This window comes from Paenibacillus sp. FSL R7-0297 (genome assembly GCF_038009025.1).
Taxonomy (GTDB): domain Bacteria; phylum Bacillota; class Bacilli; order Paenibacillales; family Paenibacillaceae; genus Paenibacillus_AQ.
Genome location: NZ_JBBPAQ010000001.1, coordinates 806027 through 863697, shown reverse-complemented (window position 1 = coordinate 863697; position 57671 = coordinate 806027). Strand labels below are relative to the sequence as shown.

Annotated in this window: 45 protein-coding genes and 1 tRNA gene (2 of these 46 running past the window's edge); 27 read left to right on the top strand and 19 right to left on the bottom strand. The window is 50.4% G+C overall.

What is annotated here, in order from left to right:
* On the bottom strand, nucleotides 1-14 hold the start of the coding sequence (locus MKZ24_RS03600; protein ID WP_445324184.1) for a TOTE conflict system archaeo-eukaryotic primase domain-containing protein. Its footprint begins 2161 nt before the window's first position; the window shows 14 of its 2175 coding nt (coding positions 1-14); its start codon is at nucleotides 12-14; its stop codon lies off the left edge, out of view.
* Between the two features lie 230 nt (nucleotides 15-244).
* Here MKZ24_RS03600 and MKZ24_RS03595 point away from each other — a divergent pair, with 230 nt between their 5' ends.
* Nucleotides 245-670: a DUF6155 family protein gene (locus MKZ24_RS03595; RefSeq protein WP_340781325.1), complete on the top strand. Its 426-nt coding sequence runs from the start codon at nucleotides 245-247 to the stop codon at nucleotides 668-670.
* 321 nt (nucleotides 671-991) lie between these two features.
* Here the strand turns inward: MKZ24_RS03595 and MKZ24_RS03590 are convergent, their stop codons facing one another.
* Entirely contained in the window at nucleotides 992-1303 is a 312-nt protein-coding gene (locus MKZ24_RS03590) for a hypothetical protein (protein WP_042132795.1), read from the bottom strand.
* 352 nt (nucleotides 1304-1655) lie between these two features.
* On the opposite strand from MKZ24_RS03590, the gene MKZ24_RS03585 reads away from it, so the two are divergent.
* Entirely contained in the window at nucleotides 1656-2084 is a 429-nt protein-coding gene (locus MKZ24_RS03585; protein WP_340790036.1) for a VOC family protein, read from the top strand.
* A 3-nt stretch (nucleotides 2085-2087) separates the two neighbouring features.
* On the top strand, nucleotides 2088-3005 hold the full coding sequence (locus MKZ24_RS03580) for a VOC family protein (protein ID WP_340781324.1): 918 nt from the start codon (nucleotides 2088-2090) through the stop codon (nucleotides 3003-3005).
* Nucleotides 3006-3117: 112 nt separating this feature from the next.
* On the opposite strand, the gene MKZ24_RS03575 is transcribed toward MKZ24_RS03580, so the two are convergent.
* Entirely contained in the window at nucleotides 3118-5445 is a 2328-nt protein-coding gene (locus MKZ24_RS03575; RefSeq protein WP_340781323.1) for a helix-turn-helix transcriptional regulator, read from the bottom strand.
* 253 nt (nucleotides 5446-5698) lie between these two features.
* Between MKZ24_RS03575 and MKZ24_RS03570 the strand changes: the two genes are divergently transcribed.
* From MKZ24_RS03570 to MKZ24_RS03535, 8 genes are all read left to right on the top strand, one after another.
* Nucleotides 5699-6637, top strand: a complete 939-nt coding sequence (locus tag MKZ24_RS03570; RefSeq protein ID WP_042132799.1) for an ABC transporter permease — start codon at nucleotides 5699-5701, stop codon at nucleotides 6635-6637.
* A 10-nt stretch (nucleotides 6638-6647) separates the two neighbouring features.
* A complete protein-coding gene (locus MKZ24_RS03565; RefSeq protein WP_039296857.1) occupies nucleotides 6648-7532 on the top strand; it encodes a carbohydrate ABC transporter permease in 885 nt (294 codons plus the stop codon).
* A gap of 76 nt (nucleotides 7533-7608) precedes the next feature.
* Nucleotides 7609-9141 (top strand): extracellular solute-binding protein, encoded by a 1533-nt coding sequence (locus MKZ24_RS03560; protein ID WP_042132800.1) that lies wholly within the window; start codon nucleotides 7609-7611, stop codon nucleotides 9139-9141.
* A 32-nt stretch (nucleotides 9142-9173) separates the two neighbouring features.
* A complete protein-coding gene (locus tag MKZ24_RS03555) occupies nucleotides 9174-10220 on the top strand; it encodes a glycoside hydrolase family 130 protein (protein ID WP_042132801.1) in 1047 nt (348 codons plus the stop codon).
* Between the two features lie 246 nt (nucleotides 10221-10466).
* Nucleotides 10467-15173, top strand: coding sequence for a polysaccharide lyase family 8 super-sandwich domain-containing protein (locus MKZ24_RS03550; RefSeq protein ID WP_340790035.1), 4707 nt, complete (start codon nucleotides 10467-10469; stop codon nucleotides 15171-15173).
* A gap of 97 nt (nucleotides 15174-15270) precedes the next feature.
* Nucleotides 15271-15660, top strand: coding sequence for a DUF948 domain-containing protein (locus tag MKZ24_RS03545; protein ID WP_052421618.1), 390 nt, complete (start codon nucleotides 15271-15273; stop codon nucleotides 15658-15660).
* Between the two features lie 336 nt (nucleotides 15661-15996).
* Nucleotides 15997-18213 (top strand): pectate lyase family protein, encoded by a 2217-nt coding sequence (locus tag MKZ24_RS03540; RefSeq protein WP_052421619.1) that lies wholly within the window; start codon nucleotides 15997-15999, stop codon nucleotides 18211-18213.
* A gap of 184 nt (nucleotides 18214-18397) precedes the next feature.
* A complete protein-coding gene (locus MKZ24_RS03535) occupies nucleotides 18398-18667 on the top strand; it encodes a DUF6809 family protein (RefSeq protein ID WP_076243435.1) in 270 nt (89 codons plus the stop codon).
* Nucleotides 18668-18688: 21 nt separating this feature from the next.
* Here the strand turns inward: MKZ24_RS03535 and MKZ24_RS03530 are convergent, their stop codons facing one another.
* Together MKZ24_RS03530 and MKZ24_RS03525 are read right to left on the bottom strand one after the other, a co-directional pair.
* Entirely contained in the window at nucleotides 18689-19495 is an 807-nt protein-coding gene (locus tag MKZ24_RS03530) for a WYL domain-containing protein (protein WP_076243436.1), read from the bottom strand.
* The gene (locus MKZ24_RS03525; protein WP_042132803.1) at nucleotides 19482-20795 is read right to left on the bottom strand and encodes a helix-turn-helix transcriptional regulator; all 1314 of its coding nucleotides are present in this window, start codon (nucleotides 20793-20795) and stop codon (nucleotides 19482-19484) included. The genes MKZ24_RS03530 and MKZ24_RS03525 overlap by 14 nt, the downstream gene beginning before the upstream one ends.
* Before the next feature lie 177 nt (nucleotides 20796-20972).
* Between MKZ24_RS03525 and MKZ24_RS03520 the strand changes: the two genes are divergently transcribed.
* The 5 genes from MKZ24_RS03520 (at nucleotide 20973) to MKZ24_RS03500 (ending at nucleotide 26685) form a co-directional block, all read left to right on the top strand.
* A complete protein-coding gene (locus MKZ24_RS03520) occupies nucleotides 20973-21761 on the top strand; it encodes a nucleotidyltransferase domain-containing protein (protein ID WP_340781319.1) in 789 nt (262 codons plus the stop codon).
* A gap of 34 nt (nucleotides 21762-21795) precedes the next feature.
* On the top strand, nucleotides 21796-23061 hold the full coding sequence (locus MKZ24_RS03515; protein WP_340781318.1) for a class I SAM-dependent methyltransferase: 1266 nt from the start codon (nucleotides 21796-21798) through the stop codon (nucleotides 23059-23061).
* A gap of 3 nt (nucleotides 23062-23064) precedes the next feature.
* Nucleotides 23065-25662, top strand: coding sequence for a metallophosphoesterase (locus MKZ24_RS03510; RefSeq protein ID WP_340781317.1), 2598 nt, complete (start codon nucleotides 23065-23067; stop codon nucleotides 25660-25662).
* A 170-nt stretch (nucleotides 25663-25832) separates the two neighbouring features.
* Nucleotides 25833-26282, top strand: a complete 450-nt coding sequence (locus tag MKZ24_RS03505) for a LytTR family DNA-binding domain-containing protein (RefSeq protein ID WP_076243439.1) — start codon at nucleotides 25833-25835, stop codon at nucleotides 26280-26282.
* Complete coding sequence (locus tag MKZ24_RS03500; protein ID WP_076243440.1) at nucleotides 26275-26685, top strand: hypothetical protein; 411 nt, start codon at nucleotides 26275-26277, stop codon at nucleotides 26683-26685. Before MKZ24_RS03505 ends, MKZ24_RS03500 begins: the two co-directional genes overlap by 8 nt.
* A gap of 98 nt (nucleotides 26686-26783) precedes the next feature.
* Here the strand turns inward: MKZ24_RS03500 and MKZ24_RS03495 are convergent, their stop codons facing one another.
* Nucleotides 26784-29165 (bottom strand): GH36-type glycosyl hydrolase domain-containing protein, encoded by a 2382-nt coding sequence (locus MKZ24_RS03495; protein WP_076243441.1) that lies wholly within the window; start codon nucleotides 29163-29165, stop codon nucleotides 26784-26786.
* A gap of 281 nt (nucleotides 29166-29446) precedes the next feature.
* Complete coding sequence (locus tag MKZ24_RS03490) at nucleotides 29447-30385, bottom strand: hypothetical protein (protein ID WP_076243442.1); 939 nt, start codon at nucleotides 30383-30385, stop codon at nucleotides 29447-29449.
* Nucleotides 30386-30538: 153 nt separating this feature from the next.
* On the opposite strand from MKZ24_RS03490, the gene MKZ24_RS03485 reads away from it, so the two are divergent.
* Nucleotides 30539-31261: a GntR family transcriptional regulator gene (locus MKZ24_RS03485; protein ID WP_042132808.1), complete on the top strand. Its 723-nt coding sequence runs from the start codon at nucleotides 30539-30541 to the stop codon at nucleotides 31259-31261.
* Nucleotides 31262-31321: 60 nt separating this feature from the next.
* Here the strand turns inward: MKZ24_RS03485 and MKZ24_RS03480 are convergent, their stop codons facing one another.
* Nucleotides 31322-32407, bottom strand: coding sequence for a hypothetical protein (locus MKZ24_RS03480; RefSeq protein ID WP_340781316.1), 1086 nt, complete (start codon nucleotides 32405-32407; stop codon nucleotides 31322-31324).
* Nucleotides 32408-32750: 343 nt separating this feature from the next.
* Here MKZ24_RS03480 and MKZ24_RS03475 point away from each other — a divergent pair, with 343 nt between their 5' ends.
* Nucleotides 32751-35135, top strand: a complete 2385-nt coding sequence (locus tag MKZ24_RS03475; protein ID WP_076243444.1) for a phosphoketolase family protein — start codon at nucleotides 32751-32753, stop codon at nucleotides 35133-35135.
* Between the two features lie 438 nt (nucleotides 35136-35573).
* On the opposite strand, the gene MKZ24_RS03470 is transcribed toward MKZ24_RS03475, so the two are convergent.
* Both MKZ24_RS03470 and MKZ24_RS03465 read right to left on the bottom strand, forming a co-directional pair.
* A complete protein-coding gene (locus tag MKZ24_RS03470) occupies nucleotides 35574-36437 on the bottom strand; it encodes a TIGR03915 family putative DNA repair protein (protein ID WP_076243566.1) in 864 nt (287 codons plus the stop codon).
* A complete protein-coding gene (locus MKZ24_RS03465; RefSeq protein ID WP_231575387.1) occupies nucleotides 36437-37750 on the bottom strand; it encodes a putative DNA modification/repair radical SAM protein in 1314 nt (437 codons plus the stop codon). Before MKZ24_RS03465 ends, MKZ24_RS03470 begins: the two co-directional genes overlap by 1 nt.
* A 194-nt stretch (nucleotides 37751-37944) precedes the next feature.
* Here MKZ24_RS03465 and MKZ24_RS03460 point away from each other — a divergent pair, with 194 nt between their 5' ends.
* The 3 genes from MKZ24_RS03460 to MKZ24_RS03450 all read left to right on the top strand — a co-directional run bounded on the left by MKZ24_RS03460 (nucleotide 37945) and on the right by MKZ24_RS03450 (nucleotide 43015).
* A complete protein-coding gene (locus MKZ24_RS03460) occupies nucleotides 37945-38136 on the top strand; it encodes a hypothetical protein (protein WP_039296893.1) in 192 nt (63 codons plus the stop codon).
* A gap of 692 nt (nucleotides 38137-38828) precedes the next feature.
* Nucleotides 38829-41615: a glycoside hydrolase family 3 C-terminal domain-containing protein gene (locus tag MKZ24_RS03455; protein WP_076243445.1), complete on the top strand. Its 2787-nt coding sequence runs from the start codon at nucleotides 38829-38831 to the stop codon at nucleotides 41613-41615.
* A gap of 113 nt (nucleotides 41616-41728) precedes the next feature.
* Nucleotides 41729-43015, top strand: a complete 1287-nt coding sequence (locus MKZ24_RS03450; protein ID WP_076243446.1) for a glycoside hydrolase family 18 protein — start codon at nucleotides 41729-41731, stop codon at nucleotides 43013-43015.
* A gap of 113 nt (nucleotides 43016-43128) precedes the next feature.
* Here the strand turns inward: MKZ24_RS03450 and MKZ24_RS03445 are convergent, their stop codons facing one another.
* Nucleotides 43129-43518, bottom strand: coding sequence for a hypothetical protein (locus MKZ24_RS03445; protein WP_340781313.1), 390 nt, complete (start codon nucleotides 43516-43518; stop codon nucleotides 43129-43131).
* Nucleotides 43519-43707: 189 nt separating this feature from the next.
* Between MKZ24_RS03445 and MKZ24_RS03440 the strand changes: the two genes are divergently transcribed.
* Nucleotides 43708-44604 carry a GNAT family N-acetyltransferase gene (locus MKZ24_RS03440; protein ID WP_340781312.1) on the top strand — a complete coding sequence of 299 codons (897 nt, stop codon included), beginning with the start codon at nucleotides 43708-43710 and terminating at the stop codon, nucleotides 44602-44604.
* A 73-nt stretch (nucleotides 44605-44677) separates the two neighbouring features.
* Nucleotides 44678-45583 (top strand): AraC family transcriptional regulator, encoded by a 906-nt coding sequence (locus tag MKZ24_RS03435; RefSeq protein WP_042231689.1) that lies wholly within the window; start codon nucleotides 44678-44680, stop codon nucleotides 45581-45583.
* A 62-nt stretch (nucleotides 45584-45645) separates the two neighbouring features.
* Here the strand turns inward: MKZ24_RS03435 and MKZ24_RS03430 are convergent, their stop codons facing one another.
* The 3 genes from MKZ24_RS03430 to MKZ24_RS03420 form a co-directional block, all read right to left on the bottom strand.
* Nucleotides 45646-47442, bottom strand: a complete 1797-nt coding sequence (locus tag MKZ24_RS03430) for a helix-turn-helix domain-containing protein (RefSeq protein WP_340781311.1) — start codon at nucleotides 47440-47442, stop codon at nucleotides 45646-45648.
* A gap of 154 nt (nucleotides 47443-47596) precedes the next feature.
* Nucleotides 47597-48250 carry a hypothetical protein gene (locus MKZ24_RS03425; RefSeq protein ID WP_340781310.1) on the bottom strand — a complete coding sequence of 218 codons (654 nt, stop codon included), beginning with the start codon at nucleotides 48248-48250 and terminating at the stop codon, nucleotides 47597-47599.
* Nucleotides 48251-48298: 48 nt separating this feature from the next.
* The gene (locus MKZ24_RS03420; RefSeq protein ID WP_042231693.1) at nucleotides 48299-48622 is read right to left on the bottom strand and encodes a hypothetical protein; all 324 of its coding nucleotides are present in this window, start codon (nucleotides 48620-48622) and stop codon (nucleotides 48299-48301) included.
* A 426-nt stretch (nucleotides 48623-49048) separates the two neighbouring features.
* Between MKZ24_RS03420 and MKZ24_RS03415 the strand changes: the two genes are divergently transcribed.
* Nucleotides 49049-49132, top strand: a tRNA-Leu gene (locus MKZ24_RS03415).
* A gap of 109 nt (nucleotides 49133-49241) precedes the next feature.
* A complete protein-coding gene (locus MKZ24_RS03410) occupies nucleotides 49242-50630 on the top strand; it encodes an MATE family efflux transporter (RefSeq protein ID WP_042241298.1) in 1389 nt (462 codons plus the stop codon).
* 111 nt (nucleotides 50631-50741) lie between these two features.
* Here the strand turns inward: MKZ24_RS03410 and MKZ24_RS03405 are convergent, their stop codons facing one another.
* Nucleotides 50742-52028 (bottom strand): Gfo/Idh/MocA family oxidoreductase, encoded by a 1287-nt coding sequence (locus MKZ24_RS03405; protein ID WP_042231696.1) that lies wholly within the window; start codon nucleotides 52026-52028, stop codon nucleotides 50742-50744.
* A gap of 127 nt (nucleotides 52029-52155) precedes the next feature.
* Here MKZ24_RS03405 and MKZ24_RS03400 point away from each other — a divergent pair, with 127 nt between their 5' ends.
* On the top strand, nucleotides 52156-52971 hold the full coding sequence (locus tag MKZ24_RS03400; protein ID WP_231637754.1) for a helix-turn-helix domain-containing protein: 816 nt from the start codon (nucleotides 52156-52158) through the stop codon (nucleotides 52969-52971).
* Between the two features lie 120 nt (nucleotides 52972-53091).
* Nucleotides 53092-53517, top strand: a complete 426-nt coding sequence (locus MKZ24_RS03395) for an HIT family protein (protein ID WP_042231700.1) — start codon at nucleotides 53092-53094, stop codon at nucleotides 53515-53517.
* Nucleotides 53518-53622: 105 nt separating this feature from the next.
* Here MKZ24_RS03395 and MKZ24_RS03390 read toward each other — a convergent pair whose 3' ends face one another.
* The 4 genes from MKZ24_RS03390 to MKZ24_RS03375 all read right to left on the bottom strand — a co-directional run.
* Nucleotides 53623-54957 (bottom strand): 6-phospho-beta-glucosidase, encoded by a 1335-nt coding sequence (locus MKZ24_RS03390; protein WP_042231702.1) that lies wholly within the window; start codon nucleotides 54955-54957, stop codon nucleotides 53623-53625.
* A gap of 6 nt (nucleotides 54958-54963) precedes the next feature.
* Complete coding sequence (locus tag MKZ24_RS03385; RefSeq protein ID WP_042231706.1) at nucleotides 54964-55959, bottom strand: N-acetylglucosamine kinase; 996 nt, start codon at nucleotides 55957-55959, stop codon at nucleotides 54964-54966.
* Between the two features lie 100 nt (nucleotides 55960-56059).
* The gene (locus MKZ24_RS03380) at nucleotides 56060-57049 is read right to left on the bottom strand and encodes a LacI family DNA-binding transcriptional regulator (protein ID WP_042231710.1); all 990 of its coding nucleotides are present in this window, start codon (nucleotides 57047-57049) and stop codon (nucleotides 56060-56062) included.
* A 108-nt stretch (nucleotides 57050-57157) separates the two neighbouring features.
* Nucleotides 57158-57671: the 3' end of an ABC transporter substrate-binding protein gene (locus MKZ24_RS03375; protein ID WP_052415881.1), read on the bottom strand. The gene runs 875 nt beyond the window's last position; the window shows 514 of its 1389 coding nt (coding positions 876-1389); its start codon lies off the right edge, out of view — the gene reads right to left on this strand; its stop codon occupies nucleotides 57158-57160.

Sequence of the window (57671 nt, the reverse complement as noted above, 5' to 3'; positions counted from 1 at the left end):
TTGCTCCAACGAATCGGATAAACATCGTCTCTGCCGCGAAAATAACTTTTATACAGGGCGAGCTTATAGTAGACCTCTCAACCGGGTGACTTCCAGCTTAAGTTCCTCAATATGAGCCAGAGCTGCATTATATTTGTCCTCGATATTGTCCATTGATTGGTCCTCGCGTTTTATTTATATTATACCTTGTAAGTTGCTGAGTAATAATATTGGGGATTATAACCGGATTAAGGAGATCATAATAATGCTGAAATTAAGTAACTCAACCATTAAAAAGCATTTAAAGAATCTAACGAGGGAAGAGCTTGAGGCTGAAATCTTGAATATGACCAAGATATATCCGATCATTCAGGAGCACTATTTTTCAATACTATTTCCTGATAGTGAGGAAGTCTTAGACAAGTACAAGAAAATTATTGAGAAGGAATTGGTCCACAAGGGAGAGATTCTGCGATACCAGATTATGAAGCAAGCAATAAAAGACTTTAGTAATGTCTCAACAAATAAAGGGCAAATTGCAGAGCTAATGATTTTTACAGTGGAATGTGGAGTAGACTTTACGCTTTCATATGGAGACATAGATGATGAAAAATCTGGGGGGTTCGGAGATGGGATGATGGAGTTGTATAGCGATTATTTAGGATACCTGGAAGAAGAAGACCCTAAGTAGCGTATACGGACGCATTATTTAACCAGTTAGGATTGTGTGATTGCCATGGAGTATGGCTTTGGACATAGGGAGTGCTTTTAGCATTCCTATTCTTTCAATCGATCATATAAAAAACAAGGACTTTGGAGGGCTCATCCATGTCCTTGTTCTCGTTTATAGCAGCTTTTCGAAGGCGGTGGGCTTGAGGACTGTTGCAGATTATATTACTGCTTAATACGCAATATTACAGATTGGGCCGCCTGATTTCCGCTCAAGGGAGCAGGGTTTGTGACTGACTTTTATATGAAGGATTAAAGGTGGGTTATTTCGGACTGTTTTTGTTTAGGTCAGGTTTGGACCAATATATTCTAGCCCGACAAGATCAGAACGATGTATTTTTCTGAAGCCTAAAAATTTCACCGGGGTAGCTGTGGTATCAAAAATATTCATTGAAACCATGCCATTACGCGAAATTCCTAAAAATTGAAATGTGAATTCTCCCATCGTAGAGGTCCCGGATTTATAAAAATGACCCACTCTACCTAGATCAAATTCTTCCGTTAAAGTTTCTTGTGGTAAATAGTATTGCGAATCTCCAGGCTGATCCGGTCTTGAGGGATAGTGAAAATGATAGTGGTTATGATATTGATTCATTAACGTAGCTCCTTTTCGTTCTTTTGTAATTTTATTCACAAGATAGGTATATGCCAAATTTAATAAATGGTTCTTTCGCTAAGTCTTTTTTTGGATATATTTTACAATTTATGTTTAGAATACGGGAATAGAAAAGAATGAACCTGAAGTCCGCATTGAGATTTTAGATGATAATGGGCTAGGCGGCTTTGGAATTGTATTTGTAATAAGCTGCTCCTGATTAGGCCAGAAGTTGGGTCGCCTACAGCAAAATAAAAATAAGACCATACGTTCGCAAAAACCGTATATTTTCTTCAAATTTGGTGTATAATAAGGCTGACTGTTAAGCTTATTCCAAAGGGGATGAAGAATGATGTCAATCCGTTTGAACCCGTATTTTGTATTTAACGGAAACACAAGAGAAGCGCTTTATTTCTATGAAAAAGCGCTACACGGGAGCGTAGTCGCAATCACGACGTTCGGAGACCTGCCGGAAGATCCGGAGCATCCGCTGACCGATGAGATGAAAACGCTTGTGATGCATGCGCATCTGAAGGTCGGTAATGCAGATCTCATGTTTTCCGATACTTTTCCGGGCACGTCGCATCAGGCGGACGGGGATACGGTTCAGATTGCCATTCATCCTGCAGAAGAGGCAGATGCACGGGAGATTTTTGCTGCACTGGAAGACGGCGGTCAAGTGGTCATGCCTCTGCAGAAGACGGATTGGAGCCCTTTGTATGGGATTGTGAAGGACAAGTTCGGCGTTACTTTTCAAGTGAATGTCCCCGGGGAGGAATAACTTGTGGCAAACATCAATCAGAGAATCGTTCCGCATATATGGTATGACAAGGAGGCGGTAGAAGCTGCTCATTTTTACGCTTCTGTGTTCCCGGACTCCAAAGTTACGAGCGTTACCACACTTCATGACACACCGTCAGGCGACTGCGATCAGGTTTCTTTTGAAATTTGGGGGCAGAAGTTTATGGCGATCAGTGCAGGGCCGTATTTTAAGCTGAATCCGTCCGTGTCTTTTTTCGTTAATTTTGATCCCTCACGCGATAAGAGCGCAGCAGAGAAATTAGATGAGGTGTGGAACAAATTATCCGATGGCGGTATGGCTTTAATGCCGCTCGATAAATATCCGTTCAGTGAGCGGTTTGGCTGGATTCAGGATAAGTATGGTGTGTCATGGCAATTGATTCTTACGAATCCGGAAGGTGAAGAGCGGCCTGCTATCATACCGTCATTCATGTTCATCGGTAATAACTGCGGCAAGGCAGAAGAAGCGATGGCCTTCTATTTATCCGTCTTTAAGGATTCACAGCAGGGCACGATTGCCCGCTACCCTGAAGGCCCGGGGCCTGACAAGGAAGGTACCATAATGTTCGCTGACTTCATGCTGGAGAATCAGTGGTTCACCGCAATGGATAGTGCACATGATCATAAATTCAGCTTCAACGAAGCCATTTCCTTCATGGTGAAATGCGACTCGCAAGAGGAGATTGATTCCTATTGGGAGCAGCTTTCTGCGGTTTCTGAAGCCGAGCAATGCGGCTGGCTGACAGATAAGTATGGCGTGTCCTGGCAGATTGTTCCGGCCGCAATGGACGAGATGATGGAGAAGGGTACGCCGGAGCAGCTTGCACGTGTTACGGAGGCGTTTCTTAAGATGAAGAAATTTGAGCTTGCGGAATTGCATGAGGCATATAAGGGCGAATGACTGCATAACCCTTATTCTGTGCTGGGGATTTGCTGTAAACGTGTTGCTTCAGTAATGTGAAAAAAGCGATGAGGGTTGTTACCCCCATCGCTTTTTTGTCGCAGCTGCATTCTTATTTCTCGATGCTATTGCCACCTCTATACTTCTTCCGGTATTGGGCCGGTGTCATTGCGTACACCTTTTTGAAGCTGGAATAAAACGTGTTGAGCGACGAAAATCCGAAATTTTGGACGATGGGCTCAATGGGCGAGTCGGAGGCAATGAGCTCCTGACAGATGAAGCTTAGGCGCTTCTCCGAGATTTTGTCCGTAATGGACTGGTTTGTCTCCGCTTTATATAAACTGCGGAAATAATTAACGGATAACCCCAAATGATCAGCGAGCATTTTTGCGGACAAGTTCGGATCGGTTAATTGTTCTTCAATGAACCGGTCCGCCTGCTCGATCAGGGTCACATTCTTGGACAGCCCGCGGGCAGCTACAATGTCTTCGAGTGTCTTGGTGACCAAGGCTTCCATCCATGGCACCACCTTGTCCATCGTCTCCTGCTGAATAATCTGTTTCTCAATAGAAGTCAGCCCCCATGAACTGGGCAGAGGCTGAGCGGAATGTTCCTGCATGAGCCTGCGTATATCCATAAACAGGGTAATCAATGACATTTTACATTCAAAATAGGACATTTCCCGCAGCTTGACTACGGCTGAGCGTATGACTTCCAGAACCGTATCTGCATTCCCCTTGGGAAGAGCCTGAGCGATCTGCCGCTCTTTGTTCACAGGCAGGTGGTACAGCTCTCCGGGCGCATCGGGCAGCCATGCTTTTACGATGAGCGCTCTGTGTCCGAAGCGGAACCGTTCCTGCGTCAGTTCATACGTCTCCATATATATCTCATGCATATCGGTCAGGCTGGGCAGCGTCCTGCCCCAAGCGACAGTCGTTCCAACTGACAAATACTGCTCTATTAACTGTTGGGAACCTTGCAGCTTCTTCACATATTCTTCGGACAAGGGGGCGGATAGGACAACGGCCACGTGATCGTCACCCATATCCACCGTTTGCAGCTTGTGCTTGGAGGATTGCAGCGACTCTTGAATAATATTGGACATTGCGAACCGGAGCAGACGCCGGTCCTTCTCCGGGTAGGTCTCCGAGAATTCCGAGAAGTGGTCAATCCGGAAGATGGCCACCGACAGCTGATCTACCGGCAGGTCAATGCCCCACTCCAGAAATTGAGAACCTATCTCCTCTGCTGAATGGTAAGTCTCCCCCAGAAAATCCCGTAAAAACCTCTCTCTGCCCAAAAATTTATTAAGCCGCCATTGCTCGGTCAGTTCGTTAATCTGATTATGCTGGGCTATAAACACATTGGATAAGTAGTCAAGTTCATATGTGCTGTATCCCAGACCGGGCTTTTCCGCTTGATGCTGCCGCATTACTCTGGTAATCAGTTCTTGAATGGGCGAGTATACCCGTTTGGAGATCAGCACGATAACGGTCCAGGAGGCTGCGAACAGGGCAATGAACAAGCTCAGGCTAGTGTTGCGAAGAACCGTAATTTTATCCAAAATGACAGACTTCGGTATCGTTTCGATAAAGGTCCAATCCTGGATTCCTTTGATGGAGATGCCTGCGTAAACCATTAGCTGTTCTCCCTGATCACGGGGATGAAAGAGCTTCCATCCGCTCCCGCCCTTAATCACGTGGCTTCTGAGCTCCGCAGTTTGTTCCTGATTCAAAGAAGTGCTGCTAAAAACCGTCTCCTCCCGGTCATTCAGAACCGCAACTGATCTGTCGGCATCATTCGAATTGTCCTGAAGCAGGGTCATGAGATTATCTGTATCTACATTCATAACGAAAGCGGAAATAGAACTACCTCTTTCGTAAAATCTTATGATGGTCATCACCTCTTTGGGCGTATTCCCGGTAAGAGGCAGGGACAAGGTTCTGGGAATGAGCACGCTATGGTTCGCCGTAACCGGATCCTGTAAACGCTTAATAATATCCTGATCGTAGAAAGTTTCCGCATCATTCAATCCAAGTCTGGAATCAACAACTGTATTCGTGTAATCGTTAATGAGGTATACCGAATCGATAGACGGATTGGCGTTCTTGATGTCCATAAGCCGGCTCCATACCTCAAAAGTCTCAAAATCGCTGTAATGATCTGAAAGGGCATATACCTTGAGGGCGCTATCATCACTGGAGGAGAAGCTAAATTCCAGCGCCCATTCCATCAGCCGCGCGGTGTTCTGGGCGCTGTTCACCAGCAAGGATTCGGAATGATCGCCGATCTCTTCCAGAAGCGTCTTGGATGACTGCCAATAGAGCAGCGCAAATGATATACCCAGCACCAGAACGTTTGCACTGACGAAATAAAAAATAAGCTTCATATAAGTAGGATGCTGCTTCAGCGATGCGAGGAGTGGACGTCTGAATTTCATTGCTGGAACCTCCGTAATCATAACTGCCGAGCTCATAAATTGTAGATTTATTATAGCATACCGATTATTTTCGTCTTCAGAATCGTTTGTTTTCGCAATAGTGTTGTTTTTGGGAAGTTTGTAAATCTGCGCTTGCAGGAAGGATTAGAGCTTTTCGGAATTGCCGTAGCAGTGAGGGCTTGATAAGGTGACGGCATAGATAACGGCGTGCTAATGCAATTGCCGGTCTTGATGAAAGGGGGGATATAAAAAGATGCAATACCCAATTAACACCAGTAAAAAGTCTAAACTGAACCATATTGTCCAAAATCCATTTCTTTATGTTATGGCCGTGCCGGGGTTGTTGTTTTTTCTAGTGTTCAGTTATTTTCCCATATACGGGATTATGATTGCCTTCAAAGACTATAATTTTGCCAAGGGAATCACAGGAAGTGATTGGGTCGGTTTTAAAAATTTCGATTACTTTTTTACTTCAGGTGATTTCTGGACCATTCTGCGCAATACGCTGGTGTTGAACATACTGTTCATTTTCTTTACTACAGCCGCAGCCGTTTTAATTGCGCTTATGTTCAACGAAATCCACAATAAGTATTTCAAACGAATATCGCAGTCATTCATTTTTCTTCCTTATTTTATGTCTTGGATTGTGATAGGAATGATTGTCCAATCCTTATTCGGCGGGGAAGAGCCGATGATCAATAACTGGCTGCAAAATATCGGTATGGAGCCGGTCAACTGGATGTTTGAGTCGAAGCTTTGGCCTTATATTCTGACCGTTATCCGCGTGTGGCAAGGGGCGGGTTATCTTTCGATTATTTTTCTGGCCGCGATTACCGGCATATCAGAGGATTTGTACGAGGCTGCCCGGATTGACGGGGCATCCAAGCTGCAGATTGTAATGCGTATTACGCTGCCGCTGCTAGTTCCTACCATCATGATCATGACCTTATTGGCCGTAGGCAAGATTTTCAATGGCGATTTCGCTATGATCTATGCCATCATTGGAGACAACTCATCGCTCTATCCGACTACCGATGTCATTGACACCTTCGTCTTCCGCTCCATGAGACAGCTGCATGACTTCGGCATGTCTTCGGCAGTCGGCCTGTTCCAATCGGTGATGGGTCTGATATTCGTCATTGCTGCCAACTGGGTAACCCGAAGGGTATCTAAAGAATCTGCTTTATTCTAGGAGAAGAACTATGAGACAGAAACAGAGCGCTGCGGATCGAACGTTTACGATATTTGCCCATACGTTCATTTTGTTGTTCACCTTATTTTGTGTGTTTCCTTTTCTGCTGATGATTATCGGCTCTATTACGGATGAACAGGAACTGATTGCGCACGGCTATACTTTGATTCCGCAAAAATTATCGCTGAACGCTTATAAGGCGGTTTTGCAATCGGATGTGCTGTTCAACGGCTATGCGGTCACGATTTTTATCACCGTCGTAGGTGCATTAAGCGCGTTGTGCATTTCCGCAATGCTTGGCTATTCGCTGGCTAACAAACGGAATGTTCTGCAAACACCTTTTCTGTTCTTTTGCTACCTGCCTATGCTTTTTTCCGGGGGTATCATTCCATTTTATATTGTGGTCAGTCAGTGGCTGCATTTGCAGAATACCATCTGGGTACTCATTTTAACTATGTTATGCCAGCCGTTCCTCGTCTTTTTACTCGTGAGCTTCTTCCGCACCATTCCTGAGGAACTGGAGGAAGCCGCAAGAATAGACGGAGCCAATGAAATGAGAATTTTCTATCAAATTATGATCCCGATCTCCAAGCCGATTCTGGCTTCCGTTGGTCTCTTCTATGCTCTGAGCTACTGGAATGACTGGTTTATGGGATTGATGTTCGTGGATAATGAGAAGTTATACCCGCTGCAGTTAATTCTTCGCCGGATGGTATCCAATATGGAAGCTGCCAAGAATCTCATTCCCTCCGGAGCGGCAATTGCAGTGACTCCACCGACCTATGGTGTGCGGATGGCGACAACTGTGCTGACGATCGGCCCGATTGTCCTGCTGTATCCCATGCTTCAGAAGTATTTCGTCAAAGGTCTAACGGTAGGAGCCGTAAAAGGATAAATGGGGGTGTCCGGGATTAACCGGACTAACCCAGTTAATTTCAGAATTTTGTTCATAGATATGGGAGGGTTACGGAATGAGATTAAAAAAATGGGTTGGCACGACAACGGCAACGGTATTGGTATCTTCACTGATCCTGGCAGGCTGCGGAGGCAATACGAAGACTGGCGGCAATGAAGGGAGTTCTCCAAAGAATACGGAAAGTGCTGCACCCGCATCTAAGGAAACGGTGACATTGAAAGCTTATTTTCCGGGGGATAAACCGGTGGGCTTTGACGATGTGCTACAGGCGGTCAACGATAAATTGAAAGCGGATAACGTCGGAGCGGCCTTGAACATCAATTTCTTGCCGTGGACCGATTACGGGAATGCGGTATCCGTGAAGATGTCTGCCGGGGAAGATTTCGATATGTATTTGGATGCCCCATGGATATCCATGAATCAGATGATCGAGGGCAATTCTTTAATGGAACTGGATGCCGCGGTGGCCGAACGTCCGGAGCTCAAAGCATCCATTCCCGAGGAAATGTGGGAGTATAACAAATTCGGCGGAAAAATTATGGGGATTCCGCTCGGTACCACCCAGGGCCAGCTATATGGCCTTCTGATCCGCAAAGATTTGCGCGAGAAGTATGGACTTCCCGAGTTGAAAACCTTGGGTGATTTGGAGAAATTCTTGTATATGGTCAAGGAACAAGAGAAGGATGTCAAGCCCTTCGTCATTAACGGCATCAAAGCTGATAAACTTCCGTTTATCCTGAGCGAATCCGCTAATCAGGCGCTGGATGAAGTGCTGGAAATCGGTGTCAACATGTTCGCCTATTCCATCAAGGACAAGAAAGTAATCGGCCAATGGACCAGCCCGGTGATTGCTGATGGTTATGACCGCGTCACCCAATACTACAAGGACGGCATCATTTCCAAAAATATCGCACAGGAGCAGAATGCAGAGACACTGTTCAAGCAGGGGAAATATGCGGCCACTTATTATGCGGCGGATGGTGTGGAGGGATTGAAATATTCGGAAATGCTGCAAGACGGCAGCGACAAGCTTGAGATTTTCATTCCGAACGGGGATAAAGCCAAGCCGTATACCGCTTTCCAGCAATGGAATTTCCTGTGTATCCCGGCGGCCTCCAAGCACGCTGATTTAGCTATGGACGTAGCCAATTGGTTGTCCATTAAGGAAAATCACGATCTGATGGAATACGGCATTCAAGGGAAGGACTGGGAACCGGTCGGGGATTCGAGCTATAAGGTGCTGTCCAGCTATTCATTCCCGGGGTTCGTGCTAACCTGGCGGCCAACGCTGAACCGCACGCCGGACACGATGATGAAGGATGACAAGAAGTGGTTCGACTTCTCTACCAACCCGGCCAATTTCACACTTAGTCCAACAGCGGGCTTCAACTTTAACGCTGAAAAGGTGAAGACGGAATATGCCAAAATCACTCCACTTCACGATTCGACCTTCCTGCCGTTTAGCCAGGGCCTGGTGCCTGCTGCTGAAGGCAAGGAGATGATGGAGAAAAAAATGGCGAGCCTCGGCGGACAAAAAGTGATCGAGGAAATTCAGGCGCAAATCGATGCGGTCACTGCCGGTAAATAAAAGCACTTAAAATACTGAAAGAGGTACTTCATATGAACATACAGCGCAGTGCGCAAAATCCTGTTATACGGGCCCGGGATGTCGCCCCCTCCCGTCCCGACTTTCGGGTGCTGGGTGCGTTTAATGCAGGTGTTGCGCAGTTAAAGGATGAAACGATCCTTTTACTGCGTATTGCAGAAGCGCCGTTATCGGACCGGGCGGACGAAGTGCTCGTCCCCAGGTTGAATGAAGAGGGTACGGAGGTACTTGTAGAACGTTACGACAAGACCGATCCGGGCTATGATTTCTCCGACTCGCGCTTCGTTGCGAAGGATGGACGAACGGTTATGCTCACCTCCTTATCTCATCTGCGGGTGGCGCGAAGCAAGGATGGCATTCATTTCGATGTGGAGCCGCATCCGGCCTTATTTCCGGAAAATGCCCTGGAAGCGTGGGGAATTGAAGATCCGCGTGTGACCCAAATTGGGGATATCTATTATATTACTTACAGCTCTGCTTCTGCCCGCGGCGTTGGCGCCGGCCTGGCAGAGACCCGGGATTTCCGGACATTCAAACGCCGCGGACTTATGCTGGCTCCCGAGAATAAGGATGTCATGATCTTCCCGGATAAAATTAACGGCAAATATTACGCTTTGCACCGTCCGGTGCCCAAGTCATTCGGCTCTCCCGAGATGTGGATCGCCGAATCGCCCGATCTCGACCATTGGGGGAATCACCGCTTCCTGATGGGGCTAAGCGAACAAGGCTGGGATTCGGCCCGTATGGGCGGCGGGGCGGTTCCGATTCGAACCGAACGCGGCTGGCTGGCGCTGTACCACGGAGCGGACAGCAAGCACCGCTATTGTATGGGCGCGGTGCTGCTTGATCTGGAGAACCCTGCCAAGGTAATTGCGAGATCACGTGTACCTGTATTGGAGCCGGAAGCTGCCTATGAGGTGAATGGATTCTTCGGTAAGGTCGTGTTTTCGTGCGGAGCCCTGCTGCTGGATCAGACGGTCCGTATGTATTACGGTGCTGCAGACGAAGTGATGGCAGTGGCGGATATACCGCTGGAGGATATATTTAATACGCTAGTGTAGAAGGCTGAAGGCAGTGCGAGCTGCCTTCTTCAATCCATAAAAAGGAAAGCGCTATCATAAACGATTGAATTTAGATAGACAAAGGAGCGCATGTACATGACTGACAAAAGGCAAAGGTTTGTAAAGAGATGGACATGTCTTGGTATTGTTTGTTTGTTGATATCCTCCATAGGGTTATATTCACCCGCATCGGCGAGCACGCCCGGGGCGGCCAACGTTTCTCCAGAGATCGCTGAAATAAAATTGATGAAAAACCGGACGGCGGCATTTTATGTCTCCAAGGATATTATCAACGACGGAACGAACGGCCGGGTCGAATGGACCTACAAATCTCAGGCCGGCACGTACTTAACCAATCAAAATTCCAATGGAAGCTGGGGGGATGTAGATTATGCGAGTACGGCCTCCAGTGCCAATGGGAGGGCCTGGTCGCCTTATCTCGCATTAGACCGGCTGCAGTCGATGGCTCAGGCGTTTGCTGACCCGAAGGGTCCATACTATCATAATGAAACCCTGTTAGGAGGCATTCAAAAGGGGCTGGACTATTGGTTTACGGTGAAGCCCACTTCCACCAACTGGTGGGAGACCGGAATCGGCAAGCAATTAAGGCTGGGGAAAATCGCGCTTTTATGTGAAGGCTATTTAACTGAAACGCAAGCTTCCAATATAATCGGCACGCTGGATAGCAGCCCGCACACTGTCGATGGTGCCAACTCGTCCTGGTACAATCAGAATTATATGATCCGCGGCTTATTGCTGGAGGATGCCCAGATTGTCCGGAACGCTGTGGAAGCGTTTAACGTGCTGTCGAATGTGACGGCGACTGTGACGGGAATCCAGTCGGACATGTCATTCTTCATGCATGGCAAAACGAATTATACGACGGGCTATGGAAGAAGCTTTGCCAGAGATATGTCATTCTGGGCGTATGTAACTTCGGATACCTCATTCTCGTACAGCAAGGCGGCGATTGATTCGTTATCGTCCTACCTGCTGGACGGCACCAGGTACCTCGTGAGAGGCGATGTTGCCGATCTAGGGATGGGGATGAATGGACCAGAGTGGCCGGATTATGCGAGTGCAGCCTTGACCTTCTATGAAGATCCGCTGCAGTGGATGCAGGCGGCCAATCCGAAGCGCGCTGCCGAGTTTGCGGGTTTTCTTGAGAACATCCGCAGTATTGGTACGAGCACGAGCAACGGACTGGATGCTAGCAATATGACGCAATGGCAGACGCTAGTCTCCTCGCATATGCGGGATGATTATGGAATTACGGTCAAGATGTCTTCCAGCACGGTCAAAGGCGGCGAGTGGAGAACCATTAATCCTAGCGGATATAACCTGCTCTACTGGACGCCGCAAGGAGCCACTGCCATTCAGAGAACCGGGGATGAATACAGGACTGTTTATCCGCTGATGGACTGGGCTCATGTTCCAGGTACGACGGCACCGTATGTACTCACGAAGGATGCGAATTTCAACAATCCCAAAACATTTGTAGGCGGCGTGACCAACGAGCGTTATGGAGCCACAGCGTTTGATTTCAACAAGCTGAGTACAAGCGGCAAAAAAGGCTACTTCTTTTTCGATGATGAAATGGTGGCGCTAGGCACAGGTATCGCTTCAACTAACGCTGCGCCGGTCCATACAACATTGAACCAAAGTCTGGCGGCAGGGGATGTGCTCGTAGACGGAAAAGTAATAGCGGACGGAACGGTGCAGGCTAACGGGCGCTGGGCATATAACGATAAGACCGGCTATGTTTTCCCGAATCCTACCGGCTTTCAAGTGAAGCGGGAGACGAAGACGGGAAAATGGGGCGATGTCATCACGGGAAGCTCGGCGGAGCCGATCACCAAGCCGGTTTTTTCAATATGGCTCGATCATGGCGTGAAACCGACTAACGCTTCCTATGAATATATCGTATTGCCGAATAAAACCCCTGAAGAGGTCAGCAGCTACGCAAGCGTGAGCCCGAGCCCGGTCAGTATTCTTGCGAATACACCGTCGGTTCAGGCAGTCCGGCACAATTCCCTTGGCATTGCGGAATTGCTGTTCTATCAACCCGGGACGGTGACGCTAAGAGACGGCTTGACGGTCACAGCTGACCAACCGTCCATGGTGATCATTGACGAATCCGTGACACCTGTCCGCATCTCGGTTGCTAATCCCGAAACCCCGGGGATTACAGTGAACGTAACGCTGAACCGTAACGGAGAAAAAACCACAACAACCTATAGACTCGGCAAGGATACGTTTACCGGCCGGAGTATGACCCTAAACGAGGGAACCTCTCTCGACGACAGAGGGTTCGATCTCGCTTACAGTAAAGGGGCGACCGCTTCCTCCAGCCAAGGCAAGCAATTTGCCTCGAATGCAACCGATCTATACAGAAGTTCCTATTGGAGTTCAAGTGCTTCGGACAACGAGTGGATTTATGTCGATCTGCAAGATCAATATATGATCCATAAAGTTAGGCTAAATTGGGAAAAGGCGTATGGAAAAAGCTATAAAATTCAAGTGTCGGAGGATGCTGTCACCTGGAAGGACGTTTATACAACTTCTATGGGGGATGGCGGAATCGACGAGCTTTCCTTTGGTAAGGTCAATGCCAGGTTCGTCCGGATGCTGGGCGTTCAGCAGGGCACCGGGGACGGCTATTCGCTTGCAGAATTTAATGTGTTTGAGGCGGTGGCACCCAATCTCGCCGAAGGCATGAAGGTAACGGCAAGCTCGGCCAGAGCCGCCGACGTGTCTCCCGGTAATGCGGTTGACGGGTCATTGACGACCCGCTGGGGATCTAACTATGCTGATCCGCAGTGGATTTACGCCGATCTTGGCTCCAGCCAGCCCATTGCGAAGGTCATGCTGCATTGGGAAAGTGCGTATGGGAAGGAGTACCAAATCCAGGTTTCTGACAACACGAAGGACTGGAATACAGTATACAGTACCGCCACCGGAGACGGAGAAACCGATGAGATCTCCTTCGAACCGGTGAATGCAAGATACGTCCGGATGTATGGTACGAAAAGAGCGACCACGTACGGCTACTCGCTCTGGGAATTTAAAGTGTATGGTCCAGAGAACGTACAAAAGGTTCCGGCCCGGGTTGAACTAGAAGCGACGCCATCTTCCGTGGCGGCTGGAGGCAAAGTGTCCGTTACAGGTGTCGTCTACGATGGCGCCGATCTTCTGGTCCCCGGCGTGGAGGTCGAAATCGCGTCTGCATCGGGCAGCATCGAAACGGCTAAAGCAGTAACGGACGTTAACGGCCGGTTCAACACGGTTTATACCGCGCCTTCCGCAGCCGGAGAAGTGACGATCGCGGTTGTCCTGCCTGCAAGTCCGACCGTGACGGATACGGTTACCGTATCCGTGAACCAGGACGTACAAGTGCCCGCCCGAATCGAACTTCAGGCAGCGCCGTCTTCCGTGACATCCGGAGGCATCGTGTCCGTTACGGGAGCCGTCTACGACAGTGACGATCTTCCGGTATCCGGCGTAGAGGTCGAGATCGCGGCTGCATCGGGCAGTGTCAATGACGCCAGTGTGGTAACGGATGCGAACGGCCGGTTCAGCACAGTCTTTACAGCGTCGTCTGCTGCCGGAGAAGTGACGATTACAGCAGCCTTGACCGCGAATCCGTCTGTGAGCGGGACGACTACCGTTTACGTAGAAGGGGTCGTACAAGTGCCCGCCCGGATCGAACTCCAGGAGGCACCGTCTTCCGTGATGGTTGGAGGCAAGGTGTCCGTTACGGGAGTCGTCTACGACGGCGGCGATCTTCCGGTCCCGGGCGTAGAGGTCGAAATTGCGGCCTCGTCAGGGAGCATTGAGAGTGCCAAAGCAGTAACAGACGCGAACGGCCGGTTCAGCACGGTCTTTACGGCGCCTTCCGCAGCCGGAGAAGTGACGATTACAGCCGTCTTGACGGCGAGTCCGGCCGTGACGGATAAGATTACCGTCTCCGTAATTAAGGCTGCACAAGTACCCGTTCTAATCGAACTCCAGGCGACGCCGTCTGCCGTGACGGTGGGAGACGATGTATCCGTTGCGGGAATCGTCTACGACAGTGACAATCTTCCGGTCTCTGGCGTGGAGGCCGAAGTCGCGGCTTCGTCGGGCAGCTTCCAAAGCTCAAAGACAATCACGGATGCGAACGGCCGGTTCAGCATGGTCTTTACGGCGCCTTCCGTAGCAGGAGAAGTGACAATTACAGCCGTCTTGACCGCAAATCCGTCCGTTACGGGGAAAATAAACGTTTCCGTAAACGAGCGTTCAAACGGCGAAACCGGAGGCCATTCGGGAGGAGGAGCTCCCGTGAGTCCGCCGGTAACTCCCAATAATCCGAACGTTAATCCAAGCGATGATCCAAACGGCGGTTCGGACACGCCGGACGTTCCGGTACCCGGTCATGCCTTCGCGGATGTTGGCGGTCATTGGGCCGAAGCCAATATCCTGGAAGCAGAGAAGAGGGGAATGATCACAGGTTATCCGGACGGCTCGTTCCGGCCCGATCGCACGGTAACGCGCGCTGAATTCGCGGTGATGCTGGCGAATTCGCTGAAGCTTCAGAACGAGGAAGCAATCCTGTCCTTCAAGGACACTGACCGGATCGGGCAATGGGCCAAGGCAGCCGTTGCGCGAGCCGTAAGCTTGGGTCTTATTCAGGGCGATAAGAACAGTAACTTCCGTCCAGATGCGCCCTTGACGAGATCGGAAATGGCCGTGATGCTGGCGAGAGCCTTAAACCTGGCACCCGAAGCTCGTTCCGCCGGATTCGCAGATGACCGCGACATACCGGTCTGGGCGGTTGGAGCGGCAGCCGAGATGAAGAATCTGGGGATTATGCAGGGTAAGGGTAATAACTGCTTCTTCCCGAAAGATGCCGCGACGAGGGCGGAAACGGTCACGGTTCTGCTCAGAATGCTCGCAGCGAAGGATCAGGAATAGAAAGTAGAACAAATTCGGCCAGGAAAACCTGCTTGAGGGCAATTGAAGGAATGAACCCAACAAGTTGGACATACAGTGGAACTACAGGAGGTGTTGCATGGTTATCCAACTTAGTATTGCTTTGGCTGCAGTTGCTTTTATCTGTCTGGTTGGTTTCTTGATTCTTACGCTGCGCAAAGGAATGACTACACTCTCAGAGACCAATAAGACGCTGGTTGACGTAAGAAATGCGATTCATGGCTTAACAGGAGAGGCTACCCAACTCATTCATACGGCTAATCAGGTTACCAGGGATGTGAAAGGTAAAATTAAAACGATAGATCCGATCTTTGAATCTGCGCACAATGTGGGTGAAGTGATTCAGACTGTGACAGAGACATTCAAAAAAAACGCTTCGGAAATAGGGCAAAATTTAAATCAAGAACCCGAAAAACCTCCAGTCAAGCAACAAAGCATCCCCATTCGCGTCAATACAAAATTTCAATAAATTTCAGAAAAAGACACCTTAAGGGGTGTCTTTTTTGTTTATGCGAATCTGGCTCTAACGGCCCCTTGTAAGCTCAACAAAGCTTATGCCGGGTATCATCTCACTGCGAAATAATCATTAACTCATAATACCGCAGAATCACTGCCAATATGAGCAAATGATTGTTTAAGCACCCTTTTCACATTTGATATGCTCGGGTTGTCCGAGAGGGTTCATCTCATCCTGCTTCAACGGTTCGGATTAGCCGGTACAAGAGGAGGTGCAAGAGGAGCATCACAGATTATTGCAAGCGGTTACAGAAGGATCTGCAACAAATTATAATTAGGAGGCAATGAAATGAAAAGGACAGTTGCAAAGGTAACCAGTATAGTTTTGTTATTTTCTCTTGCACTATCTCTGATCGCCGGCGGATGGGGAACTACGGTAGCACACGCTGCGGGTCTTACGATAACGGGCAGTGGAGGCGGAAATGAAGCTGCTTATGTGGAGTGGTCACCAGTAAGCAATGCATCGGGATATAATGTATATGTTAAAGCAGCGGGCGCAGCGGACTCCCAGTATCAGCAGATTAATAACGAGTTGATCCGCAAGTATTCTTCCTATTGGAGAGCTGATGCGGTAGGGCTTGCAGCCGGAAGTTATGTAATGAAGGTTGAGGCCGTATCGTCAGGCGCAGTGACGGCAAATGCCGTCTCAGGAACGCTGGCGGTAGCGCCGTATGACCGGTCCGGATTTGCTTTTTCAGCCAATTCGCAATTTGGTACAGGCTCAGGTGCTTATAATGATAATGGGACGCTCAAAAGCGGGGCACAGGTGCTGTATATCACCTCCCAGAATGCGCAAACCGTAACGCTCGGTGTGAAGACCAGCAGCTCGGGTACCGTACAGACCGGGGTTGGTCTTGGCGGAATTCTGACACTGAGACAAAAAGGCTATGATACAACACCGCTGGCCATCCGGATTATCGGAAAAGTTACAGCGGCTGACCTAAGCGGACAGCTCAACAGCAGCGGTTATCTTGAAGTCAAAGGTAAAAACAATTATACGGAAATGAATATTACCATCGAGGGTATCGGGAAAGATGCGTATGCCTACGGCTGGGGAATGCTGCTTAGATATACGGGGAATGTCGAAGTCAGAAATCTGGGCGTGATGTTATTCCCTGACGACGGTATCTCCATGGATACAGGCAATGCGAATGTATGGGTGCATAATAACGATATTTTCTACGGCTCTGCAGGAGGTGACGCGGACCAGGCTAAGGGTGACGGTTCTACGGACCTCAAGAAAGGCTCAACGTATATCACTATCTCGTACAACCACTATTTTGATTCCGGAAAAGCGGCTCTGGTCGGACTTAGTGAATCTGCAGAATTCTTTGTTACCTTCCACCATAACTGGTTCGATCATTCGGATTCCCGTCATCCGCGGATTAGAGTGGCTTCTGTTCATGTCTATAACAACTTCTATGATGGGGTCTCCAAATATGGTGTCGGCGTTACAACCGGAGCTTCGGCTTTTGTAGAATCGAATGTGTTCAGAAATACTAAAGATCCAATGCTTAGTTCCTTGCAAGGTACGGATGCTATAGGGGAAGAAGGAACGTTCTCCGGCGAAAACGGGGGTGTGATTAAAGCCTACAACAACAGTATTACTGGTGCGGCAAGTCTGATCTATGCCAACTCCAGTACCGGAACGGCTCCGGCGAATGCTACCTCGTTTGATGCCTACTTAGCTTCTTCGAGAAATGAGACCGTCCCAAGCTCATACAAAGCTCTAGTGGGTGGGACAGCGTATAACAACTTCGATACGAGCGTTGATACGGGAGTTAGTGCCTCAGATGTTGATAGCGTAAGCACTGTGGAACAGGTCGTTACGGCCGAAGCCGGACGCCAGGGCGGTGGAGACTTCACATGGGCTTTCAATGACGCTGTGGATGACGCATCGTATGCGCTGAATGCCGCACTGATGTCCGCAATCAGAAGTTATATTACGGGTCTTGTATCAGTAGGAGGTAATTCCAGTCCGGTAGGACCGACTCCAACTCCAACAGCAACACCTGCCCCAACAGCAACGCCTGCACCAACGGCAACACCTGGGCCAACGGCGACTCCTGTGCCGACTGCAACGCCTGGGCCAACGGCAACTCCAGTGCCGACTGCAACGCCTGGGCCAACGGCAACTCCGGTGCCGACTGCAACACCAACGCCAACGCCCACTACTGGGGCAATTGTTCATAACTTCACTACATCCGGAACAACGAGCAGCTTCTTCTTTATTTCGGGGAATCTCTCCACGAGCAAAGGAACTGTAGTATATGGCGGCCTGACCTTAACCCAATGTTTGAAAATCGAGAGCGCAACCAGCATTGGGTTCACAGCTGCCAAAGCCTCGACTTTAACATTAGTATTCAACTCGGAAGGAACCAAGGTCAAAGTGGATGGAACCAGCTATCCGATCACGAATGGTATTGCTACAGTCTCTATTGCAGCGGGTGCGCATACGATTACGAAGGATAGTACTGCGAATTTGTATTATATGAAGGTGGAGTAGATAGTTTTAAAATCATAAATAAAAGACACCCTTAGAGGTGTCTTTTTAAATTTATCCTAAGAATCACGAAGATTGATCCTTGTTTATTTTTGTGATATTACGCCTAAGCGTACCACGTACACTCTGCAAATATGCTACGCTGATTTTATCGAATATAATTATGTAGCCGATAAAGGAGGCTCTTATGCCAAACATACTCGAATCACTATATCATGGCAGTCTATTCCCTAACGAGGATATTATCTCTAAGGATTCCAATTACCGACCGCTCAACAGGCAAATTACCGAGTCTCTAGAGACTTGGAAGCAGAAGCTGTCCGCAGGCGAGTTTGAGGAGCTGGAGTCTTTATTAGAACTGTATTCGCAAATACAGGGGCTGGAGATGACAGCTGCATTTGTGTCCGGGTTTAAGGCCGGGACGGCGATGATGATCGAAGTCCTTGTAGATGCTTAGCAATGCGTGACTAGTCAACATTCACTTCACATCCTCCCCATACCGCTCAATCGCCATATCAGCCGTTTTCAGCATACGACGCTTAAGCTGCTCGCCCTGGGTAATTTTCACACGTAACCCAAGGAACCGGATTCGGGATAACAGGAACTCGCTGTCGTCTCTCATGTAGTTGACATGGATCCGGTAGATGCCGGAGGCTTCATCAAAAGACACGGACTTATCGAAACAGGAGAAGGCAGACAGGATACGTGACAGCTCCGCATTAAAGACAGGCATCACTTGAATGCAGGCAGATTCTTTCAGACCGTCTAATAAGCGCGCTATCCGTGCCTTCAGGTCGTCAATCCGTTTGGCAGGGATGGGGAATACTTCGACCGACACCATGTTGCGCAGTTTGGTGGACATGAGCGAACGCTGCCGGGTGCTGTACCATTGCAGATACCACTCCCGCTTATACATATTGTACTCCAGCTTGTGAGGGAAACCGGCCTGATCCGCTCGTTCGCCGCCATGCTTAATCTGATAAGTAATCAGGATGCCTTTATTCTGCATAATCATGCGGCGGAGTGTGCGGAGCAGCGGATGATAGACCTGGCGCTCTTTACTGCGGGCCTTCTCCATAATAATCTCCCGCACTTCTATGGATGCTTCAGCCTCCAGTAGAGAGTTTAATTTATTTAAGGTTTCCGGTGTAAAAGCCGCCTCTGAAGCAGGGTGTATTAACATCGTTTTCAGCCAGGAACGTTCCTGGGAGGTCAGCGCAAGCGACCCCGCTTCATCAAGGCGTGAGATGATCTGGAAATTGAATATTTTCTCAAATGGATTCATAGTAGCTCCGGAGCTCCTTCCATTCTGCAATAAATTGCTTACGAAGCCAGCGGGGTTCTAAGATCTCACAGCTCGAACCGAAGCTCCGTAACCAGGGCTTGATTTCATAAATTTCGTTCACTTCGATCTCGTACAGGAACGTTGAATCGGACTCCTCTGTAATCACGCCCCATTGCCCCTGCGCCTCAACCCGCTCCCGGATGAAATTAGCGCCGGACCCGCTGGGGTTATAGAATCTGACAGCTACCTTAACCGCACGGTTGGTATCTGTAACCCAGCTGTTCTTCATCTGCGCTTCCAGAGCTTTAAGCTTCTCCGTATATTCGTCTTCTTCCACGGGTTCGCCCTCTTCAATCTGCGTAAGGCCTTCCATCCGGAATTTCTTGATCCCCATCCGGGCATGATGTCCGATTAAATACCACCGCCCATACTGATGGTCGTAGACGACGCGTAGCGGAAGGATACTATCTGTAATACCCGCAGACTCCCGCTCAAAGAGAGGGTTCGTGTTCTGGGAGGTGTAGTTCATTCCTTTTTTCGGGGACAGATAGAGAAACTGGATTCTCCGGCGCTGCTGAATAGCACCGAATATCGTGTAGAGATGAGCCTCATCAAGAATACGTGAATGGTAATTGTATTTATATCTATGGGTCTCTGTAGCTTCGGGGTTAAATCCCCGCTTCCGCAGAACCTTCTTCAGGGTGTCGCGCAGCAGGTAGCCCTGTACAGACGGAATCTGTGTATTGGCGATGACATCCACGTAGTCATAGAGGTCCAAAAGCTGGTCATCTGTTAGCTGGTCAATCAGGTCGTTGGCAGCCTTGTACCGGTAAGGACGCCGCTCATTGACACGGAGAATGACGCCGACTTCCTCCAGATATTTCAGATCGCCCCGGATGGTTTTCTCATCAGGCAGCGGCGAATCGGCGGGCATTTGCTCACTGCACAGATCCTGCAGATCCTTGGCAGTCCGCTCCTGAGTCTGGAGTGCCGTTAAGAGTAAAGTAAGCCGGATGCTCTCCGTTTCCTTAAGCGACTTCGCCCGGAACAGGAAGAGCAGCAGCGGATCGGCAGATTCATAGTAGTTGTAACGGAGCCACTCGGAGAGCTCGGTTCCCTGTTCAGCAGGCAGATCCTGCTGCAGGACAGTAACCATTTCCTTCAGGTTGCGCAGTGTTTTGTCATAGGTATGTACGGAAATGCCGAGCCGGTCGGCGAATTGTTGTCTGCTGTAGGCTCCCCCGGCTAAAGACAGCATGCGAAGAAACTGAATTTCTTTATCGAAACTTTCCTTGGCCATTTGTATTCCTCCAGCCTGTAGCGCATCCATTAGAAGTGATAGTACCTACTTATATTAAGCACCAGAGTTGAATAAAATGGAAGGTTTTTTGCCTGCCGCCATACTTCCGCCCTGTTCGTGAATGGGAAAATGAGGGAAGATAGGTTCATGAAGCTGAGTTGAACTGGAGTGATAACAATGACCCCTATAAATAAGCTTATTCTGGAGCAACTGGAACAGATTGAAGATGAAGAACAGGTTACCATCCTCTATGCCTGTGAATCAGGCAGCCGGGCGTGGGGATTCCCCTCGCAGGACAGTGATTATGATGTGCGGTTCATTTATCTGCATAAGCCGGAATGGTATTTATCTATCTACGATAAACGGGATGTCATAGAGCGTCCGATTAACAATATGCTGGATATCAACGGCTGGGATTTACGTAAGGCGCTTAATTTATTCCGTAAGTCCAATCCGCCGCTGCTGGAGTGGCTGCAATCGCCGATTCAGTATGCAGAGAAATTCAGTGTAGCCGGACAGCTTAGAGGGATATCGCCGTATACCTTTTCACCGAAATCCTGTATGTACCATTACTTGAATATGGCTAAAGGCAATTACCGTGATTACTTGCAGGGCGGGCAGGTCAAGATCAAGAAATACTTTTATGTGCTGCGCCCGGTTCTGGCCTGTGAATGGATTAACCGTTATGAAGAGATGCCGCCGATGGAGTTCGATGTGCTGGTAGACCGGCTGATTCCGCAGGATGGAGAGCTGTGGCAGGTAGTGCAGCAATTGCTGGCACGGAAGAAATCCGGTGAAGAACTGGATGTTGAGCCGCGGTTAAGCGCGATTAACGATTATTTGGAAGAGCAGCTTCAAGTGCTGGAGAAGGTGGCAGCGGCGGCCTTGAGTATCAAAGAGGATAACCGGGACCAGCAGCTGGATGCCCTATTCCGGGAGGCGCTGCAGGAAGTATGGGGAAAGTGACTGAGACAGAACGACTGACAGGAGGAAGATCGTAGTGGCTATTGTACAACTGAAATCTACAAATCCGAAGTTCACCTTTTTGATCAAAAAGAATCCGCAGAGCGGCATGCAGCTTCGCCCGGTCCGCAAAGGAATAGCCTATGGCTGGTATTCGGATGATATGACCTATAACGTTTTTTTCAAGGATGCAGATAATGAACTCTCCTATAAGCAGAACGACAGTGACAGCTTTGAGTATCTCAATGTCTCCCGGTATAACACCCCGCTGTTTCCGCTGAATGCGGTTAATGAGTTCTTCTCCACGCCTGTTAAGGCGCAGGACGAGCGGGACATTGAAGGCTACGAGCATACCTTTTTCATCAATATGGTTCAGGTGGAGCGGCTGCACTATATTGAATTTTTCAACAAGCATCTGAAGGATTATACCTTCTCCCTGCAGCATCAGGCGCATAAGAGCTACTCACTGACCATTACCACGCATAAAAGCCTGTATCACCTCCTGCATGTGACTCAGGTGCTGTCCCTGTTCTTATCCATATTTGGGGATGAGTATATCGATATTTCGGACCGCATTCTGGATAAATATATCCGCAGCCTGAATGTGATTGATGCCCCTTTTTATATCCGCAGTCTGTTTGCACGGAGCTTCCTTACTACCCGGGAGCTGTTCAAGCGCTACAAAGCCTCTATTGAGCAAACGGAGCAGGCTTCCATCGGGCTGGAGTATGGCGGTACGGCGATGCAGCGGCGGACGTTTATCTCAGGTGTGCTTCCATTCAATAAGCCGGTTCTGGATATCGGTTGCGGGGAGGGCTTCTATGCCATTCCGTTTGCCGGGAAGATCGAGAGTACCTACTACGCCGTGGATATCAATGCAGAGCTGCTGGAGGTTGTGAACCGGAAGGCAAAGGCCAAGCAAATCGATAACATCGCTACCTTCGGCTCGCTGGATCATTTTCTGGAGTCGTATAACGGGGAGCAGGTCGATGTGATTCTGACCGAAGTGGTAGAGCATATGAGCGAGGATGAAGCGGCTGCGCTGATCCGGCAAATTATCGGAAGTGTGGATTTCGAACAGCTGATTGTGACCACGCCGAATGCCGACTTCAACCGCTATTATGAGCTGGAGGGATTCCGTCATGAGGATCATAAGTGGGAAATGGGTATTGATGCGTTCCGTGATTGGTTTACAGATACAATTCAAGGCCTGGCCGTTGAGGCGGAGTACGGGATGGTCGGAGACCGGGTAGATGAGATCCGGACGACGCAAAGCGCGATTGTGCGCAGAAAGGAGGAATAGACAGTGGACATTCAAACCAGGGTACACACGGTATTCATGCTGGTGGGGGCAACGGAATGCGGAAAAACGACATTTGCCAAGGAAGTCCTGATCCCGCAGCTGAAGCTTGCGGATAACTCCACAGGGCTGCGCACGAATGTGCAGTACCTGTCCTCGGATAGCATCCGGCAGGACATCTTAGGTTACGATTACGACAAATATGATCAGGTGATGCTGGAGGCGAGCTCGCATACGTTTCAATTGCTGTTTGAGCGGCTGAAGCTGGTGACCTCCTGGCCGATTAATGCGGAGTTTGTGATTATGGATACGATAGGACTGGCTGAAGATTACCGCAGTAAAGTCCGCGCCATTGCCCAGGAGAATAATTACAATCTCGAGGTTATTCTGTTCGATTACCGTAAGCGGGAGGATTATTATGCCTCGGAGCGCTCAAAGAAGCTGATTTCGGGCCATCTGAACCGGCTGAGAAAAGAAGTGCTGCCCGTATTGTCCCGCGAAGGCTACAACAAGATCCATAAGGTGCGCGCCAAAGATTTCCTCCTGGAAGGGGAGGCTGAAGGTCAAGGGCTGCCAAACCCGGATTACCGGGTGAATATTGAGGATTGGGAGACTTACGCAGCCTCGGTACTTCCGCAGGATCAAGAGTATATTGTGGCCGGCGATGTCCATGAGTGTGTTCAAGAGCTTCAGGGGCTGCTGCGCAGCTATGGATATAAGCTAGAAGAAGGTAAGTTAAGCGCTACAGATAAGCTGGGTAACACAAAGATTATTCTTGTAGGGGACTGGATAGATAAGGGCAAGCAGACCCGGGAGACGATAGAGTTCCTGTACGGGAATCGTGAGCATTTCCTGTTGGTGATGGGCAACCATGAGAATTTCGTCTATAAATACCTGCGGGGTGAGATTCAAGGGACCGATCCGGAGCTGCTAAGAACGTATTTCGATTCGACCCGGGCTTTAAAAGAGGACGCTGAGCTCTTCCGTAAATTCTCGGTACTGGTGGAGGATTCCAAGCCCTTTTACCGCTATATCGGTATGCAGGGTCCTTCCTTCTATGTTACGCACGCGCCTTGCCGCAATAAGTACATCGGGAAGCTGGATACGAATTCGCTGCGCCATCAGCGTAACTTCCGGCTGGACCGTGAGGCTGCGTATGAGCAGCAGCTTGACTTCCTGAAGCAGGAGGCGGTGAGTAATCACCCGTTCCATCTCTTTGGTCACATTGCCGCCAAGCAGACGTTCCGGATCAAGAACAAGCTCCACCTCGACACTGGAGCCGTACAGGGAAATGGGCTGACGTCTGTCCGCATGTCGTTCAAGCCTTTCTACAAAAGCCATAAATCCCACCAGATTGTGCTGCAGGAAGAGCTGCCGACGTTGTTCCATGAAGAGCAGCCCGTATCGCTGCAGGAGCTGGATTACGAAGCTGTGCGCAGACTGCAATATTCCTCGAGGAACCGGGTGAACTTTATCTCCGGGACGATGTCACCTGCGGACAAGGATGTGGCTGCCGGTGAGCTGGAGTCGCTGCGTAAGGGTCTGGATTATTTCGCTGACCGGCGCGCTTCTGAAGTTGTCCTGCAGCCCAAGTACATGGGATCACGCTGTAGTGTGTACCTCTACCGGGATATAGAGCAGTGTTATGCAGTCAGCCGTAACGGCTATAAGGTCAAGGCGGTTGACTTGGCTCCAATCTACGAAGGTCTGCTGCAGAAATTCGGACCGTATATGGCTGAGCAAGGCATTCGTGTGCTTCTGCTGGATGGGGAGCTGCTGCCGTGGAAGGCGCTTGGCGACGGGCTGATTGAACGCCAGTTCAAGCCGATCGGCAAGGCGCTGGAGACAGAGCTGGAATTCTTAAGACAACACGGGTTCGAAGAGTCGCTGGGTAAGCTGATTCAGGATTATGAGGCGAGCGGATTTGAGCAGGATCAGCATCATCTGACCAAAGAGGCGCTTAACAGCAGCTATGGAGCTCATGTGTACCAGACGTATAAGCATATCCGTGACATACGAGATTCCTACGTGGAACTGGACCAGCGGGACGAAGCTTACCGGGTATACCAGCAGCAGCTGGAGCTGTATGCGGGTGACGCGGAGCTGGAGTATAAACCTTTTGCCATCCTGAAGGAAGTGCTGGAAAGTGGAGATGAACGGATACCTGACGGCCTGACTTCGGAACAATACCGTTTCCTAAATGACGACGAAATTCTGGTGCTCGACTTGAATGAGCCGGATGCCTACATCAAGGCAGAGGCGTATTTTGCAAAAGTAACGGTGGAAAAGGGTATGGAGGGTATTGTGATTAAGCCTGAGCAGGAGCAGCAAGGGGTAGTCCCTTACCTGAAGGTCCGTAATCCCGGCTACCTGTCGATCATCTACGGGTATGACTACAAGTTCCCGCATAAATATGCCAAGCTGATGAAGCAGAAGAATATCGTTCCCAAGCTGCGCACGTCCTTAGCCGAGCACCGGCTGGGCAGACAACTGCTGGAAGTGAAGCTGGATGAGATTTCGGCTGAGAACGAGGTCTACAAGCAGATTGCGGCCAACCTGTTGTTTGAGGTAACGAAGGAGAAGGAGATGGACCCGCGGTTGTAGCGGGAGGTGAGACAGACTGCCGGGAAGATCCCGGCGGTCTTATTTGTGTCTGGGGAGCAGGGGGAATATCTCTCCTGAAACAAACCGACGAATATATGCAAGAAAACGTAGAATGGTGGTCATTGCTCCTTTTTGATACTAATATGAAATCTGAGAGGAGGCAGTGCAGCTTGGATATTATTTTTGAAGCGGAATCAGGTATGGGGCAAGGAATTGCGAAAATAGTCACCCACCCGGCTGAACAGGGGCAATGGGGAAATATCGAAGCAGCCATTCAGGCGGCGGAGAGACGGATCGTGGTAATCAACGCCAAGAATGACCGGAATGTTTCGATTGTGACCAACACTATTGCAGTTATAGAGCCGGAAGGCCGGATGTGCAGTGTACGTGTCATTACCGGTGAAATGTTTCTGCTGAATACACGGTTGAAATTCGCATTGGAAGTGCTGGATTCACCCCGGTTCATGAAAATCAATAATCAGACCATCATTAACACCAGCTACATTAAAGAATTCTCAGCCACAGATAATGCCCGGATAAAAGTGAATTTGACAGATGGTTCATATTATTATGTCAGCCGTTACTATATGAATAATTTCAGGAGGAGTTATCATGGCTAATCAATTAAAACAGTCGTTTTTTCAGGTGTTCACCTTAACTTCGTTATGGATCATGCTGCTGCTTACGGTCTTCTTCCGGGAGCAATCGCTGGATATGCTGTATCTCTGGCGGCTTGCGGGTATCGCTGTTATTGCTGCGGGGATCTTCGGAGTTATGTACAATGTGCTGTGGAATCATTTCACGCTACGGCCGCTGTGGAACATTCTTATTTCTTCGACCCTCAGTATAGCAGGCGGAATGGGGATGGTGTGGCTGTTCTCTGTAGATATGTTCAACCATATCAGACCATGGCTGCCTGCAATGCTACTGTTATCCGTTGTCCTGCATACAATTGCGTTCTACTTCTATGCCAGATTGAACAGTAAGAAACAAGCTGCGGAGTTGAATAAGATATTGAAGTAGACCGGAGTCTGCGGGGGCCACAGAGGAAATGTCTGCTATACCGCAAAAAGTAAGAGAGCGTCCGTAACCGGTCCGCTCTCCTTGTCTATCCCTAAACGTTATCCCATAACAACCAGCACATCATTCTCTGCCGCCAATTGGGTAACCGGAATCAGGTCGCCCTGAATTTCTTCGCCGTTAATGACGATATGCGATACTCCTTTTTGCACGCCGTTCTTGTTCTCAACCCGGATGTTCAGCTTCTTGCCGCGGAATTCCCGCACCATAGAGAATTCTGTCCATTCGGAAGGGACGCACGGATTCAGGCGGAGGCCATCCTTCTGCGGCTGAACCCCCATAATGCCCTCTACCAGAGAGACCATAACGGTCGAGGCGGTGCCGGTGAGCCAGTGGACATGTGCCCGGCCTTGGTACGGGCTGTCCTTGGATTCAACAAACTGGCCATGTACGTATGGCTCCAGCTTGCGGACCTCGGCTTGATCGTTCATGCTGGCCGGACTGCAGTTCAGGAAATACTCGAACGCGCGGTCGCCGTTGCCGATCATCGTCTCGGCCAGAATCAGCCAACCCTGCGGCTGGCTGAAGATCCCGCCGTTCTCCTTGGTGGAGGCATTGAAGAGGGCCATTAGCGCTACAGGCAGACCGTATTTACGGAACGGCGGATAGAAAATCATAGAGCCGTAATCGGTCCGCAGATTCTCGTACACTTTATCCATGGAGAGCTTGGCCTGTTCCGGACGGGCAGCGCCGCTGAGAACCGCCCAGCTTTGCGGATTCAGCCAGATTTTGCCCTCATCGTTCTCCCAGGAGCCGATGGTATAGTTGTCTTCGGTGAACCCGCGGACGAACTGGTCATTCTCCCAGGCATGCTTTTGAATATTGCCGTCCAGCTCTTCGAGCAGCGCCTGTGCCCACTCTACATCTTCCGGCTTGTTTTTATTCCGGGCAATTTCCATGAATATTTTGAAGCCCATATACAGCTGGAAGGCAACGAACAGAGACTCTCCCTTGGCTCCAAGCCGCAGACAGTCGTTCCAGTCGGCATGCAGCCCAACCGGCATCCCGTGTGCACCCATGCGGTCCAGGCTGAACTGCAGGGCCTGGCGCAGATGTCCATATACGGTATCCTCGCCTTTATCCGAATAAGGAACTACTTCATCCGTAAAGCCCCAGTTACCGCTTTCATTTAAGTATTTGATAACCGTCGGGAACAGCCATAGGGCATCATCCGCACGATAATGGGGATGTCCGGTTTCCCGCACGTATTCCGGGTCGTCCGGTGTGCCTTCATGGCCTGGATTATGATCAAATTTGACGAGTGGCAGTCCGCCGCCATTGGAGACCTGGGCTGAAATCATCAGTCGTAGGCGCTCAAGGGCCATCTCATGATCCAGATGGATAATGCCTTGAATATCCTGCACGGTATCCCGGTAGCCGAGCCCGTTACGCAGACCGGAGTACTGGAAGGAGGCAGCACGCGACCAGATGAAGGTAATGAAGCACTGGTAAGCATTCCAGGTGTTGATCATATTGTTCAGATTGTCGCTCGGGGTCTGAACCTGGAAGCGGTTAAGCTTGCTGTGCCAGAACGCCTTCAGTTCTTCGAGCTCCTTCTCTACCACAGACAAATCTTTGTAGTGACTCAGAATCTCAGACGCACCTTGCTCATCATACTGTCCCAGCAGGAAGGCGACTTCTTTCTCTTCTCCCGGCTGCAGCTCCACATTGATCTGCAGGGCGCCGCAGGCATTGGTATTGTAGTTGAGTGAATTGGAACATTCGCCGTTCGCAACGGAAGCCGGGTTCCCGTAGCTGCGGTAATCGCCCAGGAAGGTATCGCGGTCGCCGTCGTAACCGGTAACTTCCGCGCCGGCTGCGCCGAAGAATCTCCAGCTCTGCTCTTCGGGGATATTTTCGTTGATGACCTGAAGGATCATATTATTCTTATAGTAGGTGCGTGAGATAAACAGGGTGTACTGCAGGTTGACGGTATCCTGCTCGTAGTTGTTATTGTTGGTCAGTTCGGCAAAACCGAAGAGAGCCAGCTTCCGGGGTTTGGTGCCGTCATTACGCACCTTCATCCGCCATACCTCGTAGGTTTTGTTCAGCGGCACATAGTATAACGATTCCGTATGGATGTTATCGTAATCCGAGACGATGTTCGTGTATCCGGTTCCATGATGGCATACCGATTGGTATTGTTCCAGATCTTTACCCACTGGCTGCCAGGAGCCGGACCAATAATCCCCGTTCTCCAGGTCTCTTACATAAATGTAGCGTCCCGGCTCGTCCTTAGAGTTGAAGTGGTAGCGGAGATGCCGTCCGTTGGCCCCGGACTTCACGAAGCTGTAGCCTCCGGCATTTCCTGAGATAATCGCGCCGTATTCCGGCGAGCCAAGATAGTTGGCCCAAGGGGCAGGTGTATTAGGCTTCGTGATGAGATACTCTTTGTTCTTTTCGTCAAAATGACCGTATTGCATAACCATTCCTCCTACAAAGTGGATGACAGGCAGGAGTGTAAACACGCGTTCACAAACGGTTGGAATTTCCCGCCCAATCTCATTATAAGACAGTTTCGGCCTACTAAGAAACCCTAATTTTTAGTGTAAAAAGCAAACAATATAATATTTTTATAGGTGTTTGTTATATTGGAACCGGGTAATCTCATGGATATGATTATGGGGAGCATTGATCAATAAGCATCTATAGATAAATGCAGTCCTTTCCCCCCAAGGAGATGGACTGCATTTTTAATTAGCAATTATTTGATTGCGGCGTCTACTTCCTTCTCAAAGGCCTCCAAATACTGATTGAAGATTCCGGTATCAAAATTCGCGGTGGTATCGTTGGCTTTGGGCGGATTCTGTTGAACCAGGCTGTATAGACGATCAGTTTCGGAGGAAAGCTTCGTCCAGACCTGTTTAAGAGAATCATACTTGGAATCAAGACCGGTGATATAGCTGTCGTATTCCTTTTTCTTATCCATGGTCTTGGCCAGCTGCTCAACGGTGAAATTGATATCCAGACTCTGTCCTGTACTGCCGGTCCCGCTATTAATATACGAATGGATGTCAACAAATCCCTCGTTCCACACGTCGGAGATTACGAAATTCCGGATCTCTCTTAACATTTCGCTAGGAGCAGGTACGGTTGATAACGAAGCTTCCGGGACTGGCTCTTTGAAGACCTTTCTTGCTTCGCCGAATGTTTCCTGGTCTGATGAATCTGTTGCCCAGATAATTTTCAGGTCACTGATAAGAACGATCAATTCGCTTTTGAGGTTAGAGGCTTTTTGGCCTTGGATTAACACGGCCTCAACTTTCATACCGCCTTCATCAGAATAATGTGTAGACTCGAGAACCTGGGGATTCTTAAGTTTCTGGTCATCAGGTGTTTCTACGGATTGAATCATTTGAAACAGCGGCTGGGCATCCGGATAGACGTTGTCTGTAATGAAGGTTTTTTTTGCTTCACTATCCGATCCGTTTAAGAAAATGTTAACGTAGTCAAGCGCCACAGCTTCTGTATCAGACAATTTTTTAGGTGCAGGTGTTGGCGCCTCGGTAGGAATTGAGGATGCCTGTGTTTCTGCCGGAGCAGCTGCTGTAGTCGCCGATGGCTCTGCCGTGTTTTTATTTGAGCTACAGCCCGTTAGTGCCATAAAAGCAATAATAAGTCCGATAACAAATTTTCTCTTCATTTTGTATTTCCCCCTGGTAATATATTTATTTCCAGTTCTATGTACGCGGTTTGACAGGCGGGGTTTCAGGTTTGAAATTTGAGCGCTATCATTCATCCTAATATGATATATTTAATATTGAAGTTTAGGCTCGACCCGACGAAGGAGTACTACATGACACAATTTGTCTATAAGCAAATTATTGATGACCTCAAAATGAAGATTTTTGCGGGACGGTTTGCTGATATGAGATTGCCGGATGAGCGTAGTCTCAGTGAAACGTATCAGGTTAGCCGCAGTACCATTAAGCGTGCGCTGACCAAGATGGAGAGCTACGGCATTATTTTCAAGAAACGCGGATCGGGAACCTTTATTAATCCGCTGTACATAAAAAACGATTCGATTTTTAATTACGAGGGCTCTAATCTGGGGGTCTCCGACAACTTTCAAATGCATGGCAAGAAGCCGGAGATCAAAGTACTGAACTTCGAGGTTATCCGGCCCACGGAAGAGCTTCAGCGTGATTTATTCTTGCAGCCTCATGATTTCGTATATAAGATTGTCCGCCTGCGCCTGTTTGATGAGGAGCCCTTTATGATTGAGACCGGATATATTCCGATTAAAATTGTACAGGATCTCGATATGGCGATTATCGAAGGATCGATCTTTCATTATCTGGAGGAGTCGCGCAATCTGGCGGTTACCAAATCCTTTTTATCTATTTTTGCCGAGCCTTCGCTGCCTAGTGATCAGGAATTGCTCCACTTGAAGGAGAATGAGCCTGTTGGAATCATGGAAGGGATCTTCTTCCTGGATAACGGGACGCCATTTGAATTCTCGCATATGCGCTTCCATTACCAGTATCTGAAATTCAACACGTTCGTGTCTGTTCATTAACGAAAAAAAGGCCGGGAATTTCCCGGTCTTTTTGGGGTCTGCATATAATTTAGCCTCGGTTTAGCGAGGGTTTACGGTTTGTTGGGAATGCTTGAACAGCTCTTTCAGGGCAGCCAGGCTGCTGACTTTACTTATCTCTTCTTTCTTGAGGGTTACTGACTCTGTCTCTGTGTTGGTTTCGTACTTCAGGTGAAGAGCGGTCATGTTAAGAGGCAGCTTAGGGATAAAAATAATCACCCTGGTGTAGGCCTCATAAATTTCAGCAAGAGCATCTTCCCTTTTCTCTGCTGTTATTGTGTGGGCGGACACATAGGCTTCAAAGCTGTTCAGATCATTCCCTGTAAACTTTATTGCGAAATTCCCGCTGAAGTCCGGATATTCTGTATCAAAAGTATAGGCCACCCGATCGGCAATCCCCCGTCCAGCCTGACTTACGATTTTCTGTTTAAGCTCCTCTTCACTCAAAAGCCGGAATCCTTTTTTCCAGTGCTCTCCTACTTTAAAATCAAAGCCCGGCAATTCAAGCCGCTGAATAGCTATGCCTGCATCTTCGGAGGAAACGCCCAAGTCATCTTCAAAGCGGAGAAAAAGTTGTTTTAGACGGTGGCTTTCTGCTTCACTGAAGAATGCTTTGGCTTTGGAGGCGATCTCGTCCAGATTCGCCCGGTTCACCGCTACGTAATTTTCATCAGATATCTCCCGGGACGAACGGGTTCCCCGATAAATAGACATAGGAATATCCTGCAGCTCAATGCCAAAATATTTCTTAACCAGAAGAGGATAATACTTCTTTTGAGCGGTTTCCTCATAATTGTTGCTGAGCTGTCTCCTAAGCGGAAGACCGCCATCCACATGGCCGTTGGTGCGGCTTACCGTAAATACCAAGCTGCGGTCATTCGCCGGCGATGCCTTAAACACCTGATACCCGTCCTCATTTAATCCTTCTTTAGACACGATAACAAATTCAGATTGATAGGTTGCATTTAAGGCCCGGACGATTCCTTTTTGATAAAGGTACCCGCTTTTGGCTAAAAATAAACCGAACCCTGTCCAAAGGCACAGGCCGATTGCGGCAAGAAGGATAAGTCCTGTAAGGGTCACTTTTACCGTAATACGGGATCGGGAGGGGGTGGATGAAGTTCTCACGAATATCTGTTCTCCTTCCTGATAGCAGCTGGGTGATATGCTTATGATTTAAACTTGTAAGTAATTCCCACAAAATGATACCGTATTTGGAATGGTGATGTCCAGAAGGGAGATGCTTTAGAAGTTTTTTCATCGAAAATTTGATTAGAATTTATTTACATAAATCATAAAATAAAGGTTATATATAAATTTATTGCTCCCGATTTCATACTATGTTCAAAATTTCACAATATTGGACCGTATCAATTGCTAAAAAGATTGAATTTATTAAAGTCAGGAGTATGATGTAACTGTAGAAGTGATACATTCAAAATACAAAGATAAAAATTAGGGAGTGGAAGAAATGGGATTATCAATCGCACAGGTGGATTATTCTTCTAAAACTTATTTGGCAAAGCTTGACGCCTACTGGCGCGCAACGAACTACATCTCCGTGGGTCAGCTCTATTTGAAGGATAACCCGTTGTTAAGAGAACCTTTGAAGGACGCAGACGTAAAAGTGAAGCCGATCGGACACTGGGGCACAATCCCTGGGCAGAACTTTATCTATGCGCATCTGAACCGCGTAATTACTAAATATGATTTGGATATGTTCTATATTGAAGGTCCGGGCCATGGCGGCCAGGTTATGGTATCGAACTCCTATCTGGACGGAAGCTACACCGAAATCTACCCGCAGATCACTCAGGATATCCCTGGACTGAAGAAATTGTTCAAACAGTTCTCCTTCCCGGGCGGAGTGGCTTCCCATGCTGCCCCAGAAACACCAGGATCGATTCATGAAGGCGGCGAGCTGGGTTACTCCTTGTCTCACAGTGTGGGCGCAGTTCTGGATAATCCGAACCTGATCTCGGCAGTTGTTGTAGGTGACGGCGAAGCAGAGACCGGACCTCTGGCGGCTTCCTGGTTCTCCAACCGGTTTATTAACCCGATTACAGATGGTGCGGTGCTGCCGATTCTGCATTTGAACGGCTTCAAGATCAGCAACCCGACCATTCTGTCCCGGATGTCCAGAGAAGAGTTAACGGCTTATTTTGCAGGAAGCGGCTGGGAACCGTTCTTCGTGGAAGGCGAGAATCCTGATCTGATGCATCCGGAAATGGCTAAGGTTCTGGACACCATTATTGAGAAGATCGAAGCGATTCAGAAGAATGCCCGCGAAAATAACGATACCACACGCCCGGCTTGGCCGATGCTGGTCTTCCGTACGCCTAAAGGCTGGACCGGTCCGAAAGCGTGGGACGGTGTGCCGAATGAAGGCTCCTTCCGGGCCCATCAGGTGCCGATTCCGGTAGATCAGAAGAACATGAAGCATGCGCCTGCATTGCTCGAATGGCTGAACAGCTACAGACCTGAAGAATTATTTGATGAGAATGGCCGTTTGAACGCTGATCTGGCTGAGATTCTGCCTACTGGTAACAGACGTATGGGGATGAACCCTGTAACGAACGCCGGTAACCTGATTAAAGATCTGCACAAGCCGAATTTCCGCAACTATGCACTGGATAATTCCGTACCGGGTCAAGTGATCGCGCAGGATATGGCTGTACTGGGCAAATACCTGAAGGAGGTTGTAACGCTCAACGAAGAGAACCGCAACTTCAGAATTTTCGGACCGGATGAAACGATGTCGAACCGTCTGGGACCTGTGTTTGAGGTAACGAAACGCCAGTGGATGGATTCCATCCAGGAACCGCAGGATGAATTCCTGGCTCCTTACGGCCGTGTCATTGATTCCCAATTATCCGAGCATCAGGCGGAAGGCTTCCTCGAAGGTTATGTATTGACCGGACGTCACGGATTCTTCGCCAGCTATGAAGCGTTCCTGCGAGTTGTTGATTCGATGATTACCCAGCACTTCAAATGGCTGCGCAAGGCTACAGATCAAACTTGGCGCGCAGATATCCCGTCCTTGAACGTCATTGCCACATCAACTGTGTTCCAGCAGGATCATAACGGTTATACTCACCAGGATCCGGGTCTGCTGGGTCATCTGGCTGACAAGAAGCCGGAATTTATCCGTGAGTATCTGCCGGCGGATGCCAACTCCTTGCTGGCTGTCTTCGACACCATCCTGAATGACCGTCAGAAGATCAACCTGATTGTATCGTCCAAGCACCCGCGTCCGCAGTGGTTCTCGGCAGATGAAGCTCAGGAACTGGTGGACAAAGGCCTCAAAATCATTGACTGGGCAAGCACCGACAAGGGCGGAGAGCCGGATGTGGTTATTGCTTCGTCGGGTACAGAACCTACTATGGAGAGCTTGGCTGCAATCTCGATTCTACATGAGAAGCTGCCTGAGCTGAAAATCCGCTATATCAACGTGGTAGATCTGCTGAAGCTGAGAAGCCAAAAGCTCGATCCGCGCGGCTTATCTGACGAGGAGTTTGATCAATTTTTCACAAAGGATAAACCGGTCATCTTTGCCTTCCACGGCTATGAAGGCCTGATCAAAGACCTGTTCTTCGACCGCCACAACCATAACCTGCATGTACATGGCTACCGCGAGAATGGCGACATCACTACACCGTTCGATATGCGCGTACTCAACCAGATGGACCGCTTCGACCTCACGAAGGAAGCTGTGCTGAGTTTGCCGGATGCCGGCAAATATCAGGCGATTGCTGATGAAATGGATGCCATGGTGAAGAAACATAACCAATACATCCGTGAAGAAGGCATCGATCTTCCAGAGGTTGAGAACTGGGTATGGAAGGCTTTGAATTAATTAACGTTCACACGTGTAAATTGAATTAAATAGTAAGTTCTCAAGAAGGGAGTGCTCCGGGTGGTCATGATAATGACTGCGGGGCACTCTTTTTGTGCTGGATAATATTATAACCAATGCATTTTGAGAGAAAATGATAGTGTTGATTATCCGACTTGAACAATATCGCCTTTATTCACGGGAATTCAGGATATCAGCTTTGTCCCTATTTCGATCATGGATTAAGTCTATTATCAGACACGGCAGATTATCCTTTAAGTATGCCAATAGATGTTGCTTTGCGAAGCGTCAAAGCCAAACCGTTCAGCAAAGATTTCTCCAAACAGGCCCGTGCACTTGATACAACCCTCCGGTTTAATCGCTACTCTGTACTGCAATTCATAGAGCAAAATGATAAGGAACTGGGCAGAGTGTCCAAGGTGCTCAGGTCACAAATGCTTAAGTATGAGTATTTGTTTGTCTGAGTGAAGCCGGGAGCGGGCCGATTGTCTTCGGCGGCTCCGGCTGTAACGCCTTTTTCCGCTGCGCAGCAGCGAGTGCAGGGACGCCATTACTGCCGTTCATCTCAACCATATGCTTCCAGTACCGCTTGGGCATCAGCGAGGAGCGCAGGCGGTCGTTTCGGCGCTCCTTGATTCCGATCGCGTGATAGAACCCTGTCCACAGGCGGCGATAAGCCTCTTCAGCTTCATCCGGCTCAGGCGGGGTCCAGCCGCTTAACGGAATGATGGCCTCCCGTCCGGGTTCATGAATCAGCGCTACTTCATGAGTCTGGTCGTAGATCATGAAGCTCTCGCCCTGGAACCGGTCGCAGAAATGCTCCTGAATGACCGGAAGGATATATCCCTGCGGTTCAATAACCGCAGCCATGACCGGACCGTATACAGAGAAACGGACAAACCCCAGATACAGATGACCTTCCCGCCGAAGCTGCTGAACCGCCTTCTGTAAGGCGTGTACCGTATCATCGGCCAGCATATTCATCACCTTGCGGCCATGCTTGAAGCCGAGATACAGAAAATTCAGCAGCAGCAGTTCCTTCCCCGGTGTGTTTGACCAGAACCCCAGACGGACCAGTTCCTCCGCTTCCGGTGAGATGCGGAGCGGAATGGACTTAAGGACTCTCTCCGCCTTCGCCTTGTCGGTTTCGATCCACTTCGATTCCAGCAGCAGGCCTTGCTCCGCACCTTCTGAATGAACAGCAAGCGGAATTTCCTTCCAGGTATAGCTCTCAAATACACAGCACAGCAACCCTTCAAAGCTGCCATCATAGGTATAAGCCAGAGCGGACGGCTTGAACATCAGGCTTCCGCTCCTTTCTTGAATTCCGCCCATCCTCCTGCAGCCGGCAAGGCCGCTGCGTAGTGGTCGTCGAACAAGGTCAGCTGCTCAACTTGGTGCGGCTGATAGGGGGCCAGCTGTTGGCCGGACATTAGTGAACGAAGCAGGGTATGTTCACTGACTTTCAGCCCTTCCAGCGGTTTGCCCTTGCAGGTGATGAAGAATTGGGCCCGCTTGAGCACGACGCCAAGCTTCTTCAGCGCTTGGAAATCCAGCGTTCCCGCCCGTCTTGCCTTCACTATCCGCTGTGCGCTCCTTACGCCGATACCGGGTACACGCAGCAGCATTTCATACGGAGCGCGGTTGATCTCAACCGGGAACTGCTCCCGGTGGTTAACGGCCCAGCTGCATTTCGGATCAAGCAGCGGATTGAAGTTGGGTACGGCTTCGTCCAATAATTCGCTTGCCTGAAAGCCGTAGAAGCGCAGCAGCCAATCAGCCTGATAGAGCCGGTGCTCCCGCAGCAGCGGAGGTTCGGTGTCCAAAGAGGGCAGCAGCGAATCCTCGATCACCGGGGTATAGGCAGAGAAAAACACGCGCTTCAATGCGTACTTCTTGTACAGGCCCTCCGTTAGATTCAGAATTTGATAATCCGTATCGGGCGAGGCGCCCACAATCATCTGTGTGCTCTGGCCGGCGGGAGCGAAGCGGGGAGCGTGATTATATTTAACGATATCGGAGCTGTTCTCCGTAATCCGGTCTTTAATCAGCCCCATCGGCTTCAGAATGGATACTTTGCTCTTGTCGGGAGCGAGAACCCCGAGACTCTCCTGCGAGGGCAGCTCGATATTGACGCTCATGCGGTCAGCAAGCAGTCCGAGTCTGGACAGCAGGGCGTCGTCAGATCCGGGAATCGCTTTTACATGAATATAGCCGTTGAAATGGTACACATTCCGCAGCAGCTCCAGTGCTGCTATCAGTTGCTCGGTTGTATAATCCGGATTGCGCATAATCCCTGAGCTGAGGAACAGCCCTTCTATGTAATTGCGGCGGTAGAACTGCATGGTAAGATCCGCGATCTCTTCGGGGGTAAAAGCCGCCCGGCGGACGGGATTGGATTTGCGGTTAATGCAATAGGCACAATCATATACACAGGCGTTGGTCATAAGCACCTTCAGCAGCGAAATACAGCGGCCGTCCGCCGCAAAGCTGTGGCAGATGCCCATTGCAGCAGTACTGCCCAAGCTTCCGGCCTGGCCTTTGCGGTCTGAACCGCTTGAAGTGCAGGCTACATCATATTTGGCCGAAGCGGTCAGAATCTCAAGTTTCTCCATAACATCCACGATCACAAGCCCCCTCATAGAGGAAAGTATATAACGAACGTATGTTCTTGTCAAAGGCATCTCTATGTGCCGGTTACCCGTGCAGAATGTATGCGCATTCCTTATTATGCTATAATAGTTTCTAATGGTTCATAGCATTTAGAACTGTACTGTTTCTGAAAATTGGGTTAGGAGTGTTGCTGGGAATGAGAGGATACAACATTTGGCGGCCAATCATGCTGATTGCGGTTGCGTTGCTTACGAGAACCTTGGTTTCAAGTATTTGTCTGATGTTTGGGATGTCGCAGGAATCGGCAAGCAGCGTCGCCATGCTTGGTATGGTTGTTGCCGCTCTTGTAATGTATAACCGTATGATGAAGAGCCGCCGCCGCAAATAAATAGAAGTCCGTAAGTTCCCCGGGTGAAACGAATTGTATGCGAGAACATTTGAAGACACCCGCACAGGTGTCTTTTTTCATGGTTTGGGGAATTACACCATTCCCCAAACCTTAGATGGAAACAGCATTGGAGGGGAGGGCTGCGGCGGCGGCCAGAAATAGATGGATTTTGTCCACTTGCTAATGAACGTAAGAGCCTTTGCCAAGCAACAGTTGGAAAAACAGCACTTAATAGGCTACAAATAGATCAGAGTCGAGATAATGCAACAGAATAAATGACGTTTATCCATTTAATTACGTCTAACTCTCGAATAAACCTAAATTAGGATACGTTTTTCCAATTAATTATGCGGAATGCATGATACCCCTATGACCACCATTGTATGTCACTACTAATTTTAATGGGAATTTAGCCGGCAACGGTGATCAAGGAACTAATCTAATGTAGTAAGGTGCTGATTCGCCCTCCGGGCGATTTTGTTCTTAAGAGGGGTTCCGGGCGAAGAGAATGCGGTTGCCCGGTTTTGCTTTTTAAGCTGCAGAGCTTGTATATTAGGGCTGTAGCTTTTATTCTTAGAAGGATATGCTATATAAATAACAACAAAGGTTCAAGATATCGTGAATCCCGTAAGGGAGGGTGTTATCTATAGAATCAATACACGTTGGGAAACGAACAAACAGGAGGAAACCAATTGAGTACACAGAATATCGGAGTGCCGTTAGAGGGTTTTGCAGAATTTAGCCGGGTAGTAGCCGCAGAGGGCACGGTGTTGCTTAAGAATGAGGGGCAGGTGCTTCCGCTTGGAAACGGCGAGAGCGTTGCCATTTTTGGCAGAATACAAGTGAATTACTACCGCAGCGGTACAGGATCAGGCGGAAGTGTTCATGTTGCATATACGACTAACCTGCTCGACGGTCTGCGCAGCAAGAAGAACATCAGTGTTAATGAAGAACTGGCAGCAGCTTACGAGGATTGGATCGGACTTAACCCGTTTGACGACGGCGGAAAAGTATGGGCGGCTGAGCCGTGGAACCAGAAGGAAATGCCGCTTACGGATGAGCTGGTGAAGAAAGCAAGAAGCCAGTCGGCCAAGGCTGTCGTAGTGATTGGACGTACCGCCGGTGAGGATCAGGACAATGCCGATGCACCGGGAAGCTACCGGTTGACGGAAGATGAGAAGGCTATGCTTACGCAGGTTACGGCTCATTTTGAACAGATTGTTGTTGTGCTCAATGTCTCGAATATTATGGATATGAGCTGGGTTAACGATGCCGGATATGTACATCCCATCTCTGCTGTGATCTATTCCTGGCATGGCGGTATGGAAGGCGGCAATGCGATTGCCGATGTACTGGCCGGAGAGGTGACGCCAAGCGGCAAGCTGACGGATACGATCGCGTATTCCATTGAGGATTACCCGTCCACAAGCAACTACGGCAATGAGTTCAAGAACCTGTATGAGGAAGATATCTATGTAGGGTACCGTTATTTCGAGACCTTCTGTCCGGATAAGGTTCAGTATGAATTCGGCTATGGCATCTCCTACACCGCCTTTGAGCTTGCGCCGGAGGAAGCGAAGCTGGTGGACCAGGCGGGTGAACCACAGATTCAGATCGGTGTAACTGTAACCAATACAGGAGATACCTACTCCGGTAAAGAAGTGGTGCAGGTATATTATGAAGCGCCGCAGGGACAACTGGGCAAACCAGCCAAAGCGCTGGCGGCATTCGGGAAGACCAAGCTGCTTGAGCCGGGAGAGTCCCAGCACCTTACGGTAAGCTTCCCGCTCCATTCTCTGGCTTCGTATGATGACGCCGGAGTGACAGGGCACCCTTCCGCTTATGTACTGGAAGCTGGAACCTACCGCTTCTACGTGGGAACCAGTGTTAAAGCCGTGACGGAAGTTAACGTAGATGGACAAGCAGGTTATGTTCTGGATGAGCTTAAGGTTGTAGAGCAGCTGCAAGAGGCGATGGCACCGACTGAGAGCTTCAAGAGAATGAAACCGGGGGCCCGGAAGGAAGACGGTTCTTATGAACTGATCTCTGCTGAGGTGCCGGTACGCAAGGTAGATATGGCAGCGCGGATTGAAAGCAATCTTCCGGAGACATTGGTACAGACCGGCAATCAGGGCCATACCTTGCGAGATGTTCATGAAGGCAAAGTCAGCATGAATACGTTCATTGCCCAGCTCAGCGACCATGATCTGGCGGCCATTGTCAGAGGCGAAGGAATGAGCAGTCCGCTGGTTACGCCGGGGACGGCTTCGGCTTTCGGCGGAGTCAGCGACAGCCTGTTCAGTTACGGTATTCCGGTTGCCGCTACAGCAGACGGCCCGTCCGGTATCCGGATGGACAGCGGACAGAAGGCAACCCAGGTATCGATTGGCACCCTGCTTGCTGCTACATGGAATGCAGAACTGGTTGAAGAGCTGTATGTTATGGAAGGCCAGGAATTGTTACGCAACCAGGTGGATGCTTTGCTGGGACCGGGTCTTAATATCCGCCGCAGTCCGCTGAACGGGCGTAACTTCGAATATTTCTCTGAAGACCCGCTGATCTCCGGGATCTTCGCTGCCGCGTGCACACGCGGTATTATGAAGGGCGGCTCCAATGCCACGCTGAAGCATTTCGCCTGCAACAATCAGGAGAAGCACCGCAGCAAAGTGGATGCTGTCGTATCCGAACGCGCGCTGCGCGAGATTTACCTGAAGGGCTTCGAAATCGCTGTGAAGCAGGGCGGTGCGAATTCAATCATGACCTCCTACAATCCGGTCAACGGACACTGGGCAGCTTCCAACTATGACCTGAATACCACGCTGCTGCGCGGTGAATGGGGCTTCCGGGGGATTGTAATGACCGACTGGTGGGCAATCATGAATGATGTCGTGAATGGAGGGACTGCGGACCGCAAGAACACGAACTGGATGGTCCGGGCACAGAACGATCTGTACATGGTAGTATCCAATTATGGTGCGGAAGTCAACGCCTATGATGACAATACGCTCGAATCATTGGAGAATGGAACGCTTACCCGCGGCGAGCTTCAGCGCTCGGCCATCAACATTTGCGAATTCATCATGCAGGCACCGGTCTTCTCCAGAAAGCATGAGATTGTAGAAGCTGTCGAGACCTTTAAGGCAGACTCTTCCCTGGCGGTTGAGCAGGTTCAGGTGTTGAGCCAGAACGCACAGGTTGCACCTAGTGTGTCTGGACCAACCTATATCCAGGCGGATGAAGCCGGTGAGTACCGGATCTTCGTCAGCATCATGTCCCCGGAACCTGAGCTTGCCCAAAGCGCCTGCAACGTGACCCTGAACGGACAGCCAGTGACCACCATTCAGACGAACGGGACAGAAGGCAAATGGATCAGACAGAAGCTGGTCAAGATCGGACTTGAGGCCGGTCTGTATGAAATGAAGCTGGACTTCGTCAAACCGGGTCTAGAAATTGAGTGGATTGAATTCAAGCAGGTGTAACAGCTTTTAATTTCAGGACACCCTCCGGGGTGTCTTTTTGCGTCCGCATACCTGCAGCACTGCCGAATAAAATAGGGGTATAACTGCTACTATGAAGGGGTGAGCATGGAAAGATGCAAATACATGTTGTGCAGCCGGGACAGACGCTGTATGGGATCGCTGATGCTTATGGCGTGAACATGGATACGATAACTGAGGCGAATCAGTTGTCTGCGCCAGAGAGACTGGTCATTGGACAAACGCTGGTGATTCCTATCGTAGGCCAGTATTATTGGGTTCAACAGGGGGATAGCTTCTATAGTATCGCGAAGAGATTCGGCCTGAAGGCCAGCGATCTGGCAGAAGTGAACGGGCTGACGCTGAACCTGCCGCTGCAGGCCGGGTTCCGCCTGTACATACCTCCTGTGCCAAGGCGGCAGGCAGAAGTGAATGCCTATATTGAGCCGAGAGGGGAAGCGGTCTCCCAGGCGCTGCAGAATGCTGCCGCAGAAGCTGCCCCTGAGCTTACGTATCTGGCTCCGTTTAGTTTCCGGATTAAGCGGGACGGCTCGCTGCAGGCGCCGCCGCTGGATAATCTGGCTTCAATCGCGGCGCAGAACCGGGTCACGCTGATGCTGGTCGTCACGAATCTGGAGGATGCCCAGTTCAGCTCGGAGCTGGGACGGATTATACTGAATGATGTAGCGGTGCAGGACCGGCTGCTGGAGAACATTGTGACAGAGGCGAAGCGGCTGAATTTCAGAGATATCCACTTTGACCTGGAATTCCTCCGGCCGGAGGACCGCGAAGCGTATAATGCCTTTTTGCGCAAGGCAGCGGACATCATTCACAAGGAGGGCTTCCTGCTGTCGACTGCACTTGCTCCCAAAACCAGTGCCTCCCAAACCGGGGCCTGGTATACGGCGCATGACTATAAAGTGCATGGCCAGGTTGCTGATTTTGTCATTATTATGACCTACGAATGGGGATACAGCGGAGGCCCGCCGATGGCCGTTTCGCCTATAGGACCGGTGCGTCAGGTGCTGACGTATGCGGCCAGTGAAATTCCCCCCGGCAAAATTATGATGGGCCAGAATCTGTACGGCTACGATTGGACTTTGCCTTATGTGGCTGGCGGAGAGTATGCCAAAGCACTTAGCCCGCAGGCGGCAATTGATCTGGCGAGGAACAGGAATGCCGCCATTCAGTACGACTATAAAGCCCAGGCTCCGCATTTCGATTACACCGATGACGCAGGCCGGCAGCATAAGGTATGGTTCGAAGATGCCCGCTCGATTCAGGCCAAGTTCGATTTGATCAAGGAGCTGGGTCTCCGGGGCATCAGCTATTGGAAGCTTGGTCTGCCTTTTCCGCAGAATTGGCTGTTAATAGAAGATAACTTCATTGTGGTCAAAAAATAAACCGGCAACGTCCCCCTTTTTGGCAGAAAAGCAGCTGAAAAAGAAACGGCTGGCGCCCTCAATAGGAGTGCACAGCCGTTTCTGCTTATGCCGCTGCTTATACCGTTACAGCGTTAGCCCATTAAGCCCTTGAGACCGCCCAAAAAGGGCCGGATCGACTTAATCATATTGTAGCCCATCTTCATGACAGGCATCGCCTTCTGCACCATTCCGAACATTCCCATGAATTTCCCCAGACCTCCAATACCGGCAGCACCGCCTGCCCCGCCCATGAACGATCCGAGTAAAGGCATGAAGCCGGAGACGTCTGCTTTACGCGCAGCGGAAGAGGATTTCCGTTTGGTTTTAGAGCCAGTACGCGTGCTTGTTCTGGAGAGGATCACTGCTTCTTTATTAAGGTCTGTTATCCATCCTACATAGGAACGTCCATCATGCAAAGTAATGCAGACCGGCCGGCCTTTCAACTGCTGCGCCCGCTTGCGGATTTTTGTTGAATTTGCCATTCGTCACTCACCTCATTGTTCTATTTATTATATTTTACTCAGAACCTGGGAGGCGGCTTGTGCGGGTATGGAGTTTTACCGGAAATAAATAGAACAACCATGTACTGTATTTCCCATGAAAATATCGTAATATCAATATAGTGTGGCAGAATATTCCACTTCTATATTCTAATCCAGGGGGAGAGCCTTTTGACAGACATCGGGAATCTGGCGGCATTTATTGCTGCCCGCAATGCAGGAAGCCAGTATTGCGGGTACGCAGGCAGCACGCTGGAAGATATTATTCATGACCTTAATGACGGTATGGCAGAATCTAGCTTCGTGTTATATGAAGGGGAGGAAATCACTGGTTCAATTACATTGGATACCTATGACGTAGGCGGAGGACAAGCAGATATAGAGGTGTGGGGACCTTATTATTCCGCCCGCCCTGAGGATGAACTCCAGCTGTTATTCAGGTATCTGGGCGAAGCTGCCGACTCAGCTACGATCCGGTATATTCACCTGTTCATTAGTAGTGATAATGTTCCGCTCATCGAATATGCTGCCCGCTATCGAACTGAGAAAGTGCGGACCCATTATCACTATTCAATAGATACTGCATTACCGCCTAATAGCAGCAGTTACGCGGACCTGTCCGTTGTGCCCGTCACAGCGCCTGAGTCAGAGTGGCTGGATCAGATTATTGAACTGCATAACCAGGGCTTCCAGGGGGCTACATTGACACAAGAAGATATCACAGCGGAAATAAAGGACAGCAGCAACAGTGATTATGATATTTATGCCGTTCTTACCGTGGGGTCTTTCATAGGATACATAATTGTTAGAAGAAACGCTCTGACCGGCACCCTCCATCTGGAGTACATTTGCATCCGCCCTGAAGATAGAAGCCGGGGAACGGGCAGGAAACTGATTGCCTATCTGGCGGAGTCTTACAGAGGTCTGGGTTATACACGCATCGGACTGGATGTCAGCGGGGAGAATGAAGCAGCGGTCCGCTTCTATGATAAGAACGGATTCAGCAGGGATCGTGTGATGAAGCATATCATTATTGGCGGGAGGATGGAGCCGGCGGTGCTGGCGTAAGGACAGTGCAATTCAGATCAAATATGGGGAAATGCTCTTTGTTATGATTCTTGATGAAAGGAGGAGAACCTCATTGTACGAATGGAACGAGATGGTTCAGCTCATGATTGACTGGATCGAAGAAGACCTTGCGGCTTCGCCTACGCTGCTGAAGATGTCCGAACAGCTGGGATATTCGCCGTATTATTGCACCAAGCAGTTTCATGCTTTGACCGGGATGACGCTGCGGGATTACATCTGGCAGCGCAGAATCGGCCGGGCGGCCCTGGAGCTGAGGGATACGGATACGCGGATTCTCGATATTGCCGTGAAGTTCGGCTTTTCTTCACAGGAGGCATTCTCGCGGGCGTTTCTTAGAGCCTTCAAGGTTACTCCCCATGCCTACCGCAAAGCCCCGCGGCCGATTCCGCTCGCCATTCGTGCCGAGGTGTTCTCCCCTTATCAATATCTGATCAGGGAGCGGGATAGAATGAGACAAGTGCATTTGCAGGAAGCACAGATCAAGCTTGAATTCATACCGGCGCATAAATTCATCGGCATCCGGGATATCGGCTCGAACAATTACGGCGGGTTCTGGGAGAACGGGCATGACTGCGATGAGGTCTCCGGAACGCTGGAGAGCATGTCGCATCATACACTTCCAGGGCAGCTGGGCCAGACTGCAGGCTGGTTCTATCAGGATGGGCGCAAGGGTTACCTGTACGGCATTCCTGTTGCAGCAGACTATGATGGTGAAATACCGGAGGGCATGGAGTGCCGTGATGTGCCGGAATCGGAGTATCTGGTCTTTTTTCACCCGCCGTTTGATTATTTGCAGGACAACGGGCAGGTGATGCGTATCGTAGAGGAAGTGGCCTGGAATTATGATCCGGCGGCGATGGGCTATGCGTGGGACGAAGAGGTCAAGCAGGACTATCAGCGCCATTTCCCCGAAGGGTACGGCTATGCGGTGCTACGGCCGGTCCGTAAATTGGGTTAGTTCGCGGGCTGCCGCCCAAACAAGGAGAAGCGCCCAGCGCTTCTCCTTGAGCCATTTTCAGTTCAATTCTCTGTTAAGCCAAGCACTGTCTCTGCAAGTGTATCTCCCCGGCGCTCCAACGACGCTACCAGCGTCAGTAGCTCTGCCTGCTTTTCCCGCTGCCGGGCCGTCCAGCTAAGTCGGGGTGAGGCTCCTGTCTTCCGGACTACAGCAGGATCGGCAAGATTCTTATAAAAGTCTTCGAGCAGAGCAGCCATTTCAGCATATACCCCGGCCATTTCCGACAAGGCTGTCAGCTTACGCTGATCCTGCACCAGCGGCAGAGATTCCTGCAAATAGGCGGCGGCGCTTCTTCTGGCATCGGCCAGCGCCATCATGCAGAAGTGGTTGACTGAAAGCCTGCGGTTGTACGCTTCATCCTCCGCTGCAGCATACCACTGATGGTCCAGCAGTCCCTCGCTCCATACTTCTAGAGCCTTGTAGCCGGCTGTATAACAGCTGCTGCCTTCGGTCTCCATATGCATAGAATCCAGCTTAATCCGAAGGGAAGCATACAGATTATCCAATGCAGAAGGGGGCGCCGTCTGTTCGCCAAGACGGATAACCCTATAGGGCCAATGGTCGACATGGAGGTAACCCTTGCTTACTTCCATATGCATCTGGAATTCGGAGTCTGCTTCAAGCGCTTCAAAGGTCTCATCGTCAAAATAACTCCGGCACAGCAGGGTCAGGCCATCCTCCAAATATCCGGTAATCACTCCCCATTCAGGTGCCACCCGGAGATTAATGGCTATAGGCAGCCTGCCTGCACGAATATCCTCCAGAATCGCCAGCTTCTCGGCTGTGCGCTGCTGCGGTTCCAGCCGGTTGGCCTGAATGGCGTGTATTCCATAAGCCGTGCAGGCTGGCACGGAGTAGTCATAGACGACTAGCGCATCCGCAGAGCTGTAATCCCACACCGGTTCAAAGGCGGCCCTCCAGCATGCTCCTGAATAACCCATAACCCGCTCATAGGTTGTCTCTATCCCTCTGGCGGCAAGTGAGAGCGTCATTGCTCCTGCCCAGGAGCAGTCCATCCCCCGGCCGAATCCCAGCCGGCTGATTCCCTCTACAATGCACTGCTGATCGGCAGGATCACTTTGGCAGAGAGAGGCCCGGTCCGGACTGTAATGAATCTGTTCGCCTTCTGCACAGCTAATAGCATGAATGCCATGACCATTCAGATACACCAGCAGCAGGTAGTCATTGCCTTCATTGTCAATCAGACTCGGAAACAGCTCATGCGAGGCGGTGAAAGAATTCCACCGGAAATGCTCATAATGCTTCATTTTCTGTAAGACGCTGCGGTTCGCCTGTTCATTACCGTAATTGGCTTCGAGAATCTGCAGCTCATTGCCGCCGGAGACATAGCCGGTAGAATGAACATCTATCACCAAAAGCTGGTCCTTCAGCACATACGTAGAATAGATTCCCGCTGGGGTCTCATAGGTAACGAGCAGCAGCTTTAGACGGTCACCCTCTAAAGATTGGGGAAAGACCTGATCCCCGGCCATTAAGCTTAGGCGATTCGAGGTAACAAATTGATTCACGAAATGAGTAACATCCAGCTCCTGCCGGCCATCCGTGTAGATGGCTGAGAGCACCACAAGCTCTTGAGGCAGCAGAATGCTGTCGATCGAGTGGCTTAATGCAGCGGATAGCAGGGGGAGGGTGGCAGTCTCCGGCAGGGATTTACCGTTTTCCCATTTGGACACCGCCTGGGCGCTGACATGAAGCAGTTCCGCTAATTGCTCCTGTGACAAGCCTTTTGTTCTCCGAAGTGTGGCTATCCGTTTTCCGATTTTTTCACTGCTGACCATACCTGATACACTCCCATAGATTCATTCGACGTCGTAATTCTATTATAATCTGAATTCCAGGAATGACCATTTACCGGAGTATAGGCCCGGACATGAAAAAATCAACTGCAGGTTGATGCACAGGATTTCTCTGTATGCACGCCGGATGCCGCTGTTAAAGTACTCCGTTCCTGATTTCCGCTATTAGCTGCTTTATAATGGCCGAATACCAGGAATAGAGCTTCTCCGGGTTTAAGGTTAGGAGCTTATCCTTGTCTACTATTATGTGGTCTTGGTGAACCGAAGCGAACCGGATAAACGGTTCACCTGAGAGAACGGATAGGCTCATGCGCTTCGTCCATTCTTGGACAGGGAGCGGATTCTCCGAGAGCAGCAGCTTCAGCAGATCATAGAAGGTCACATGCATCACATTAAGCTGATACTCCGGGCGCTCCATGCTGATGATATAAGCATCGACTTCTTCCCACACATGATCAATGGCAGCTTGCCGCGTGATCAGGCTCTGCCGGGAGAAGTCCCCGGTGCCCATGATGGCAAGGAGACGTGCTTCCCAGTCCGGCGGTGTCCAGGCCAGCGATCTGCTGAAATGGATAAGCCATTTCTCATGGGGCACATGTTCACAATTGGCAGAGAATAAGGCTTCAATCAAATGGGTTGCCGCTTTATTCAGTATGGCATGGCCCTGGACAGTATCACCTCTGTGGATCCAAATATCACCGGCAAGCCGGAAATACCACCAGCATTGAAATAACGGACCTTCTGCCTGCAGGCGCCGGGGCGGATCAGCCAGCTTCATCTCCATGAACAAAGCGATTTTTCCACTCGGGTCGTATAGGATGCGGGCATAAGATAAATCCTAGAGCGCCACGCTATCCCATTGCTTCTGCTGCTCCTCCTTGAGATCGAGGATCTTGATGTCATACAGGTAGTCTCCAATCCGGGTAATCCCAAGGGGAAGCGGCGATTGTCCGCCAGACCACAGCTGATAGCTGCCTGTCTCCAGATAGAATACCAGATCAATCTCGGATAACTCATCACCGTAGCCGCGGGATAACCCGCCGTTCAGAGTGATACCGGTGACTCCGTCCAGTGATGAGAAGTAGTCCAGCCTGCGGCTGATCTCGTTCTGGAAATCTTGAATCCGGTTCTTGCTTGTCAGATTTACATAGGGTCTTGTCATATCGATCACCTCATAAATAGTATGGGCAGCCGTACCATTTCCGTTCATAGTCAACACAAAAAGCCGCAGATTTACTCTGCGGCCCCGCTAGAAGAAGAGAAGACAGCCAGAGAGTAAAATAAAATCACATTTCTGCAAAAAGGCAACTCAAAATCACCTGCCGTTATGACAGGCTTGCCAATTTACACAAACAATTGATTTTATTCTAACTCTCCGCGTTAAATGATCCCTCGGATTACCGGGTATCCATCTAACCGAAATAGCAGTCCGCCCTTCAGAATGAAATGATAAGGTTACTCCACTAATATATAGATGGATAGGTTTTCTTCCTATGATAAATATCTTGAACAAAAAAATAAAAAAACTCTTGTTCTTCCAGCGAAATCATGATATATTAATTCTTGCATTGCATTGAATCTTTTCTTTGCGGTCATGGCGGAATTGGCAGACGCGCTGGCTTCAGGTGCCAGTGATAGCAATATCGTGGAGGTTCGAGTCCTCTTGACCGCATACAGCTTTATACGTAGTGCAAGCGAAAGCTCTTCTTCCTGAAGGGCCTTTTTTTATTTTTGCGGAAGTTTCCCGCAACAAGTCTAAACATAAGAGAAGTGAATTTGTAATGGAGCCCAGCAGCAGTATGAAGCCAAGCCAGCGATTCCTTGAGAAGCATTTCTCCGGAGAATCCATTGACTATCGCCAGATCATAGCGTTATTCCTCCCTGTACTGGTGGACCAGGCCTTCGTGGTCGGGCTGAACCTCGTCAATACAGCGATGATCAGTTCCTCAGGGCTAGCAGCAATCAGTGCGGTGAATATGATAGATTCGCTGAATATTTTTCTGATCAGTGTGTTCATCGCCGTATCCACAGGGGGCACGGTCGTTGTAGCCCAGTACAAGGGGAGCGGCAACGAGCTTATGGTCTCCAAGGCGACCGCCGGAGCGGTATCTTCCGTTTCTTTGATGGCTTTGTGCATCGGCTTATTCGGAATTGTGTTCCATGGTCCACTGCTGCATTTATTGTTCGGTGCGGCTTCGCCTGAGGTGATGGCCAATGCCCGGACGTATCTGATCGGCAGCAGCTTATCCTATCTGGGGATTGCTGTGATGGAGGCAGTATGCGGCGCGCTGCGCGGCATCGGGCGGACGAGGGCATCGCTCGTACTGTCACTGATTATGAATTTCTCCTATGTACTGCTGAACTTTGTCTTCATTAACGGGATGCATATGGGTGTGTTCGGAATGACCATTGCCATTAATATATCGCGGTATCTTGCGGCCGCCTGCTCGCTGATCTATCTCTTCCGGCTGGACAGCAGTCTGCATGTGAAGATCCGTGATCTGCTGGTGCTGAACTGGACGATGCTCCGGAGAATCATGTCAATCGGCCTGCCGTTTGCGGCGGAGCAGATGTTCTTCAACGGCGGGAAGATTCTCACGCAGATCTTCATCGTCAGCCTGGGCACCTATGCGATTGCTACCAATGCGATCAGTTCTACGCTGGCGGGAGTGATGCAGATTCCGGCGAATGCCCTGTCCCTGACGCTGATTACGGTGGTCGGTCAATGCATAGGGAGCCGCAATGTCAAAGATGCACGCAAATTCGTGAAGTCCTTCCTGTGGCTGTCTTCGGCCTCTTTTATCCTGATGGGACTGCTGATCTTCCCGTTATTCCATCCGCTGGTATCGATGTTCCATCCGCCGCAGGAGATTGTCCGGGATATCTTCATCGTCTTCCTGATCAACTCGCTGGCCCAGATTCCATTATGGTCGATCAGCTTCATTACCCCTTCGGCGCTTAGAGCGGCGGGGGATTCCAAGTTCACCTCGATTGTGTCTATGCTCTCAATGTGGCTGTTCCGCGTAGTGCTCGGATATATTCTGGGGATTGTGCTGAACATGGGAATAATCGGGGTGTGGCTGGCAATGAACTGTGAATGGGGGATACGCGGCTTCATCTTCATGCGGCGTTTCCTCGGCGAGAAGTGGCTGCAGCACAAGGTCATATAAGCCAAACCTGTCCCGAGCATCAGCTGAAAATAAACAAGAACCCAATCTCCGCGTTCAGGCGGAGGATGGGTTCTTTGGTCTGCTGCATATTAACGGATGCCGGCCGGTGAACTAAGCCTTCCAGATATCGTCAACCTTCACCGGCTGGCCGGTCTTGATGGAACGGTTGGCGGCTATGCCGGTCATGATCGACATCGCGCCGTCCTTGTGCGAGGCTGCGCGGTTAAAGCGGTCTTCCTGCTTCTTGTCAAAAATATCGCGCAGCAGCACCGGATCACCGCCGCCATGACCGCCTGCGCTGCTCTCGAACTCCACGCGGTAAGGCTCTTTGAAGTGCGGATAGATCATGATATTCACGCCTTCCAGGGCACCTTCGTTCTCTTTTTTGCCGCCGGAATTGACGTAGGATTGCTCGGTAATCCGCACCTCCATCCGTCCCTGCGTGCCGTTGAAGACGATGATGAAGCCTTCCCAAGGCATATAGGCATTAAGCGAATAGTTCATCACCGTCTTATTCTTATATTTGACCATAACATTCATCGTATCCTCGATGCTGATATTGTCCCCGAATACGCTCTGGTCGCGCTGGTAGCCGTCTTCATGCTCGGCATCCAGGTACATGCTCTTCAGGTGCTCGTTGCGGTCCAGATGGAGCGCGAACGGGTCGTTCTCGGCAGCCTTGCTGCCGTAGGCACGCTGGTAGAACTCGGTGATGCCGCGTTTCTCGGCATTCTCCTTGCCGTAGAAGCGCAGATCGCCCATGGCGAACACTGTATCCGGCTGTGAAGCCAGCCAGAAGTTCATCAGGTCGAAGTGATGTGTCGATTTATGCACCAGCAGGCCGCCGCTGTTCCGCTTATCGCGGTGCCATCTGCGGAAATAGTCCGCTCCATGCTGGGTGTTCAGCAGCCATTCGAAATTGACGGACAGAATTTCGCCCAGCACACCGTCCATAATGACCTCACGGATCTTCGTGTTATGCGGCGCGTAGCGGTAGTTGAAGGTTACACGGAGATTCTTGCCGGTGCGCCGGATGGCATCGAAGATCTCCTGGCATTTCTCTTCGTCAATCGTCATCGGCTTCTCAGAAATGACGTCACAGCCAAGCTCCATTGCGCGGATAATATACTTGTGATGCGTGCGGTCAATCGTGGTTACCAGTACATAGTCAGGCTTGGTTTCGGCAATCATCCGGTCGAAATTTTCGGCTTTGTAGGTAGGCACCTCATGATAGCCGTATTTGTCAGTCAGCATCTGATTAGCGAAATTCATCCGCGTCTGATTGACATCACAGATAGCGACCAGCTCGGACGTTTCGTTGTAAACGGTAACAAGAGCGCCATAGAAAAATTCGGCCCGGCCACCGGTGCCGACGATTACATATTTCTTTTTGGACAAGGGGATCACTCCATTTACTTGGATTTGATTCTATTTTATAGTATAGGAAATGCAGAAAGTGAACGGTATTTAGTCTATTTAACCCGAAAATATGCGTATCTTATCCTGGTAGGAGGCCTGATGCAGAGTGGAGCCCATCTTTCAGATTGAGCAGCTTAAGCGGAGCGGATATTTCAATATGGACATCGACCACTTCCATGATTTCTACGAAATCTACTATCTGTTGTCCGGAGAACGGCACTACTATATCGGCAACCGTATTTACGCGCTGGAAGCCGGAGACCTGGTGTTTATTAACAAAAATCATCTGCACCGTACAACGGGCGGAAACCACCAGCCGCATGAGCGGGTCCTGGTCAGCTTCGATGATTCGTATCTGGAACCGGCTGCACCCGGGCCGAACTGGATGAATGTCTTTGCGGGGGAGAGCTTTCTGCTGCGGCCTACGGCGCATGAGCAGGGAGTGATTGCGGATTTGCTCCATGCCATGCTGGGGGAACAGAAGGAGGCTAAGCTGTGGGGCAGTGAATATACCAGGACGCTGCTGCTGCAGCTGCTGATTCAGCTGGAGCGGATACGCAAGGCGAAGCCCGCCCTGGTCTCTCCCGAACAAAGCGAGGGGCAGCGCCGGGTGTACGGCATCATTGAATTTCTGGATGCCCACTACGGCGAGAAGCTTACCCTTGGCGGGATTGCCGAGCAGTTCTTCATCAGCTCCACGTATTTGTGCCGGACGTTTAAGCAGACGACAGGCTTTACGATTATCGAGTACCTGAATTATGTCCGTATCCGCGAGACGAAGACGCTGCTGACGGATACAGATTGGCCGATCACCCGGGTCGCAGAAGCGGCAGGCTTCGACAGCATCGCTCATTTCGGGCGGATGTTCAAGGGAATTACGGGGCGCTCTCCGCTGCAGTACCGCAAGCAGCACCGGGCGTAACCAGGAGCTTCGAATTTGATAGAGTGTAACCGTTTTAATAGTCGGCAGCGGATTTGTGGAGCAGTATAGAGCGTGTACTAAGATAACGCAGTGTATCCAGAGGCGAAAGGATCTGAAGGCATGGAGAAGAATCAGGAGTGTATGTACTGTATGGAGGATGAACGGCGGGACAACCTGATGATTGAAATCTGCGAGCTGGGGGTTTCGACAGTTTTTCTGTTCAAGGAGCAGACGTATAAGGGAAGGTGCAATGTGGCCTACCGCGATCATGTAAAAGAGCTGTTCCAGCTAACCGCAGACGAATTGTCCGCATTCATGAAGGATGTCGCACAGGTAGCGGAAGCGGTGGACAAGGCCTTTGGGCCGGATAAAATAAACTATGGCGCTTACGGCGACAAGCTGCATCATCTTCATATGCACATCGTTCCGAAGTATGACGGGCAGGCGGACTTTGGCTCCACGTTCCAGATGAATCCGGGCCAGACCTATTTGACGGATGAAGAGGTTCAGGAGATGGTCGGGAAGATTAGAGCTTATCTTCAATAAACTGGTAAAGCTACCGCTATATCATTGTAAAATAATGCAAAAGCCCGTTCCAGCCGCAAGGGCTCATTTGCGGTCAGCACGGGCTTTTTATATGACTTGATACTTTTATAAGACAGAAGCAGCGGGGACCTCATGCCCGAAGAATGTCGGCAAATACTCCTTATTCGCTTCAAGCATCTCATCCAGCATAGCGATAGCCACTTCGACAGAAGGGACAAGCGGATGATGCGCCAAGGCTTGAATAGCCAGGCTGCGGTCTCCGGTGACGGCGGCGTCGATGGCGAGCTGTTCGTAGGTCTTGACCGCATGGATCAGCCCTTTGGCCATCGGCGGAATCTTGGTCAGCGGCAGCGGCAACGGGCCGGTCTTCGTAACGACACAGTTGACCTCGATGCTGGCATCATCCGGCAGGAAGTCCAGGATGCCGCGGTTCGCAACATTCAGCGTCTGAATGTCATTGGTACCGTTATACAGCGAGCGCATCAGGTTGACGGCAGCCTCTGAATAGAAAGCTCCGCCGCGCTGCTCCAGCTGCTTCGGTTTCTCGCTAAGCTCCAGGTTGCCGTAGATTTCGAACAGCTCTTCTTCCACACGCTTAACGACTTCTGCGCGGTTCTCGCCTTTTGAGGCCGAGGCCTGCTGCTCTTCAAGCATCGCATCGGTCATATAGAAATATTTCAAATAATAGGAAGGCAGGGCGTGCAGCGATTGCAGGAACTCCGGATTCCACTCGCGCGCCGGAACATTTTTCGCGCTGTAGCCGGCGGTATCCTCCAGCATGTCATCCAGCTTGTCTTCACCTTCGACATCAATGCGGGTGATCCAGTGCAGGTGGTTGAGGCCGACGAACTCGGCATAGATCCGGTCTGGGGCCGCATTATATTTGGCTGATACCTGCTTAATCAATCCAATAGGGGCATTGCAGAGGCCAATGCTCTTCACCTTCGAATACCTCAGTACCGCTTCGGTCACCATACCTGCCGGATTAGTGAAGTTGAGCAGCCAGGCGTCCGGAGCCAGCTCCTCGATATCACGGCAGATGCCGAGGATGACGGGGATCGTGCGCAGCGCTTTCAGCATTCCGCCGGGCCCGGTCGTTTCCTGGCCGATCACACCGTATTTCAGCGGAATCGACTCGTCGCGGGCGCGGGCATCCAGCATCCCGACGCGGATCTGGGTGCTGACGAAGTCTGCACCGGCAATGGCCTCGCGGCGGTCGGTGGTGAGGCGGACCTCTATAGGGAGGCCGGATTTCTCGACCATCCGCTTGGCCAGAGCGCCCACGATGTTCAGTTTATGCAGGCCGGCTTCAATATCCACAAGCCATAGCTCGCGGACCGGAAGCTCCTTATAATGCAGAATGAAGCCTTCTACCAGTTCCGGGGTATAGGAAGAACCCCCGCCGATAACGGCGATCTTAAGACCTTGGTTAGCTGCCAAGATGAATCACTCCTGTCTTGTTGTGATAGGGATATATTCAAACTCTTCAAAGGGGCGCATTTTCTTATAGAGTTCATCGCTTATCGTGATGCCGTCACTCTCCAGCGCAGACCAGAGGGCGCCGACGACTGGCTCCGTAGACAAAGTAACTACAGCTGCGGCCGGTGCGGCTTCCCGCACAGCCCGTTCGATCGGGCCGCGGATCCAGCCGCGGTCGCCCCGGGTCAGCAGGCTTCCGGCCAGCACTACATCAAAACCATCGTTCTCCATGCCTAATCTATGGATAACGGCGGCTGCCGCCTTGCCCAGTTCCACGCCCTGACGGTGCAGGATGGCGAGCGCCGCAGCATCGCCTGCGGCCGCCGCCGGGAAGAGCAGGCGGGCGGCATCCAGCGGCACATGCTTACCGTGATCCAGGAAATCATCGTACATGTCGTCTACCCGTTCATAGCCGAGCAGCTTCAAGAGCGGCCCGGTCATGAGGGTTGCGGCCTCCCGGCCGTCCCAGGCGCGGATGACCGTACGGAAGACCTCGATATTCAGCGCTCCGCCGCCGCCGAAATCGCCGTACATATAATCGAAGCCGCCGCACTGGAAGTGCTGGCCCTGCGGGTTGCGGCCGGCTGCGTTGGTGCCGGTGCCGCAGATCAGGGCTACCCCGTAAGGGCGGTCCGTACCCGCCCGCAGGCCGATCATCGGGTCACCGCTGATCGTATATTCTGTGAATCCGATTCCGCGTATCATCGGATGAAGGATGTCATAATCCGTCTTGCGGTCGGCCCCGGCAAGCCCCAGATAGGTATGCCGGATCTGATCCAGCCGGAGTCCGGCTTCAGCCAGTGCGGCAGAGGCGGCTTCGCGGATACTTACCGCCGCCAGCTGCGCTCCGGTCTGGTGATTGCCGTTGCCGCTCCTGCCTTTGCCGAGGATATGGCCATGTTCATCGCTTAGCAGGGCGTAGGTTTTGCTGCCTCCCCCATCGATCCCCAAGTAGTAAGCCAATGGTCGTCACTCCTAAAGTTTTATAGCCTAACCTTCTTCGATGTTCACTTCGCAAAACTCGCCTCGGAAGCATATGCATAGTTTTGATAGTATCCCATCATCAGGATTTCAGCGTAGATTCCCGTACGATCAGCTCCGGATCGATCCGGATGTTCGAGCCGCGCTTCATCTCGCCGCTCAGTCTGCGCAGCAGCATATCAGCTGCCGCCACACCGATCTTGTCCGCCGGCTGGCGCAGGGTGGTCAGATGCGGGCGGAGCTGGGAAGCAATATAGTGGTCGTCATAGCCGACCACTGCGACTTCCTCAGGCACCCGCACCCCCGCTTCCATCAGGGCGTTGATGACGCCAAGAGCGATATTGTCATCTCCGGCGAATACAGCCGTGGGGAGTGTGCCCGCTTGCAGCCAGCGTCTCGCCGTGCTGTAACCCATCTCGATCTCGAATTCGCCGGAGACGATTTCGAACGGGGTAATCCCCCGGTCCTGCAGTGCCTGCTGGAAGCCGGCGCGCCGTTCCCGCGTGCTGCGGAACATTTCCTGCCCGCAGATATGGGCGATGGAGGTATGCCCCAGCTCCAGCAGGTGGCTGGCCGCGGCATATCCGCCTTTGAAGTTATCGATGGTAATCGAGTAGGTATCGTTCTCCGGCAACTGATTGTCAATCAGTACATAGGGGATACCCCGCCGTTTCAGCTCCATGATATAATTGTCTTCTTTCATCGGCGAGAGCAGGATAAGCCCGTCTACACGGTCTTCCTGAATCAGATAGTGATTCTCGTCCGAGCCGATGCCCGTAGAGATGGAGATGGCCAGGAAATAACCATGCAGGGCCAGCGTCTCATTCAGCTCTTTGACCACCGCATCGAAGAAGGAATCCTGAAGTGTCGTTACAATCAGGCCGATGATGCCGGTCTTGCCGCTGGCCAGACTGCGTGCAGCTGCATTAGGGCGGTAATCCAGCTCTTTGATCGCATCAAGCACCTTCTGGCGGTTGTTCTCCCGCACAGATCCGGCACCATTTAATACCCGCGATACGGTGACCACGGACAGCCCTGATTTTTTGGCTACATCAAAAATACTTACTTTCATCTCAAACGCTCCTTGCGGCGGATTTTCCGGTGCTAGTATCTATCTTCAGTATACAGGGAGCGCCGGTGTTCCGCTAAACGTATAATTGCCACAGCGGCTGAAGCCGCCTTATCTTTTGATAATCTCCGTTACTTTCTTCTGAATCACCGGCATAACCTCTTCCAGCGTCTTGTGTCCGGTCTCGACAGGCTGCAGCTCATTAATGAACATGTCGTTGATCTGCGAGTAGTTGGTGATCAGATGGTTATAGGATTCATAGCCGTATTTGACTGCACCCTCGTAGACCTTCTTCACATCCGCCGGATCAATGCCGTCAAAATGCTTGTAGTAAACCTCAGCAGCTTCAGTGTTGACCGGCGGATTGCCGCCGCTAAGCTCAATGGACTTCTCCTGGACCTCGGTGGTCATCAGGTATTTGATCCATTCAAAAGCCTCCTTCGGATGCTTCGAATCCTTCAGAATCAGCAGCGGATCGACGAACAGTGTGCTGCGCACCTGCTCATTGCCGCCCCACGGCACTGCGGCTACGCCGATTTTGAACGGAAAATCGTTAGCCCCAGCGAGGTTCCAGGAACCGCCGATCGACATCCCGATCTTGCCTGCAACGAACGGGTCACCGTTC

Bases quoted from the DNA above. Each gene is read 5' to 3' on its own strand.
- MKZ24_RS03430 (WP_340781311.1), bottom strand. From the start codon at position 47,442: ATGGTCAGCAGTGAAAAAATCGGAAAACGGATAGCCACACTTCGGAGA.
- MKZ24_RS03490 (WP_076243442.1), bottom strand. From the start codon at position 30,385: ATGAAGAGAAAATTTGTTATCGGACTTATTATTGCTTTTATGGCACTA.
- MKZ24_RS03585 (WP_340790036.1), top strand. From the start codon at position 1,656: ATGTCAATCCGTTTGAACCCGTATTTTGTATTTAACGGAAACACAAGA.
- MKZ24_RS03470 (WP_076243566.1), bottom strand. From the start codon at position 36,437: ATGTTCAAGCCGTCCGCTCTGGCTTATACCTATGATGGCAGCTTTGAA.
- MKZ24_RS03460 (WP_039296893.1), top strand. From the start codon at position 37,945: ATGAGAGGATACAACATTTGGCGGCCAATCATGCTGATTGCGGTTGCG.
- MKZ24_RS03450 (WP_076243446.1), top strand. From the start codon at position 41,729: ATGCAAATACATGTTGTGCAGCCGGGACAGACGCTGTATGGGATCGCT.
- MKZ24_RS03545 (WP_052421618.1), top strand. From the start codon at position 15,271: ATGGTTATCCAACTTAGTATTGCTTTGGCTGCAGTTGCTTTTATCTGT.
- MKZ24_RS03590 (WP_042132795.1), bottom strand. From the start codon at position 1,303: ATGAATCAATATCATAACCACTATCATTTTCACTATCCCTCAAGACCG.
- MKZ24_RS03410 (WP_042241298.1), top strand. From the start codon at position 49,242: ATGGAGCCCAGCAGCAGTATGAAGCCAAGCCAGCGATTCCTTGAGAAG.
- MKZ24_RS03520 (WP_340781319.1), top strand. From the start codon at position 20,973: ATGACCCCTATAAATAAGCTTATTCTGGAGCAACTGGAACAGATTGAA.
- MKZ24_RS03550 (WP_340790035.1), top strand. From the start codon at position 10,467: ATGAAAAACCGGACGGCGGCATTTTATGTCTCCAAGGATATTATCAAC.
- MKZ24_RS03595 (WP_340781325.1), top strand. From the start codon at position 245: ATGCTGAAATTAAGTAACTCAACCATTAAAAAGCATTTAAAGAATCTA.
- MKZ24_RS03535 (WP_076243435.1), top strand. From the start codon at position 18,398: ATGCCAAACATACTCGAATCACTATATCATGGCAGTCTATTCCCTAAC.
- MKZ24_RS03475 (WP_076243444.1), top strand. From the start codon at position 32,751: ATGGGATTATCAATCGCACAGGTGGATTATTCTTCTAAAACTTATTTG.
- MKZ24_RS03395 (WP_042231700.1), top strand. From the start codon at position 53,092: ATGGAGAAGAATCAGGAGTGTATGTACTGTATGGAGGATGAACGGCGG.
- MKZ24_RS03530 (WP_076243436.1), bottom strand. From the start codon at position 19,495: ATGAATCCATTTGAGAAAATATTCAATTTCCAGATCATCTCACGCCTT.
- MKZ24_RS03420 (WP_042231693.1), bottom strand. From the start codon at position 48,622: ATGACAAGACCCTATGTAAATCTGACAAGCAAGAACCGGATTCAAGAT.
- MKZ24_RS03380 (WP_042231710.1), bottom strand. From the start codon at position 57,049: ATGAAAGTAAGTATTTTTGATGTAGCCAAAAAATCAGGGCTGTCCGTG.
- MKZ24_RS03495 (WP_076243441.1), bottom strand. From the start codon at position 29,165: ATGCAATACGGTCATTTTGACGAAAAGAACAAAGAGTATCTCATCACG.
- MKZ24_RS03525 (WP_042132803.1), bottom strand. From the start codon at position 20,795: ATGGCCAAGGAAAGTTTCGATAAAGAAATTCAGTTTCTTCGCATGCTG.
- MKZ24_RS03500 (WP_076243440.1), top strand. From the start codon at position 26,275: ATGGCTAATCAATTAAAACAGTCGTTTTTTCAGGTGTTCACCTTAACT.
- MKZ24_RS03465 (WP_231575387.1), bottom strand. From the start codon at position 37,750: ATGGAGAAACTTGAGATTCTGACCGCTTCGGCCAAATATGATGTAGCC.
- MKZ24_RS03575 (WP_340781323.1), bottom strand. From the start codon at position 5,445: ATGAAATTCAGACGTCCACTCCTCGCATCGCTGAAGCAGCATCCTACT.
- MKZ24_RS03540 (WP_052421619.1), top strand. From the start codon at position 15,997: ATGAAAAGGACAGTTGCAAAGGTAACCAGTATAGTTTTGTTATTTTCT.
- MKZ24_RS03485 (WP_042132808.1), top strand. From the start codon at position 30,539: ATGACACAATTTGTCTATAAGCAAATTATTGATGACCTCAAAATGAAG.
- MKZ24_RS03560 (WP_042132800.1), top strand. From the start codon at position 7,609: ATGAGATTAAAAAAATGGGTTGGCACGACAACGGCAACGGTATTGGTA.
- MKZ24_RS03445 (WP_340781313.1), bottom strand. From the start codon at position 43,518: ATGGCAAATTCAACAAAAATCCGCAAGCGGGCGCAGCAGTTGAAAGGC.
- MKZ24_RS03565 (WP_039296857.1), top strand. From the start codon at position 6,648: ATGAGACAGAAACAGAGCGCTGCGGATCGAACGTTTACGATATTTGCC.
- MKZ24_RS03570 (WP_042132799.1), top strand. From the start codon at position 5,699: ATGCAATACCCAATTAACACCAGTAAAAAGTCTAAACTGAACCATATT.
- MKZ24_RS03555 (WP_042132801.1), top strand. From the start codon at position 9,174: ATGAACATACAGCGCAGTGCGCAAAATCCTGTTATACGGGCCCGGGAT.